This is a genomic window from Candidatus Cyanaurora vandensis (assembly GCF_013285555.1).
GTDB classification, from domain to species: Bacteria; Cyanobacteriota; Cyanobacteriia; order Gloeobacterales; family Anthocerotibacteraceae; genus Cyanaurora; species Cyanaurora vandensis.
This window is the reverse complement of sequence record NZ_JAAXLT010000099.1, coordinates 1-46,289: the sequence shown is the minus strand read 5'-3', so window position 1 is coordinate 46,289 and position 46,289 is coordinate 1. Positions and strand designations below refer to the sequence as shown.

Below are 46,289 nucleotides of genomic sequence, written 5' to 3'. Positions count from 1 at the left end.
TCCACCATACACCATACTCAACTCTTCTTGGGAAGGTGACGCTTGAGCGGCTTCTAGTTTCTGAATGACTGATTCCAATTCAGCCATTGTCAAGCATTTTCCTAAACGATTCAGCTCGTTAATAACTCCATCATTGCGAATGGGTTCGATAAGTTGTCTTATCCGCTCCAGAAGCAGGCTGGACCTCTTGTTGGGAGGATTTTTATGACTACCGAGGTGGCGTGCTACGTCACCTACCATCAAGAAATTAAAAACGTCGCCGCTCATAAGTCACGAGTAGCGGAGACCAATATCATAACAAGCTGGTTTTTAAATAAAAAGACCATTGAGGCTAATAAGTTCTACAAGCTGGGGATTTTAAGCGGGAGTCTTCGAGCGACGTAAACGAGCGAGGAGATCATTCACTTCCGGGATGCGCCAGAGCCATAACCAGAGACCCTCAATTAGGAGGCCCAACCCCCCCGCTCCCGCGACTTTCAACAACATCGGCAGCGTCCCAGTCACGGGCCAGACCTGTTGGAACCAAGCGAAACCATACCCAGCCGCCGCACCCACAGGCACCGCACCCACCGCCAGAATGAGACAAGTCCGGCCCAACTCCCGCCAACCCAGACCGCCCAGCCGTTGCCGCAGGACAATAACGAGGACCAGACAACCCAGGACACTCACCCCGCTCGTCGCCAGACTAATCCCCATCGCGCCAAAAAACTGGATTAAGAGCCAATCTAAAAACAGATTCAGCCCAATCCCTATCAGACTCACACGCAATGGGGTTTGAGCATCGCCTAGCGCGTAAAAAACCCGAATGAGTAAATCCCGCGCCAGATAAAAAACCATCCCCAGCCCGTAACCCCAGAAAATTTCCGCCACCAACTGCACATCCGCCCGTCCAAATTGACCCCGCTCGTAGACCACGCTCACGAGGGGCTGGGCCAAGGCCAGCGTTAAGGCTGAGAGGGGCAAAACAACGATGACTACACCCAACACTGCCTGTCGGACCCGGAGGCGCAACTCCGTCGGGTCCGCCTGCCCCGCCAACCGACTAAAGAGCGGTAAGGCCGGGATGAGCAAAATATTAGAAAGTATCCCCAAAGGAGTTTGAATCAAGCGATTGGCGTAGTCCACCGCCCCAATCACCCCGGTTGCCAATTGAGAAGCAAAAAAGACATGGATATAGACATTCACACTGGAGAGCGCGGAACTGAGGGTCGCTGGACCCATCAAGTCAAAGACCCGTCGGACCTCTGGGTTTTTCCATTCCCAGCGCGGGCGCAATGTCCCTAACCCCAACTGCCATTGCCACGGCAATTGCACCAACCACTGCAAAATTGCCCCCCCCAACACGCCCCAAGCCAAGACCAAAGGACCGTAGGTCTGGGCATAGAACCAGACCGCCAGAATACTCGCCCCGCTAGAGAGAATCGGACTCAAGGAGGGCAACAAATAGCGATCCGCCGCCGTCAACACCCCAAACCCCAGCCCAATCAACCCCGCGAAAAACGCCACCGGGGACATGATCCGCAGCAGTTCCACAGCCTGAGCTTTCACGGTCGGGTCCGCACCAAAACCGAGTACCCCCACAATGAGTGGTGCCCCCCACCACAATCCCACCGCCACCAGACCGAGGGCCAAGGCCACTAAGGTGTTGATCGTCTCCATCAGACGGGCGGTGTGACTTCGTTCCTGTTTAGCGACGACGCTGACCACTGCACTATAAAAAGGCCCATTCACGCCGCCAAGCAGAATGAGCAAAAAAGCAGGTAGTTTGTAGGCAATGGCAAAAGCATCCACTTGACCGGAGACCCCAAAGGCCGCCGCCACCACGATTTCCCGCAACAACCCGACGAATTTACTCAACAGGGTGGCGACCCCCACCAGCCCTGCCACCCCGAGCAGCGAACGTTTCCGAGCAGGGGGAGCGTCAGGGGTCATGGTCCGGCGCGGGGGGGAGCAAGAATTGCGGGAAAGGAATCGGTATGTTTTCGTCTGTCAAGGCTTGTTTAATCCGGCGGCGTAGTTCGCGCATCACTTCCCACTGTTTACCGGGGAGGGTTTTCATCATGACACGGATGATGACGGCATTTTCCGCTAGGTCCTCTACCCCCAATACCTGCAAGTCCTCAAGCGTGAGATTGCGCCAGGGGTCTTCGTTGCGGAGGGATTGACCAACCTGCTGGAGTAGTTGCTCAATCTGGCTTAGGTCATGCTGGTAGCCCACGCGGATGTCTAGTAAGGCCCTGGACCATTCCCGCGTCAGCACCGTGACCCGACTAATCGAACCATTGGGAATGATATGGACACTGCCATTGAGGTCGCGCAGGATCGTCGTCCTGAGTCCCATGCGCTCCACCGTCCCCGTCAGGGCATCCACCCGGACCACATCCCCCAGCCGATACTGGTCCTCAAATACGACAAAAAGCCCCGCCAATAAGTCCCGGACCAGACTCTGGGCCCCAAACCCAATCACGACCCCCACCACCCCGGCCCCGGTTAAAAGCGGGCCAATATTGATCCCCAGGATTTCGAGAATATTGACTACGACAATCGCGACAATAATGACCCGGCTGGCACTCCTGAGGATGATATTGATCTTCTCGACTCGTTTCTCCGCATCAGAGACGTGGGCGGGGTCTTTGTCATCGGCGTAGGCCCTGAGCCGGTCGAGGGCAAAGTCAATTCCCCGCAAGAGAAGATAACTCCCCACTAGGAGCAGGGCAACCTTACTACCGGGGAGCCAGAGGACAGCCAAGAGTCGTTCCAGCCAAGCTTGGAGTTCAGGATTCATCCGTCCGCTAGAATGCAGCTCGTCTCGATTCTAAAACGAACGCTAGGGCTGTTGGAGTAGGGCGGCACAGCGGTAGACCATGGCGGCGCGGCTATCTACACCGAGTTTGGCGAAAATCCGGCGCAGATGGGTGGAGACTGTCCACTCACTGATCGTTAAGCGATGGGCAATTTGTTTATTGGGATGACCGAGGGCGACCAGGGACGCAATCTGCGTCTCACGTTCTGTCAAAACTCGGTCTAGAGCTAATCCCCGCTCCGAGGCTGAGGCCCGGACTACCGCAAACCCCTGACCCCGCACCTCAAAACGAGCAACTTCAGTCTGGGGAGCGGGCACGTGCTCACAATCCGCAAGTATGACAACTAAGTAATTAACGCCATCTATATCAAATTCACTGACAACCTGGAGGTCAGGCTTATCAACATTAGCAAGTTGGCGATTCACATCCATACTCCCGGTGTGATTTAGTTTGCTGGTAACAGTTTAGAGGGTGAAAAAGGAAATGAAAGTGTAATGACTGCTCAATATTTTTTTTACCGTAAAACAGTCTAGAAGGGATGTGACTAGAGTTACACCACGGGTTCATGATGTCCTCGCTAAAACACCAGCAACCAGCGGAACCTTGGGGTCCGTCAGGGTGGGGTAGCTACGGGCCGGGGTGAGGGTACGCAAGCCGTAGTAGACTGCCAAGTTAGCCTGGGGGTCAAGGCTGGGCCGCAAGACCGTGGCTGGACCCGTCAACAGGGGGACTACCCCCGGACCATGACCACTCACCGTGCTGTCACCGTGGACAATCACGCCAATCGTGACGCGACCGGGACGATAACTGGGACCAAAGCGGGTATCGGCAGCAACAATCGCAACAAAGTCCCCAAAACGTAAACTACCCAAGTGGTACCGTTCGCGGGTGGCCCGGTCAAAAAGCTGGATATCGTAATCGCCCCGCCAGATCGTATTTTTTCCGAGTCCCGAACCCATCACTCGGGCGGGGACGAGGTGGGTGACGGGGACCTGGAGTTGATTGCCCGACTCGCGTAACCGCCACCGTTTCAAGAGACCGGGGGCACAGTTGGTGACAGCAACGGCGGGATGGTCCACTAGCTGTAATCCCAGGCCGCAGCTATAGACCTGGATGCGGTCCCCAATCTGGAGCCGTTGGAGAACAGCTGGGGCGAAATCCACGAGTACATGGTCTACCCCGCCGTGCTTCCCCGTCACGAGGCCCGTCTGACCCGTTGCTGGACCACTGATAACCCGGACCCGGTTGCCCACACAGGCATAGGTGAGGAGGGCCAGATTAGGTCCTTGGCGTGAGCCGATTACTTCGCGGTTATTGTTGTGGAGGGCGATCCCCGGTTCGATATGGTCCCCAGCTAGCCCCACGCAACGGTCGCCGATCCGCTGGTTAAGGACAATTCCGCCGGTGGTCGGCAAGACTCTGGGTACCCCATCGTGACCGATGCGGTAGGCATTGGCGCGGCCCACGGGATGGGCTACCTGACCGAGGACCGCGACCATTACTAAATCTGCCAAATTGAGATTCATGGTGCTACCGCAAGGGGATACCAGAAACCCTGGGCACTCTGCCAGGGATTGGGGGGGGTAAAGGATTCCAAAAAAGTTAGTTCCGTGGGCGGGAGGGACACATCGGGGACGACTAGATGCAACACCGCCAACTCTAGACCCGACCAGAGCAATTTTGCTAACCCCGCCTGGACCAGCAACTGCTGGAGTTGGTCGCGCTCAATCACAACTAACGGGTCATCCACGCCCAGACGCTGACAGGTCATTCCGCACCGTTGCAAAGCCAGACAGACCGCTGGCGGTTGGTCTTGATGGCAGTGGGTAAGGATAAAAGCAGTCCCCAGGGCCGCTGCTAGGGCGAGGGCATCACGGAGGGCCGGGAGCAACTGGGGCTGGTCTAGGGCACAGGCGAGGGCTTCAGTTTGGGCAATCAACTGCGGCGGGGTGCCCTCAGGCAGTAAAGACTCACTCACCCCGTCGCCAATCCAGTGGAGCTTGAGGCCCACCAAGTCGGTCTCTAGCCGCACCCGCTCCCACTGTTGTAGGGCGCGGATGAGTTGCTGGGGGCTACAGCGCAGGGCATCGGCAAAAACCTGCTCCGGCTGGTGTAGATAAAAGTAGGTATTGTCCAGGATGTGCCAGAGTTCACGCACTACCCACAGTTCCAACAGCCCGCCCAAGCGTTGGGCCAGGGTCAAGCCGTGGGGCGAGAGGGCGAGGGTGGGATCTAACACAGCCCGTCTACCCAAGGGCGTGACTAAGCGGGAAGTCGTCATGGGCGAGCCTCAGGTTAGACACGGGCGGACTGGACACCAATCACACTTTTGAGCGTCGAGGTTCCCCCCGCGAAACTCCGACCCTCGGGGATCATGCGGTAGGCAGCGAGCCAAGCCTCGGCGTGGGGACCGATGGGCCGCAACTCCGACTGAAAGAGGATTGGGTCCCCCGCTGTTTTGAAGTCGCTGTCGGAGATGAATTGGATGATTCGGCGTCCACTTTCTGCCATCCGTGCCCGTTGGGAAGGTTCAGCCACCCCGCCGAGGTAACGACTGGAGACAATTTCGACCACATCCCACTTGGTATTCGCGTCAAAGGCTTTCTTGATGTCGGGGGCATCGAGGAGCTTGAGGACTTGGCTCAGGTAGTGGCCCGTCTCCATGGTCAAGGCGAAAATATTACCGTAGGTAGCGCGGTCGAGGGCATAGCGCAGGTCTAGGCCGATGCGTTGCACCGTGCTGATACTGCCGAAGGGCCGTTGGTTTAACAGCGGGCCGCCCCGGATGACTTCACTGATGGAGAGGTCGCGGAAGTATTGGGCCAGAGCGACAATAAAGCCCAGGAATTGACGGTGGAAGGTGCGGTTGACGATGGCCCCGGCGGGGGCTTGGGTAGAGCCGTAGTTGAAGGCGCGGCGGTAGGCGGTGTTGCGGTCACGCAGGGTGTAGCGTAGGGGTTTCCACTTCTCCAACAAGTACAGGCCCCTGGCCCCCGGCCCGCGCTGAATCCGCATCCGCCCGTCCTGAAAGAGGCGCAGCAGCACATCTACCACTTGGAAAACCTTCATCCGTTCGTGTTGGTAAATAAAATATAGTTCGGCGGCAGCGTGCAGTTGGCTGGGGACGACGGATTCGTTAAAGTCGGGTTGGATATAGGGATAACTGAGGTTCTCGAAACCCACTGCTCCTTGGCCCCCAAATCCCACGAGGTCCAAAAACCCGTCTTGGCTACCGTTGGCGGCATTTTTGAGCAGGTCGTTGAAGCGGTCCTCGAACTGTTGTTCGTACTGCTTGCGCTCCTCGGGGGGCATCGCTGACATCTGTTCGCGCAGGAACTTATCCCACAGGCGTTGGATGGTTTCAGTGGTGGTAAAGCTCATGGTCAGGCTCCTTGGGGCGAGTTGTCAGGATCAACGTCGTCGTTTTTTTTGGTTTGGGTAAAGTAGCGCAGGATGTCCATAATCAACTGCTGGAGTTCTAGATAGCGGTTGGCCCGTTCCCTGAGCTGCTTTCCTTGAAAAGGCCGCAGCGCATCACCGTACCGTTCTCTGAGCGTAGGCTCGTCAGCCAATAACCGCAGCGGCTCATCTAGGCGGCCTCGATACTCCTCTAGGGTCCGGTTATTGCCGTCCCGGTTGGGCGATTGGTCCAACACGAGGTCTTCCACCTGTTTGAGCAGACGGATACAGTCAAACCCGTCACGGGTCGGGGTGGACGAGGACTGCGAGATACTGGTGAGCAGACTTTGATTAAGGATGGTCTGGCTGTGGATGAACTCACGGGTTTCCGTTAGCACCCCAGTGAGTACGTCGCTGAGGGTTAGGTTGAAGACGGCTTGGTTGTGGATGAACTCACGAGTCTCAACCAGGGTGTTATGGAAGTCTTGGTTGAGGACGCCTTGGGTCTGAAGGAACGCTTCCAAAAACGGGTTGAGCCGCGTCAGGTTGCGGTGAAAAGCTGTACGGGGAGCCGATAACTGCCCGAGGGCATCTTCTCGGTCAAGGGGTAGCGAGTTCATGGCTAACGGCCTCCATTGCTAAAAGCATCGTTGGCGAGGGTATCTAGGCTGGATTCATAGTGGGGCGGCAAGATAATTGCAAGGCTGGTACTGAGACCACCCACCTTAGCGATCGCACCATCCAAGATGGTATCCACAGTGTCAAAGACATCGCCAATTCCTGCACAACTAGGGGCCATAGCCTTGACCATGTTTTCCCAACGCGCCTCCATTTCCTTTTGAATCGAGAGTTCCTGTTGCATCAAGAGATTGATGCCTCCCAGGGCCGTCGGGTCATTGGAATGGCGTAACAACTCGGTTTGGAGCAGGCCGAGTTCCGCCACTGGGAAGCCCGGTAGGAGCCGCAAGTTCGTGAGGGTCTGGGCGACCAGGACCGGAAATACCTGTTGCGGGTCGAGGATAACTTTAATCAAGTAGGCATAGGACCCCGCCCGTTGCTCAGGTTCACCAAATTTGTTGACCCCCAAAGCATAGAGGTCAATGGCCCGGTCTATATCGTAGAGAACTTTATCGAGGATGACTTGACCCGTGACGGTGAGGGGCGTGCAGCCGCACTGCAAGAAACAATCCAATTTCTCCGCCAGTTGGTTACGCCGGATCACCAGTTCCAAGAGCACCCGGTCGGCCTCATCGGTCCCCGAAAGGCCATACAGCCCATAGAACAAGACGGGCGGACGGGCAATCCGCAATAAACGGAACCCACCGGAGGTCTCGAAAGCGTCGGCAAAGAGTTGGAGTGCCTCTAGAAAGGCCGTCAGGGGCGGCGAAGCCGGATTAACTAAGCCCTGCCCCAGGAAAACCAAGCGACGAAACCGCTCCAAGTCCAGTTGGGCCGTCGCACCCAAAGCCCGCATTCCCTCCGCACTACCGTTGTTGGCCCGTTGGACCAGTCCATCCATGATCCGGGTGAGTTCATGTTCCACTAACAAAGATCTAAGGTCACTCTGGCCCTGCTGTTCCAGGCTCAAAAATAAGCGACGGTAAGCATCCAAGCCCCTGGGCCATTCATTGGGCGCAAAGGCTTGCTGGGTGGAGCCAATCAAGTTACGCAGGGCATAGACGGCAGCATCCCGGCGTACCTGCAATTCGCTAAACGGGGCTTGGAGTAGAAACCGTCCGCCACTGAAACTGGTATTCGCCAGAGCCTCCCCCATCATGACCAAGAAGACGGCAGCGACCTCATCGAGACTCTGGGCCAGCTTGCGGTAGTTCGTGTTGAGGCCTGGGGTCATCGCACCCAGGAGGCGAGACATCCGGGCGTAATCCCCCAGGGTCCGGCGCAGACCAAAGGTCTTGTCCCGTTGGCGGGGGTCCAAGGAGAAACGGGCCGCGTTGCTCCCTTCCATCATCGTGGTGCGGATTGCCACGCCCCAGCCCTGGAGTTCGGGGCTGATGTCCTTGAGAATGGCGTTGGTGGTGAGTTCCTGGAGGTCCTGATTGACATCGTTGACCGCCTGGAGCAACTCCGCCTGGGAAGAAGAAGTCGTCGCCACGGGTAAAGGCGCACTCATCGGCTGCGAGAGCAGGAAGGGCAACCCATTGGCCTCTTGGGTGATGGCCTGGGTCCGGGGGTCACTCTGGTAACGCGTCCGCAGGGCTTCGGCGATCTGGCTGGCATCTGTGGGGTCACTGACCCGCAACTCTCGGCGAATCAAGTTATCGAGAGCCAGTTGGGGCGACGAGCCGGTGCCATGAGGGGCCGGATTAGAAAAGGGATTGTTGCTTGCCATAAAGGTCTCCCGGTGTAGGTTAGGCAGCGACTTGCTGTTGAGCTTCGGCAAGGCTCAAGGCGGGGCGGGGCTGCTGACGATTAAGTTGCTGAATGACTTGGTGGGCAAGCTGTTGAGGGTGGACCCCGCCTAGACCCAGGGCATAGCTCGCCGCGCTGACGAGGTGACGCGGCGGCAGGTCAGCGGGCTGACCACGGGCGAGGAACTTTGCACCTTGGACAATCCGGGCTTCATCTTGGCGGTCAAAGGCCAAGATATCTACCAACGCCTGCTGACTCAGGTTGCGGCGGGTCTGAAAAGCAATCTCATCCACCACTTGCGGAATCACTCGGTCCGCACTGCTCAAGAGTCGCGCCGGTAAACGGTTGAAGCGCGTCGGGTCGTAGAGGTCCCGCCAAATCTGGCCCAGCCGCTCGCCCTGCCGCCCAAACCCCAACCGCCGTAGCATCTCCACCAAAATGAAAATTCGGAGATAGGCCGTGGGGTGGGCACCACCCGGTCGGAAGGTCAAGGTCCGGGGCGCGGGATGGGCTAAAAAGGTCGCCATACCAAAGGCCGCCGCCGGACCCCCGAGGAGGACCGCCGCGAGGTCGGCGAAGATCTCCTTATGCCAACGCCCGTAAATACTGGTGATGGCAGGGTCGCCCGTGGAGCCGATTAGCCTACGGACCACGGCCTCGCGGTTCTCCTGCCAAATCCCCAAGTCAGCCTGGAGGTTATGGGACACCTCATGGAGGAACACCGCTTGCCAGGGATGTTCACGGTCCCAGGGCAGCCGGATCACCGGGAAGGGATTGGCTTCACCCAGTAGGCGACTGAGCAGGACCCCCCGGCGCATCGTGGCGGGTGAGAAGCCGTGTTCCATATAACAGACTGGCTTCAGCAGGGGTCCTCGAAAAACCTGAGGGGATTGTTCACGGATAGCGGTGTAGCAATCAGCAGCAATCACATCATGGGCCGCCAGAGCCGGAGCGAAGGAGGTCCCCCGCTGCCCAAACACCTCAAAGAACAACCCGAAGGCGCGGCGGGCGCGGTCCAATTCCCGCTCCACTAGGGCCACTTCCAATAACACTTGGTCCACCGGGGCGGTCTGCCAGCTGGCTTGGACTTTTTGTAAACGACGCATCACCTGCTGGTCAATCTCCGCCATCCGCCGATTGGCAGCACGGAAATGTTCTGGAGAGGGCACGTAGGGTAGGTCTTGGGGGCGGATGCCCACGGAGCGGTAATTGATCCGCGACAGTCGTTTGGACCGGGCAACCAAGCCAAGAACTTTGTCTTTGAGGAAGTGGCGCGTTGCCCTTACCATGGCCTATTGCCTCTCCCGGATGGTCAGTTGCACGGGTCCTTGGAGGTTGTACTGTTGAGTCCCGTAGTTAGGACGAATGCCGCAGTTGGGACAGGAACCACTGCCACGGGTCCGCTCAGGGGATTGGGCGAGCCGACGGACCAGGGTTGGATTCTGGGCGACACGGCTGGCGGCACGTTGGATCGCGCGGGGCAGTTGTTGGATGGGTACCCGCTGTTGACGGGCCGTCTGCTGAACGCCTTGGACGATCCGAGTGACCGCCCGGGCCGCCTGCGGACCCTGGCGGCGGGCCAGGGTGCGGGTGGCCTGGCTGACACTCTGGACCAACTGACGACGGTTCTGCTGGGGTAAACGGCTCGCGTTAGGGAGCACCTTGCGGATCGTAATTACTGAGAGTAAGGGCGCAGCCAGGTCCACATCCTCAGCCAGAGCCATTTCCAACATTTCATCCAGGGCTTCAAACTCATCGGCACCATCGGCAAGGAGCCGACCGGCAACATTGGCAAGCCGCCCAATCAGTTGGGCTTGGGGTATCGGGATGAGGCTTGCCACCGGGCCGATCACCCGCGCCGCCTGCCCCACGCCCCGGCCCACCCGACGGGCCACATTCGCCACGCCACGCCCAATTCGGCGCAGCCGCCTGAGGAATTCATCGGTATCCTCCGCATCCAGGGCATCGGCTAACTCAGCTTCGAGTTGGTCCTCATCCCCGGCATCCTCAGTCGCGCCCAAGGGTCCCCCGGTCCCTCGACTCAGGGTGTTGAGGACCCCACCGAGGAATTCATCATCGTCGTAGCTATCCGCTTGACGTAGCTGCGCGGGTCCTTCAGCAGCGTCATAAAAGAGATCGTCAGCCGCAAAAGCTTGATACATCGTGGCCTCCTAGATTAGCGGCTGGTGATCGTAATCTCGACAGGACCCCTGAGGACCAAGCGTTGGGGCAGTCCCCCTCGACTCGACCGGGCTGACGGACTGGTGGCCCCCGTGAGACGGCGTGTTAGTTGGGGGCTATTGGCGACTTGGGTCGCCGTCCGCTGGATCGCTTGGGGCAGAGCCCGCGCTGGCAGCCGACGACGAGCAGCGGTCTGACCGACACTCCTGACAATACTGGGCAGAGCACGTACCGCCTGGGGTCCTTGACGGCGCACCAGGGTTTGGACCGCACGGCTAGTCCCCCGGACCAACTGTTGACGCAGGGGACGACTGAGGGCACTCCCCGCCCGCTGCAATACCGGCTGGACTAGGCCCCGTGCCGCAACGCCCGCAATGATCGGTAGGGCTTCGTCTAGTTCCTCATCACTGAACTGGTCTACGAGGTCCTCTAGGGCATCAAATTCGTCAAAGCCCTGGCTGGCATACTGTTGGAGTAGGGGCAAAATGCTTTGTAGCAGACTCCCCATCGGGTTCGCTGAAGCCCCCGCCCGGCCTGCAACACTACCCACTTGACCCGCCACCCGACCGACTTGACCGGCGATCCGGCCTGCTTGACCCGCGACACGACCGACGCGACCCGCCACCCGTCCAGCGGTTTGTGCCCCGCGTTGGACCGCGCCTGCGACCCGGCGAGCAGTTTGAGCTCCGCGCCGGACCGCCCCAGCAACCCGCCGTGCCCCCCCGGCCCCACGCCGGACTAGACCCGCCACGCGGCTGACCCCCTGGAGAACATTCCCTAGGAACTCATCGCTATCAGCAGCATCCAGAGCATCGGTCATCGCGTCTTCGAGCGCGGCATAGGCATCGAGTTCGTCGCCATGATCGGCGTAATCGTCCCCGAGGTCCCCCGCAAACTCGTCCTCAGCATAAAAAGCTTCTTCACCCCCCTCGTCAAAACCCTCTAGCTCATCGGTGAAGCCCTCTTCCTCAAAGCCTTCCATCATGTCTGCCTCGAAGCCATCCATCTGGGCGACAGGAGATTCCGCCGCCAAGTCATCCATCACATCGCTTTCAAACCGCTCGTCCATTACATACCTTCCTTAAGACGATAAAAAAAGGACAGGACACCCGAGGGGGTGAAAATCTATTTCCCCCACAGTAAAACGCGGCTTGGTACGCTACCAGTCACCCAATTCGGGTCCTCCACTTGGGGTAGCCCATTTGAACTACCCAACATTGCTGCTAAATTGACCCGTGCAGCGTAAGTAGTGGCGGGTACTTCATAGCCAAACTAGCCAACCCCGGCGCACGACCACGCCCTGTCCTCGGTGTAGAGAGGCGGTGCGGGTCCCCTCGGCTTGCCCGACTAAGGCTCGTACTTGTTCGACTTGGCTGAAATCCCCGCTGCTTTGGCACGTTTGTAAAAAATGGCGGACTACCCGGCGTTGGAGCGCGACCGGGAGTTGATCTAGCTGAGCATTCAAGGATGGCGGCTCAGCCCGGTAGAAACGAGCGAAATGTTCCAGACTGATTAGGGTCAAGTAATCGTCCTCGGCCCCAGCAATCTCGGCTGCCTGGGCAAGATGGCGGCTCACCTGGGGGTTGAAATGGTCGCGCAGGTAGGGTAAGACGACCTGCCGGAGGCGGTTACGACTAAAACTTACATCCTCATTAGTAGGGTCAGGCGTGACGGGCAGGTCCCGCGCTTGACAGAAGGCAGCCGTCTGTTCTCGGCTCACGGTGAGGAGTGGGCGTACGAGGTCTAGCCCCGGTACAAGGGTCCGCCGCCAGTCTAGGCTGCCAGTGCCGCTGAGTCCCGCCCCGCGCATTAGGTTGAAAAGTACGGTCTCGGCGCGGTCAGTGGCAGTGTGTCCGGTCAGGACGGCGGTGGCAGATAAATCCTGGGCCAGTCTCGCCAAGCGGCTGTACCGCCATGCCCGTGCGCTGGCTTCCGTGGGTGGGGGAGTCTCAGCCACAATCAGGTGAAAGGGTAGACCCCAACTGGCTGCTACCGCTGCGACCGTCTGGGCAGCTTGGTCTGAATCAGTCCGCCAACGATGGTCTAGGTGGGCGACAGTAAGCTGCCAGTCGCCCCGTCGCTGTAAATCCACCAGCAGTTGCCCGAGACAGAGTGAATCCTGACCCCCGGATATTGCCAGGAGTAGACATTGACCCTGGTTCAGGAGCCGCCTTTGTACAATTTCCTGGAGAACAGCACCATGGAGGGCCAAAAATGGCGTATGGTACATGATGGCTTACGGGGTGTGACAGTGCTTGAGGTGTCCGTAGGACCAATCTGACAGACCCGGTTTTCCGCTAGAATTCCATAAATCAAGTGTTCGAGGCAATCATGACGGTGACGGAAGAAGCGATTTTTGAAAAGGTGAAGAAGGTCGTTGTTGACCAACTCTCCGTAGAAGAGGCTCAAGTCAAACGCGAGTCCAGTTTTGATACCGATTTGGGGGCTGACTCTCTAGACCAAGTGGAACTGGTGATGGCCCTAGAAGAAGTGTTTGAACTCGAAATTCCCGATGACGATGCTGATAAGATTACCACCGTTGGCGATGCTGTCAAGTACATCATCAACAAGAAGGGTTAACTTCCTTCATTCTCATAGAGTAATTGGGCCTGGGCAAGCAGGCCCTTTTCGCGTGGACTGATGGCTGTACCCCGGACCCAGCGTCCCTCCTTCGCAATTGTGAAATTAAGCCAGAGCACGGGTCGTGGCGTGAAGGGCAGACGTTGCGCCCACTCAATGACAGTAATCCCCCCCTCGTTGTCCTCCTGCAACCCCAATCCCCACACCTGCTCCGGCTCAAGGCGGTAGAGGTCGCAGTGAATTAAGGGCGGCACGCCCTCGGGATACGCATGGATGAGAGCAAAAGTCGGGCTGGTGACCGTCTCGACAATCCCCAAACCCCGCGCCAACCCCTGCACAAACGTAGTTTTCCCACTGCCGAGTTCCCCGTCTAGCAGTAGGAAAAGCCCTGCTGGCAAACATTCAGCCCAGCGGTTTGCCCAGTTCTGGAGACGAGGGGCACTCTTGAAGAACCCTTGCAAGCCTTACTCCAAGCGGCGGACTTGGTTGAATTCCAGTTCGACGGGGGTATCGCGTCCAAAGATTGACAGTAGGGCGGTGAGACGGCCCCGTTCTGGGCTGACCTCCACGACCTCGCCGTTGAAGTCCTGGAAAGGTCCGGCAATGACCTCGACTTTATCCCCCGCCGCCAAGTTGATGCGGACGATGGGTTCTTCCTGAGCCACGGTCATGAAGGTGCGCCGGATTTCAGAGGCACTGAGGGGGCGGGGCGTGACATGGCCCCGGCCCCGCCCGGAGCCGCGCCGTTCCTCGGTGCCGACAAAGTTAATGACATTGGGGGTATTTTTGACCACGCCCCAAGCTTCATCGTCCAACAACATATGAACTAAGACGTAACCGGGCAGGATCTTTTCTTCAGCAGCAGCCCGTGAACCATCTTTTTTGACGCGGATCGCGGCGCGTTCGGGGATGGAGACCTGGAAAATCCGGTCTACGACCTGGAAAGTCTGGGCGCGTTGCAGAATATTGGTTTTAACTTTTTTTTCGCAGCCGGAGGAGACTTGGATGGCATACCAAGCCGGTTTGACCACTTCCTTGACGGGAGATTCTAGTTCGTTCATCAGAAAACCAGCCTTGACAGGGTGAAGAACAGAGAGTCAATCAGATAGATAAACAGGGCGGAGAGCGAGACCATCAGGAATACTGCTACCGATTCACTAATGACCTGCTGACGGTTGGGCCACTGGACCTTATCCAACTCCGCCCGCACGTCCTTGAGGTACTGGGCGAGGTCGAACTTTTGGACGGGTGCCTCATCGGTGGGCACGGGCTTGGCCTTATCAGTCGCCACCAGGGCTTCTCCAGGTGCAGGTAACTTTTATTATAGGTTCTTGCCTTGCGGGGAGGCCAAGGAGTTGAATCTCCGCTCCATGGTGAGAACAGACAGTCCATAATAGGATTGCGACTTCTTCTGTCATCCCCCCAAGGTCTAACCCATGCATAGTCAGCCATTGCGGTCTGGAGAATCAGACCGGACACTTTTTCAGACCATGCTCCATGAACTTGCCCGCACCTACCAAGCTTTTGCCAATTACTCCGATAGTTACGTCCGCCAACTGGGTCTCACGCCGCCTCAGTTCGATGTGATTATCACCCTAGGCAATACATCTGGCCTAAGTATGAATCGGCTGGGCGAACAAACCCTTGTCACCAAAGGGACGCTCACTGGCATCATAGACCGTCTGGAGCAAAAGAGTCTGGTGCGCCGCATGGTACCCCAAGGGAATCGCCGCAGTTTCACGGTGGTGCTCACACCCCATGGGGAGGAGCTTTTTCGGGAGGTTTACCCAGCCTACGTTGCCCATTTGGGCGAACGCTTTCAGAATCTCTCCCCCACCGAACTCGAAACTATCCGGCTGGCCCTGACCAAACTCCGCGAACTCTTCTGAATTAAGCGGGTGCAAGTTCTGGGACGGGCGGGGTGATGCCCGTGAACTCCTCGGCCCCCTCGACAAAATCACAGGTAGGGTTGGAGCAGTCGGCGATGTCCTCGGTACGCTTGCGCGGTTTGAGGACGACGATACCGCCGCACTGGGGGCAGGGTTGGGGGAGGGGTTTTTGCCAGAGTGAGAAGTCGCACTTGGGATAGGTACTGCAACCGTAGAAAAACCGCCCAAACCGGGATTTGCGCTCCACCAAGTCGCCCACTTTACATTTGGGGCAATCCACCCCGGTTTTTTTGAGGAGACGGCGTTTAGCTTTGCATTCACCACATTTCAAGTATTCGCCGTAGGGACCAAAAACAATCGTCATCGGTTCGTGACCGCACTCGGCACAACTTTCGCCGGGAGCGGGGCGGTCTTTGGGGGCGGGGAGGTTCTCTTTGGTCAGAGGGTAGGTGTGTTTGCACTGGGGGTAGCCGGAGCAGCCCAAGAAGTTGCCGTACTTGCTCGACTTCTGGACCATTGGTAAGCCGCATTTCTCGCAGAGGTAATCGGTGATGATGAGGACGCGCTCCATCTCCTCGGTGGCGGCGTTGAGGCTTTTGAGGAAGGGACCGTAGAACTCAGCCATGGTGGTCGTCCACGGGCGTTCACCGCGCTCAATGGCATCAAGTTGGGCTTCCATCTGGGCGGTGAAGTCCTTGTCCACAATGTCCGGGAAATATTGGGTCATCTGGTCATTGACGGTCAGACCGAGGGGGGTGGGATTGAGGGCACGGCCTGTTTTGAGAACATAACCCCGGTCTACAATCGTCGAGATGGTCGGGGCGTAGGTGCTGGGCCGTCCGATGCCTTCTTCTTCCAAGGTTTTGACCAGGGTGGCTTCGGAGTAGGCGGGGGGCGGCTGGGTGAAGTGTTGTTTGGGTAGGAATTCTTTGAAGACGAGGACTTCATCCTCAGCCAGTTCGGGCAAGGTCTGGCTGGCCTCAGCGGGGTTCTCGTCCTTACTCTCCTCGTAGACGCGAGTGTAACCATCAAAGACCGTGCGGGTATCGGCGGCCCGGAACATGGCCTTGTGGGTACCCGTGGCCTCAATCTCCACGGTGCGGGTGGCGAGGGTCTGGGTCGCCATCTGGGAGCCGACAAAGCGTTGCCAGATTAAACGGTAGAGTCGGTACTGTTCAGCGGTGAGGTGGGCCTTGAGATCGTCGGGTTGGCGGAGGATATCCGTGGGGCGGATCGCTTCGTGGGCATCCTGGCCCCCCTTGGCGGCTTTGCCCTTGCGCTGGGTCGTGGGTAGATATTTTTTGCCGTATTGGGTTTCGATGAACTCGTTGACGGCGGCTTGGGCTTCTTGGGCGACACGGGTGGAGTCCGTCCGCATGTAGGTGATGAGTCCCACGGGGCCTTCGGCTCCTAGCTCAATACCCTCGTAGAGTTCCTGGGCAATTTTCATCGTGCGTTTGACAGTGAAGTTGAGGGCTCCGGCGGCTTCGCGTTGCAGGGTGGAGGTGATGAAGGGCGGGGCGGGTTCTTTTTTGCGCTCCCGTTGCTTGACGGATTGGACGGCGTAGCGGGCGGGGGTGAGGCCCTGTTGGACGGCGATGGTCTCCTGCTCATTATTCAGGTCGCTTTTTTTACCGTTCCACTTGACGAGTTCGCAGACAAAGGGTTTTTTCTGGCCTTCTTTGAGGAGGTTGACGTGGAGGGTCCAGTATTCCTTGGTGACGAAACTGGTGATCTCTTTGTTGCGGTCACAGATGAGGCGGAGGGCGACGGATTGGACCCGACCGGCGGAGAGCCCGCGCTGGATTTTTTTCCAAAGTAAGGGTGAGATTTTGTAACCTACCAAGCGGTCAAGGACGCGGCGGGCTTGTTGCGCATCCACCCGGTTGATGTCAATAGGGCGGGGATTGTTGACGGCGCGGCGCACGGCTTCTTGGGTAATTTCATGAAACTCGATGCGCTTGAGTCGTTCGGGGGGGACTTCTAGAAGCTGCGACAGGTGCCAAGCGATGGCCTCGCCCTCACGGTCCGGGTCCGGGGCCAGATAGACTAGGGTTGCGCCCTCCGCTGATTCATGGAGTTCGCGGACGATATCTTCTTTTTTGGGAATGATGACGTATTTGGGTTGGAAGTTGTCGTTTACATCCACGCCTATTTCTTTTTGGGGGAGGTCGCGCACGTGCCCAGCCGAGGCTTTGACCACGTATCCTTTGCCCAGGATCTTGCTGATGGTCTTGGCTTTGGCGGGGGATTCGACGATGACCAGGGTTTTGCTCATGGCTGGACGGACCACTAGGATGCTTTTTCATTATTAGCACGGTCTGTCAAGCTCACTGGGGCGCAGCTACGGGCATGAACCCCCCGGTTGGTTCCCTAGCGGTCTGAAAATTTTCCTATTTTTCCGAGGTACAGCGTGATGTAGGTGTTGCAGAAGGTTTCGCGTTACCCAAAGATTAGCCGCTGACGAGATTCGAACTCGTGACCTCTCCCTTACCAAGGGAGTGCTCTACCGCTGAGCTACAGTGGCGACAGTATCCTATCCTAGGGGTGCCAATGACCGCTGTCAAGCTTTCAAGTTAGAGACTAGGCCGGCAAACCGGAGTATCACAGCCCAGAGCTAGTGCTACTCTGATGCTTTGAGATGAGGTGGTAGGATGTGGCGTATTTTGTTTGGACTGGTGTGCTTGGGGTTACTACGTCCGGTTCTCGCTCAGAGTGCGCCGGGGAATTATGACCAAACCCTGCGGGTAGGCGGGGTAAATCGGACCTATAGTTTGCATTTGCCCCCGGCTTACAACGGTAAACGCGCTTTACCCCTAGTGATTTTGCTCCATGGACGAAAGGGGAACGGGCAGGTGGTGGCCCGATATACCCAGATGAGTGCACAGGCCGACCGGGCAGGGTTTATTGTCGCCTACCCCGATGCCCTGGGTCAGCCGCCCGCTTGGAATGCAGGTTTTAATTCCGGGAAAGGTAATGGCGATGATGAGCGTTTCTTGAGTAGTCTTTTGGCGCGTCTACAGGCCAACCTGCGGGTGGACTCGCAACGGCTCTACATCGGCGGGCACTCCAGTGGCGCGATGATGACCTATCGGATGGGGGCGGTTTTGAGTGACCAGCTAGCGGCGATTGGGGTCGTGGCTGGGGCCGTAGGTGGGGGTCGTCCCCGGCGAGGACAGACGACCACAATCCCGAATCCCGCCCAGCCTCTCTCTGTAGTTGCCTTCCATGGTCAAGAAGATAATGTCGTGCCCTACAACGGTGGGCGGGGCTTTTTGTCTGTTGCCGATGCCATGACTTTTTGGACCCGGGCCACCGGTTGCCCGTCCCGGCCCCGCGAGAACCAACGGGGTGATGTGCGCCAGACCCGCTATGCCGACTGTCAACGGGGTACAGAAGTCGTCTTTTATACCCTGCGCGATGGCAATCACAAATGGCCCGGTAGCACCGCTGACCCCAACGACCAGCGACAACCTGCATCCCAGGACCTCAACGCGACTCAGGTGATGTGGGAGTTCTTCGCCCGCCATCCCCGGTCTAGCCGATGACCGAACCGTTACTTTTTTGTGGGTTTGCGAGTTTTGTGGGGCTAGTATTCGCGCTAGCCCAACAGAAGCAACTCATTAAACTGTTTGACCTCGTGCCGCCAGTGATTTGGATCTACGCCTTACCCGCCGTAGCGAGCACCCTGGGCTGGGTGCCACGGGAGTCGCCGTTGTACCCGTTACTCTCGGGGACCATCCTCCCGGCGGCGTTGGTACTTTTATTACTGGGGACGGACTTGAGGGCGGTGGCGCGGTTAGGGCTCCCGGCGGTGACGATGACCCTGGTCGGAGCGACAGGAATTGTCCTGGGTGCGCCCCTAGCTCTCGCTCTGTTTGGGGGGTGGCTTCCTGCTGAGGCGTGGGCGGCGTTCGGGGCATTGTCGGGGTCTTGGACCGGGGGGTTCGCTAATATGATTGCCGTTAAAGAGAGTATCGGTACGCCAGAGCGGGTTTTTGGGGCGGCGGTGGCGATGGATTTTTTGGTGGGCTATAGCTGGACGTTGATTTTATTATTTCTGGCCCGTTATCAAGACCGGATTGACCGTTGGCTGAAGGCAGACCTCCGGCAAGTGGACCAAGCGATGGCCCGTCTGCGGGAGAACCCGGTCCAGACCGCGCTGCCTTTGACCCTACCCGGACTGATGGTGATGGTGGGACTGGCCTTTGGCGTGAGCGGTTTGGCGATTGCTTTGGGGAATGGGTTGCCAGAGGTGAGCGGGGTCCTCTCGCATAAAACCTGGGGGTTTATTTTAGTGACAACTTTTGCGCTGGGACTATCGCTGACCCCGGTGGCGCGGTTGGAGCAGGAAGGGGCTTCACGGTTGGGGTCGGGATTGTTGTATCTGGTCGTGGCAACTTTGGGGGCACAGGGGGACTTGGGGTTGATTGGAACCTATCCGCTCTTTTTGGTGGCGGGCTGGGTGTGGATTGGCTTTCATGCCTTGGGATTATTGCTGGTGGCCCGTTTGACACGAACGCCTTTCTTTTTGCTCGCCGTGGGTTCCCAGGCCAATACTGGGGGGGTGGTCACGACGCCGATTGTGGCGGTGGCCTACCGTCCAGGGACCGCGCCCCTGGGTCTGTTGATGGCGGTCTTGGGCAATGTGATTGGAACCTACGCGGGGCTGACGGCGGCGGGATTATGTCAGGGAGTAGCGCGGGCCATGGGCTGGATCTGACCCCCGGTTGAATTAGGTCTCGCAACCTCATACACTCTTGGGGTAGGAGCATGTGAGACATCCTGTGGAAAAAACGCTCGGCCTAGAGATCATTGAAGTTGTTGAACAAGCAGCCATCGCCTCTGCCCGTCTAATGGGTAAGGGTCTGAAGAATGAGGCGGACGGTGTGGCAGTCGAAGCCATGCGTAACCGGATGAACCGGATCAACATGCGCGGTCGGATCGTGATTGGCGAAGGCGAGCGTGATAACGCGCCCATGCTCTACATCGGCGAAGAAGTGGGGATCTGTACCCAGCCCGATGCCGCGAATTTCTGCCGTCTTGAAGAACTCGTTGAAATTGATATCGCCGTGGACCCCTGTGAAGGGACCAACCTAGTCGCTGAGGGCCGTAATGGTTCGATGGCGGTCCTTGCCATTGCCGAAAAAGGCGGACTCTTCCACGCCCCTGATCTCTATATGCAAAAGCTCGCTGCCCCGCCCCAGGCCAAGGGGAAAGTAGACCTGGATTATTCCGCCACCAAAAACTTACAAATTATCGCGGAGTGCCTAGACCTCATCATCGAAGACTTGGTGGTGATTGTCATGGAACGCCCTCGTCACAAGACCTTGATTGAAGAGATCCGCAGTACCGGGGCCAGGGTCAAGTTGATTGACGACGGGGATATCTCAGCAGCGTTGTCGGCAGGAATTAATGGCACCGGGGTCCACGCGCTGATGGGCATCGGGGCGGCTCCTGAAGGGGTCATCTCGGCGGCGGCCCTGCGCTGTTTGGGAGCACACTTCCAGGGTCGTTTGATCTACGACCCGGATGTGGTCAAGACGGGTCTACTCTCCGGGAGCAAGGCCGAGATTAAGGCGCAACTACTGGATATGGGCATCTCTGAACCTGATAAAGTCTATGATGCTTCTGAATTGGCCTGTGGGAAGAACTTACTTTTTGCCGCTACTGGGATCACCGACGGCGACTTCATTAAAGGGGTGCGCTTCTTTGGTGGCGGGATGCGGACGCAAACCATGGTCATCTCCAGCCAATCCCAAACCATCCGCTTTGTGGACACGGTTCACATGGTAGATATGGAAAAAAATAGTAGCTTGCAACTGCTCTAGGTCCCGTGGAGCAAAGGTGTGGGGGTGCCTTGTGTGCCCCTACTTCTGTTTATACTTCAGAGCGAGTTGTTACAGCTGCACCATCTTTCTCTAGCCACTGCCATGATCCACAAAGTTCTCAAACAAGCAGGTGATGGCGTACTTAAGGCAACACGCCGCCCCCGTAAAGGTCGCAAACGTGACCCGAAGGAGATTGCTGGTGAACAAATTCAGCGGGATGTCGGTAACATTGGTCCCAAGCTCTACCCATGTACGGCAATTGATGACTGTACGTGCCTCAAAGTAATCCGGCGATACCCCAATAAAAATGCCGACCGGACCCTAGCCTTCATCGAGCAGGTAATCACGGAATGCCTAGTTCCTGAAGTGTCTTACCGTAAATCGGCGCACGGACTCCGAGAGAACGGATTTCAAGCGGAATAGTCCCTAGTACTTTAAGTATTGTATCTTTAAACAACCTACAGAGTATTCAATGGCAATCGAAGCGGTCCTTGTCTCTACCATGCTCGTGGCTCTTGCAGAGATGGGTGATAAAACTCAACTGCTAGCATTTGTGCTGGCCTCCCGCTTTAAGAAGCCTTGGACAGTAATGCTGGGCATATTAATAGCTACTCTGCTCAACCATACACTTGCAGCTCTGGCGGGTGGCTGGATTCAGCAGAACATTCCTATCGTTGTAATGACTTGGCTATTGGCCCTAACATTCATCGGGTTTGGGTTCTGGACTTTGGTTCCTGACCAATATGAGGGTCAACCGGAACCAGGAAAACTCGGACCGCTATTTTCGACCATTGTGCTATTTTTCCTCGCTGAGATTGGGGATAAAACCCAAATGGCAACCCTGGCTCTAGGCGCAAAGTACGGGGACATCTTATCCGTAGTCGCCGGTACTACACTCGGTATGTTGATTGCCGATGGCTTAGCTGTCTTTTTAGGTACTGGGCTGGAGCGTTTTATTGAATTTTCCCTACTGCGCCTGATTGCTGCTGCATTATTTGTATTACTGGGATTTGCCACACTCATCGGTTACTACCTGACCCACTCTTTCTGATTTCATGGTGGTTTCACAGATAGCTGGGTCCAAGGCAACACTTTGAGCGTGCCGTTTGAGCCACAGGTCGGGGTATTACAGCTGATACTGATTTGGCTTGCACCTATAACCATCGCGCTAGCTGGCTTGAATGAATTTCTAGCACCGATCGTGATTGTAAGGTCAATCTTTCGGCACCGTTAAACTATTGATGAGAGCAATCCCCAACCACCAAAGCATCTGCACTTGGGGGCGATACCAGACCGTATCGAAGAGTCCTTGGACCATCAGACCCACGGTGAGCAAAAGAGCCGCCGCCGCCCACCACCGTTCAGGACTAGGGCGCGTCAGCCAGACACCCACCGCCCAGCCCCAGACCACCACCACCAACCACAGGGAGACCACGAGTCCCACCACCCCCAACTCCACCCAGGTCTCCAGGGGTACAGAGTAGGCCCCCAGTGCGTTGTAGCCCGCTCGTTGATAGTAGGGGTAGATCGTTTCAAAGGTGCGGTTACCAGGACCGATGCCCAACCAAAAATAGTCCTGGACCATCTGCCAAACCGTGTCCCAGACCGTGATCCGAAAGTTATTACTGGAGTCATCCCGCCCGACAAAGATACTCGCCAAGCGCACCTGGAGACCGGGGATGAAGGCAACCGCCAAGGCCACGATGCCAACCGCCCCGCCGACTAGCCCCGCCCGTACCCGCGCTGAGACCTGACATAGAGCCAAGGCCAGCCCCACCAGCCCCATCAGCCCCAGGGCCAACCAACCGCCCCGGCTGTAGGTCAAGCCGATACAGACCACCGCCAAGACCGTCACCGCTGCCGCCAGAACCCTGGCCCACCACCGCGACCAGACTAGAACCGCCACCGCACCCAGCGAGACCGCCGGGAGGAGATAGGCGGCGAGGAGATTGGGGTTGCCCAGGTAACTGTAAATCCGGGTCGTATCTTTGAGCGGAGATTCCTGGTCTACCCAGGTGGCGAGGGCCACCGCCCCGTCCTGCCATTGCCGCAGACCCTCTACCCCGACGATTGCCACCGTCAGCAGATAGACCGCCACCACCCAGTCCCGGTGCGTTTGCAGGACCCGGCTCAACAGCGCGTAACCCACGAGATACAACGTGACCAGCCCCCAACCATAGGCACTCGTTGCTAGGACCGGCGAACATAGGGCCGCCACGGTCGTCAGGCCCCAAAATGCCAAGACCGCTAGGGTAATCGGGGTCAACTGTAAGGGCCGCGTCAGCACCATCACTAACCACAGCACCGTCCCCCCCGCCAGGATTGCACCAATAATTCCCGTCGAGACGTAGGGAGCCACGGCAAATAGGACCACGGCCCAACCCAGAGCCAAGCCATCCAACCCACGACAGAGCCAACTACGCGCAGTCCACCCCCGTCCCTGCCCCGCCCAACTCGTCAGTAAGCCGGCAGTGGCCCAAGTCCGGGTATCCTGTGCCCACAAGCTCAAGCCCTGTAGACCCCGCAGGAGTAGACTACCCCGGAACCAATTACGCCTAGCGTCCATGGGTTGATTGAGAGATTGGGGCAATCGTACCATGGGGTTCGGGTGAGTCCGGGATAGTTGTAAACCATCTTTGTGATTTAGACAGGCGATTGGAGCTTGAAGATAGGCAGAGAGAACCTTGCAGTAAGCTGTATTTTATAAAAAATCGCTGTGGTAAAGTTGGGGGACTTCCCCCGCAGGCAATGTATATGTATTCGTGGCAAGATGACGAAGACTCAATTACGGAGGGTCCAACCGCGCTGGATTTGTTTACGGATCGCTATCGGCTCATCCGGCGGTTTGCTCAATATATCAATACGAACCAGCATCAAGGGAAGACGCTCTTTCTCCATGGCGAGGGAGGGAACGGTAAATCGTTATTGCTTGAGTATTTACGAGACCGTGGCTGTCGTTGGGTGCGCCATTCCACATGGCAAGAGCTAGCCGTTTTAGGAGACCGTTCGTTTTGTGAAGCTCTGCTAGAACTAGAGCGTAATCGTTATTTACCCCAGCCTGTGGTCTTGATTGATTTTGCGCTGGTCCTACCCAGAGATGGGATCTTACCCCGTGATGAGGTGGCGGGTCCGCTCTGGCTCTCGGCTAAACTTACGGAAGCTGCCAAAGCTTTGAACTATGACACGTTGAAGTTTCGCGCTTGCAGTTTGGCTATCTGTGCTGTCTAGATAGCTTGGGTCAAGCAGAAGGGTTTATGCAGAAGCTCATGACCTCGCGTACAGAAGAATACGTGCTAGGGGGCGTAGATTCTCTGATGCAACAGCAAGGCCTTCCAGTAACAGGCATTGGCTTCTTAGTAAAAGTGATAAAAGATTTGGGTAGTCATGTGATGAGTTGGAACCAAAAACTGGAGATGTGTTGCACTAGGCTCGGACTCTCTGTCCAAGAGGGAGAAGCAATTCGTAAACTTGTTCAGAAAGGTAAATCACAGCCGATGATCGAGGCTCTACCTAGGCTGTTGGCGGCGGATCTGCAAGCAGCCTTGCAGCAAGACCCTAAACCCGCTCGGCTTGTCTTGCTTTTTGATACCCATGAATCTTTTTGGCAGGAATCGGGGGATAGACAGCGGGCTGGGGATGGGTATTTTCAGAAAGACCGTTGGTTCCGAGAATTGTTGCTGCGTTTGCACGCTATCCCACAGCTAGTGGTGGTGGTAGCGGGTCGGGAACTGCCGCGATGGAGTGAAAAAGGCATTAAGGCACGAGTCTCGCCAGAACTGCTTGATGTGCAGGATGTCGAGGATTTCATAGAGGATGATGCACGGGAATATTTGGAACGCGCCGCAATCTCAGAGCCTAGTCTTCAAGCAAGCTTATTAGCCCTGGCGCGGGTGGGTCCAGACAAAATCCATCCTCTCTATTTGGGCCTGAGTGTGGATGTGGTACGGGCGGCTCGTCAGCGGGGAGAGGAGCTAGACTCCACAAAGTTAGCCCAAGAAGTCGAAGAACAGGGTAAAACGGCTACTTTGATCCAGCGGCTTTTTCGCTATGTGGATGAGCCGACGGCTGAAGCAGTCCGGGCTTTAGCGGCTTGTCGAAGCTTTGACCTTGCACTCTATCAGCACTTGCAGAAACATATTGCTCAGGTTGACCTCCCGGAGGGTATCTTTAAGTTCCTCACCCGCTTTTCTTTTGTCCGTTTGGTGGACCAAGCTAACGGGTCTTATCGAATTCACGACCTCTTACGCAGGCTCTTTGATGAACAAACGGAGGATGTGACTCAAAAAGCCCACCATGTCCTGAGGGTCTACTACCAAGAGCAAAATAATATCGAATTCCTCTATCATCTCAACCGCCTGGATTGGCAGGAGAGCGTCACCTTCTGGCTTGATATTTTTGAGCAAGCGCAACGAGGAAGTCTCTATGATTTATGTCGCAACCTACTGAACTTACGAGAACAATTCTGGGTAATGGGAGACTCTGAACTAGGTAAACTTGCCCAAACTGAAGGTGAATTTTGTGCAGCTCTAGCTCGATATGACCGCGCTGAGCAGAAGTATAAAGAGGCAATAGCAGCCTATGACCGTGTGCTAGTGCAAGAGCCGGAAAATATCTTCACCCACAATAATAGGGGTATTACGTTAAGTCGCTTGGGAGATTTACAAGCAGGTTTAGCCCAGGAGGACCTTGCTTTCAGGAGTTACCAAGGTGCGCTCGCTGAATTTGACCAAATCCTTCAGCAAGCCCCCGACTTGAGCCAAGTTTATAACAATTGGGGCAATGTGGTTAAAAGTCTGGGAGACCAGAAAGATCGTTTGACCCAAGCTGACCTTGCCTTGACGTTCTATCAAGCTGCCATCGCCGCCCACAACGAAGCCCTAAAGCGATTCCCAAATGATGCTTATATTCATAACAATCAAGGCAATGTACTTAGAAGTTTAGGAGACCTGCAAGCTCACTTAGCCCAGGAAGACGCTTTGATAAACTACCAAGCTGCCATCGCCGCTTGTGATGAAGCCCTAAAGCAATCCCCTGACATGATCGATGCTCATAATAATCGGGGCAATGTATTTAGGAACTTAGGAGACTTGCAAGCTCGCTTGGCCCGAGATGACCACGCTTTGATAAGCTACCAAGCTGCCATTGCTGCCTATGATTGCGCCTTAAAGTACGCTCCAAATTACATCCAGTTTCTCAATAACCAAGGGCAGGCATTAACTCATTACGGTCAGTTCTTAGAGAAGTTAGGTGGGGAGGACGCAGCCCAAACGCAATACACCCGCGCTATTGCAATCTGTACCCATTCACTAGCTCAACTACCTGAGCAGCCAGACATTCAACAACTCAAAGAGTGGTTAGAGCAGCGTTAGGAGGTCTTTCTCCCTAGCCGGAAGAGATCCCCCCTAACCCCCCTTGAAAGGAGGGGAAAGAGTCAGTTTGCGTCGCCCTACTCAACAAGCTCTTCAAGTCCCCCTTTTCAAGGGGGATTTAGGGGGATCTCTTAGGTTGTAGTCGGTCTCACTCTTTTTTGAGACTCGCTTCAGCCGGGATTTTAGACTTGTGGGTAAGGTGTAGCACATGGTGGGGTAGGGAAGAATTCTTCTGGTCTTCGTGGTCTTGGTCCCCCAGCACGCCTGTACCCGGCAGGGTGGGGCGGAGGGACCTTTAGACTACGGGTCAACAGACATCTTCTGAAGGTCAACCGATACCTTTAGAAGGTCAACATTACCAATATCCCCATGACCCCCGACCATGACGGCAACTTTAAAAAGCTCCTCACCACCTTCTTTGTCGAGTTCGTGGACCTCTTCTTTCCCCAGCTTCGCGCTGCTCTCGTTCCGGAGTCCGTCGAGTTTCTGACCCAGGAATTCTTCCTCGACCCCCTCAACGCGCATCCCGACTCCGGCGTAACGGGCCAAAAACGTGTCCTGGACCTCGCCGCAAAAGTCCAAGTCCAACCCGGTTCGCCCCTCGCTGAAACCGGGCAAGACCTCTTCTTCATCATCCATGTGGACCCCCAAGCCACCCGCAAGGAACACTTCAATCGGCGGATGTTCCGCTATTTCTCCAGGCTCCATGACCGCTATGATTTGCCCGTCTACCCCATCGCCCTGTTCACCTTTGCCACCCCGCGCCAAGCTCAGCCCAGTAGCTACCGCATTGCGTTTCCCGGTCGGACGGTCCTTGAGTTTCATTACGAAGTGGTGCAACTCAATCGCCTGAGTTGGCGCGACTACCTCAACCAGCCGAACCCAGTGGCTTGTGCCTTGATGGCGAAGATGCAGATTGCAACCGAGGACCGCGCCCAGGTGAAGTTTGAGTGTCTACGTCTGTTGGCAACCCTCCAGTTGGATGAAGGGCGATGGAAGCTAATATCAAGCTTTGTGGATGCGTACTTACCGCTGGACACCAGGGAGGAAAGCCAGTTCCGGGAGTACGTTGCTAGACTACAGCCAGAAACACGGGAGGATGTCCAGATGATGACCACCAGTTGGAAAGAAGAGGGCCGCGTCGAAGGCCGCTTGGAAGGAGTCCGTGGACTTGTGGAACGTCAGCTTACCTGTCGCCTAGGGGGTTTGACACTTGAGCAACGCACCCAAGTACAACAACTCGCCCTCCCTAAACTTGAGCAATTGAGCGAGGACTTACTTGATTTCACCGCCGCAACGGACCTAGAGCATTGGTTCCAGCGCAATCCCTAACTGAGACTTAAAGCATGAGATTCAGCTACTCTACCGTCACCGATTTGGCGAGGTTGCGGGGCTGGTCTACGTCGAGGCCACGGTGGGCGGCGAGGGCGTAGGCGAAGAGTTGGAGGGGGACGACGGTGACGAGGGGGGAGAGCAGTTCGTGGACCACCGGGACCGGGAGCAGGATGTCAAAGGTCTCTTCAGCCAAGGGGGTGCGCGGGGTGACACCGATCAGGAGCGCGTCGCGGGCCTTAGCTTCCTGGGCATTAGAGAGAACTTTTTCGTAGACTCGACCGGGCATGGCAACAGCAACCACCGGGCAATTAGCATCCAACAGGGCAATCGGGCCGTGTTTCATCTCACCCGCTGGGTAGCCTTCGGCATGGATGTAGCTAATTTCTTTAAGCTTGAGGGCACCTTCGAGGGCAATGGGGTAATTGATGCCCCGCCCAATGTAGATGAAGTCCCGGAGATGGCTCAACTCCTGGGCGCGTTCACTAATCCAGGTCAGTTGGCTGTCGAGAATCAGTTCAAGTTGAGCAGGGAGTTGACGGAGAGCCTGAATAAGCGGTCCTTGAGCATAATCCGGTTGACGTTCCGCCGCAAAATAGAGGGCCAATAAATAGAAGGTCATCAGTTGGGCACTGAAGGTTTTCGTCGCCGCCACGCCAATTTCAATCCCGGCCCCAGTATCCAGGAGCGCACCACGAGGTCCTAGCTCTTCAATGAGATGCCCCAGACGGCTCTCGGGACGGTTAGTAATCCCTAGGAGTTTCGCCCCCTTCGCCACGGCAACTTCGAGAGCCGAAAGGGTATCTTGGGTCTCGCCGGATTGGGTCACGCCAATTACCAAAGTCCGACCATCTAAGGGCGGCGGGGCATAGCGGAACTCCGAGGCGTAGTTAACTTCCGTGGGCAGGTTAGCCAGCTCCTCAAAAACAAACTTCCCGACCAACCCGGCGTGCCAACTGGTGCCACAGGCAACAATTTGGACCCGTTCGATATCTATGAGGAAGTCCGGGGCTAAAGGTAAATCCACCTGGTCCTGCAAGAGATGGCGTTCGAGGGCAGCGCGGATGACCCCCGGCTGCTCGTGGATTTCCTTAAGCATGAAGTGCCGAAAACCCTGTTTCTCTACCTGGGTCTGGTTCCAGGTGAGGACTTGGGGAGTACGGTGGAGAGTCTTCCCAGCAAAGGTTTGTAGCTCGATCCCGCTGGGGGTCAGACGGGCAATCTCACCATTTTTGAGTGTGAGAATACGGGGCGTATGGGCGACCAAAGCAATGGCATCGGAACTACAGAAGTTCTCCTCTTCGCCCAAGCCCAAGACGAGGGGAGCCTGTTGACGGACAGCAATCAGTTCATCAGGATGGTCCGCGCTCACAATTACCAAAGCAAACGCGCCCGCAAGTTGGTTGACAGCCTGCTGCACGGCGGCGAGTAAGGAGACACTACCCGTTTTAAGAGCTTCTTCAATGAGATACGGGATGACTTCGGTATCGGTCTGGGAGCGGAAAATATACCCCTGGTCCTTGAGTTGGTAGCGGAGTTCTACATAATTTTCGATAATGCCGTTTTGGACCACGGCGACGCGGTGGTGCGTATCGGTATGGGGGTGGGCGTTATGTTCCTCAGGGCGACCATGGGTGGCCCAGCGGGTGTGTCCGATGCCGACAGTAGCGGGAGCGGATTGGGTAGCGAGTTTCTCTTCTAAAAAACGTAATTTACCCTTAGCCCGGACCAGTTGGAGACCCTGCCCGTCTATGGTGGCAATCCCGGCGGAGTCATAGCCGCGATATTCCAGCGTCCGCAACCCAGCCACTAAGATTGGGGTTGCCGCTTGCCAGCCGACATAACCGACAATTCCACACATAGTTAGTCCTTTGCCACACCGCTTGGTTATTTTAAGTGCTGCGCTACGGGTTCGTCGAGGATCTCACAAATACACAGGATGGTATGCTACTTTGTGTGTTGGTACAGTCTAGAAAGAAGGCGACTTACTAGAGATGATTGAACCAAAAATGAATGCTCTATCCCTATTCTCAGGAGCTGGCGGCATTGACATAGGAATCCAAAGCGCGGGTTTTGAGGTTCTAGCTTGCATAGAAACTGATCCTCATTGCTGTGAAACCCTGCGTGCTGCGACAATACGCCAAGGGCGAAATACCCGGGTCATAGAAGCTGACATTCGCGCCGTAAATCCCCAAGAACTTATGAGCGACTTGGCACTTAGAAGGTGAGCTTGACTTACTTTGCGGAGGACCACCTTGCCAAGCCTTTTCTCAAATTGGTAAGCGTCCATGCCTTGATGATGAGCGGGGTATGCTTCTTTTTGAAATGACGCGCTTTTACTCATGGGCATCGCGAACAGATAAATCCCCTGTTTCCATTATTGCCTTACGTCACTGTCGGTAAGGCATTAGAAGGCTTAAGTGAGCCGAAATCTACCGACAATTATCAGCCGACAGATAATCATGTAGACATAACACCTGAAGGTGATAGGCGACGAATTCACGGTGTACCAGAAGGCTCTCACCTTGCGAAAGAGTTACATCTACCGATAGAACAACGTTGCAATCTTACAAAAAAGGACACAACAAAATTCAGACGTTTATCGCGCACAGAACCTGCTAATACATTACGCTGTGGCGAAATTTTCTTTCATCCCCTAGAGGACCGTTACTTAACGCCGCGTGAGTATATGCGAATACATGGTTATCTTGATGACTACTTGCTGAAGGGACCAATTAGAGGACGCTCCGGCAGGGTTCGACATCTGGACCAGCATAGACCAAGGGCGGCACCACCACCAAACAACCCACGACCAACGGCACCAAGAGCCGCTGTAACCGTTCCGTCACATATTGCCCCGCCGTCCGCGATCCCAGGGCATACCAAGTCCCCGCCCCCGAAAGCAAGAAAAAAAGCATCATAAACCACTGGTCCAAGAACAAAACCAACCCCGTCGCCGCCGACTCGGACTGAGGCAGCCCCACGAGAATTAACCGACTCTGGGTTTTTTCTAGGTGCGTAAATAGAGCCTCCGCTTGATTAAGTTCCGTAAAACTCGCCCAATCCACAAACAAAACACCCCGGCGGTTCTCGGGCAATAAAAGGTAACTGGTTAGGGTCTGGCTGGGAACTTCGGTTCGTTGTTGGAGTTGTCGGGCCAAGACTGCACTCGGCGTGAGCGCGGTGAAAGGAATCCCCTCCGCCGCCAGGATTAACTGTAAACCCGCCAGATTACTAAAAACCGCTGGTCCATAACCCATGCCCACCCCGCCCGGTCCCAGTTCCGCCCGAATTACCTGGATGCGGTCGCCCGTCAATACCCCTTGGAGAGCTTGGGCCACCATGGGATTCAGATTGTCAGTTTTAATCTTTGCCCATCGTTCAGGTGGAATCAGGGGCGATAAATTCTCTTCTGCCCGGTAAGCCGCCCAAAAACTCGGGGCTAGTTGGAGCGGGTCATTTTTGATAATAGCCCGATGAACTGAAGATAATGCCCGCATGAAAAGCAACAACTAAAAACGTTGCCAACACCCGGAGCCAATCAAAATCATACCGACGGGAACGCATGGGCAGTCTCACCAACCAGCGCAGCTTAACGCAAGGCCCAAGCTAGGAACCGTTCCGTATGATAAAGCGCGAGTTGGTTACTGGGTCCAGCGAAAACCTCATCAAAGGCGTGTTCAGCCCAGGGAATATCAAGGAGAACTGCCGTGGTCCCCGTCGCCTGCAACCGTTCGTAGAGCCGTTGGGCGAACCGCAGTTCCACAATATGATCCCGTCCCCCGTAAACCAATAGCGTCGGGGGTAAAGGACGGGTGACATAGTTCGCGGGGGAGGCCCGACGATATAGCTCCGGCAATTGGTCCGGCTTACCCCCCAAAAAAGCCTCAAGCGTCGCCCGAGAATTGATGGGGTCCGGGTTAGGCGGGTCGTTGTAGCCCTCCGTAAGGTCAATTGGCCCGTAATAACTGACCACCGCCTGCACGGGTACCACCGCGTCAAAACCCGCCAGCATCGCCAGATGTGCCCCCGCTGAACGACCCAACAGTGCAATTCGTCCGGGGTCCACTTCATAGCGGTCAGCTTGAGTACGAATATGAGCTAGGGCCAGACGCACATCCTCAATCTGCGCCGGGAAACGGTGGGCCGGGGCATGACGGTAATCAATCGCCACCACCACGTAGCCCCGCGCCGCCAGATAACGACTGAGTTCAGGGTTTTGGGCGGGTCCTCCCCGTTGCCAAGCCCCGCCGTAGATGACGACCACTGTGGGATAGGTACCGGGACGAGGCGGCTGGTAGAGATTCAGGCGCAAGGACGGGGCGAAAGGGATGTTTTCGGTAATGCGGACTGCCGTGGGTGTAGATAAACCCAGGAAGTTCTCTACCAAATTGTAGGAATTCCTCCGCCAGCCAGCCCGTACCGACGCGGGAACTTGGGCGATATAGTCCGGGCCGAGTCCCTTAGCCATCTGTTCAGTAAATCGAGTCGCGGTTGTCGGCAATTGCACCAAGGGCCAAGCACTGAACCCCAACCCCAAGACGGCCAGAGCCAGCGCGTAACCAAACAGTGGGTTTAAACGCAGCCCACCGAGGGTTAACCCAATGACGATGAGATTCCCGACCACGAGCCAGGGACTCACCTCCGGTGCCCCGACCCCCAGCGTTAATAGAGCCATATTCGGGGCGGCAAGAACCGTCCAGCAACTCAAAAACAACCCCAGCAGGGCGAAACCCAGGACAATGAAACCAAGCATCCCTGGAGCGTAAACCCTTGCCTGGACCCTTGACAACCGCAATACACCTAGAACTTAGGGTCCAGGACATCGACCGCGCCACCCAGTTCTACCATCAAGTCTTCGACAGTCCGCCCCAAGGTGAACCGGGGACTTACAGCCTTTTCACCGTCCACGGCCTAGAACTACTTTTACTTGTGGGTGGAGTCTACCCTGTCCGGTTCGGTCTGCGGTTGGCGAGTTTAGCAGATCTCCATGCCTTGAACCAGCAGTTACAAGCGCGGGGTTTAACGCCCCAATCCCACCAGTTCAACCATCCTGCCCTGAACCTGATGGAACACGCCCTCAACCTCACAGACCCCGACGGACACCGCTGTTCGTTTTATCATCTAGCGTCAGTGTGAGGCCTGAAGAGAGTAAATCTCGGAAGGCTGGTGCGATGAAGCAGAAACCTAAATAGTGATGTTTAGGAATCCCCGTCCTTTAGGTCGGGGAGGATGTCAATCTATCCCATCCATCCCCAGTTTCATTTTGAAGATGCCCCGTCTGGTCTAGGGTTAGCGAGTTTAGCGGACTCCATACGCGGTCGAGATTTTGCAATGTGCAAGCGCGGGTGAGCCTTTATGCTATTTTAAATACGAGAATCATTCTTGTTCTCGTTATTGATTGTGGGGAGTCCTCTGTGTCCAAATCTGTACTGGCCCTCCTCATCTGGGGGGCGATGATCCTAGCGGTCCAAGCCGAGCCAGCCACCGACCTAGCCCAATCCACCCAAGCGGCGGACCTCTTGGCCCAAGCGAACGAGGCCAGTCTTGATGAGCCGATTGACCTACTTGATGAAGTGACCGTCACCGCGACCTTGGGCCGGGGTAGCCGAGTCCGCGAGAACACTAGTAGTATCTACGTCGTTACTCAAGAAGAAATCCAGCGCAAGGGGTCCCGGAGTATTGGCGACGCCCTACAAGGGGTTCCCGGGGTGGTCAGTAACCTTTGGGGGGCGGGCGAGGATGTCCACAGTACCTATTTCATCCGGGGCTTACCCACTACTAGCACGGGGCTTTTGATTGATGGACGCACGGTCAACAACCTCAACCAGGAACATGTGGACCTAGCTGAACTGCCGGTCTTCGGGATTGAGCGGGTGGAAGTGCTTAAGGGCGGAGCAGGCTCGACCTTGTACGGCAGTACCGCCGTGGGCGGGGTCATCAATGTGATTACCCGGAGACCCCCGACTGAATTTGAGGTGAATACCAACATCGCCTTTGGCAGCTACGGCTACAGCAATTACAGTCTGAGTTTAGGCGGGCCCATTACCGAGAACTTACGTTACAGTGTCTTCGCCACCACCTTCAATAGCAACAACGATTACTTTTACCAAATCCAACGCGATAACCGGACTCTGTTCAACGAGTTTTACCCCGCTACGACCTTGAGTGCAATTCGGCCCAATGGTGAGGTCAACAGCAGTTCTTTCGGGTTGAATCTAGATTGGGACCTGGATACACGGACTAATTTGGCCTTGAGTTCCTATTTGCGGAAAGGGAGTCGGGGCGTTAGCCTTTTTTCGTTGACGGACCCCCGCAATTTAATCGAGACCAGTGGTGGTGCGGGGTGTGAGCAAGACCCTTTTTGTACCCCGGATGAATTGGGCCTGAATGAGTCTACTCGGCCTCTCATTCGCATTGATTACTCGGGTCTAGCCTTGACTTTGGATCGGCAATTGGGGGCGGGGGAAGATTCGCGGCTCCAGGTGCGGTTGGGGATAGACACGGGGTACACCACGGAATCAGACCGGGAGGTGGATTTCGTCATTGCTGAAGACAACTCGACCGAGGTGACCGTCCTCAACGCCCGGATTCTCCATGATTGGCAAATATCTGCTGGGTTCAACTTGACCTACGGGCTGGATTTTATCCGGGAATCAGGGCGGTCCTTTAGTTTGGACTTGCTCACACCCGGTGCGACGCTTGAGCCAGCCTTTGATGCGCGGGTTAATCGGCCCTCTGTATTTGCGGTGGGGACGATTAAGTTGGCGGAGAACCTGACGACGAGCCTGGGGTTTCGACAATCCTTTACTAATACTTATGAGTTCAGCAGTAGCTCGGACTTAGTGACGGGGACTTCTCGCACCTATGAAAGTTCTTTTGACCCGAGTATTGGCGTGGTCTGGCAGGTTATTCCGACGCTGGCCTTACGGAGTGGTTTTGCCCGTGTCTATAAAACGCCCAACTTTAACGACCTTTTTGCCAATGGTGAGATCCAGGGCAACCCTAACCTACGCCCTGAAGCAGGTTCGACATTTGATGTGGGTTTTGACTGGGAACCGAGTCCTGAGATCACAGTGCGGGCTGCCTACTTTAACAACGATATTCAGAACTTAATTGCCTACAACCGGATTACGCCACTCCAGAATGGGATTTTCGCGCCCCAAGATGAGGGGTTGCTTGCCCAGGGCTATGAGAGTGGGGCCTTGGTCCGCGCCAACTACCCGACGGTCAACTTCAGTGGGTTGGAGTTTAGTTTTAATTGGCGGTTTGCACCCGGTTGGGCGTTCTTTGCCACGGACACTTATACCGATGCGCGGATTTTACAGGATTTCAAGGGCGAACTCAACCAGAGTCAGTATCCCTTGGTCCCCTACCACAGTGGGCAGGGCGGGTTTACCTATACCTCGCCGGGGGATTGGCGGTTCGCGCTGTTTGGGAACTTCCAGGGTTTACGGGCGACGGACCCTTACCATATTGGTCCCAGTGTCGGTTTTACGCCCAATGGCGACTTGGCTCTTACCCCCAGTGGTAACCCGGTCCCTAACTTGGGGTACTTGCCCCCGACCACGCTGTTGCCCGGTTACTTTACCCTCGACCTCTCGTTTCGGATTCCCCTCAACTCGGTCTTGACCCTGAGTGCGTTGGTCAACAACCTGACTAACTTGGCCTATGAGCGCAACTATGGTAACGGCGCACCACCAACCAATTTCACCGTGGGACTGGAGGCTAAGTTCTAGGTGGGTACCGCGCTACCGGGCCGCAGTTTATGCCAGCGGCCTAGGGCTAATTTGAAGCTCTGACAGCCGACGACATCCCATTCCATTTCGCGTCCGTGGTTGCGGATGTTGACATTGATGACGGGGTGTAGGGGGGTGAAGTCGGGGTGGGCAGTGAGATGGGTTTGTTCGTGCCGTTCCTCGACCTCATGGTAGGTCTGGCAACGGTCCACATAGGCGCAGTTCACACACAGACACATGGCAGTTATCCCGCTCTCTCCCCAAAATAACACTCCCTCAAAAGCTCATACGTTACTGCAAAAATAGGAGTTGCTGTTATTGTCCTTTGGGCCACCAGCGCAATCCAACTAACCCAACAGTTCCGGCGATTAGTAAAACTGCTGGCACCCAGCCTGCATAATTCACGCCCCAGAGTAGGGTATGAATCAGAATAAGAATAAGAGTGGGATAAAACAACAGGCGATGGAGTTTCTTCCAAGCGGTTCCCAGAGCTGTCACCGCCGTGCTGTTACTGGTTAGCGCAAGGATAAACAGAAATATTAGAGCTAGCGTGCCTAAGCCTAGAGCTACTTGTTCTGTTGGACCTAAGAACTGCCAACCCGCTAAGTCCCCGCCTAGCGTGTGGGTGAAACCATTGATGGTGTGAGCGAGAGCAAAGCCAAAAACTAAAAGTCCCAGCCAGCGACGGTCTTGAAGCAACGCCGGGAGCCAGGAGCGCAGGGGGACGGCAAGGAGGATTAATCCCAAACAAACAAGAGCTAAATTTCCTTGGTAAGCCGTTACTTCCTGTTGCCAGAGGTGGTCCCCCGCATTCAAAAAAGGCAGACAGAGTAAGGTCAGCCATACTATCCCGAGGGCGAGGGTGAAGCCAAACCACGCCCAACGGAAAGCAGGGTTCATTTGACGATATAAAGCAAAAGGAAGAGGACAATCCAGACCCCATCCACAAAGTGCCAGTAGAGATTCGCCGCCTCGACCCCGAAGTGCTTCTGAGGGGTATAGTGTTCCTTCTTAAAAGAACGCACTACCACCCCGGACATCAGCAGAACCCCGACGAGGACGTGCAACCCGTGGAAGCCCGTCAACACAAAGAAGGTCCCGCCAAATAGCCCCGTCTGGAGCGTAAACTCCAACTGGGTATATTCATAGACTTGACCCGCCAAAAAGACCGCGCCCATGGCAATCGTGGCAATGAACCAAGCCCGCATCCCCGGTATATCGCCCTTCTTGACCGCTGCCTCAGACTGGTGGAGGACAAAGCTACTCGCCACCAGAATCACGGTGTTGATGGCTGGTAGGATCACTTCGAGTTCTGGCGTACCAGCGGGAGGCCATTCCGTTGCCACGGCACGAAAGGCGAGGTAAGCCACAAAGAGGCCCACAAAAAGCATCGCTTCAGAGACCAGGAACAGAGTGAAGCCAAACAGCCGCAAGTCCGGGTGTTCCTCGTGAGCATGGGCGGTCGCCTCATGCTCGTGGGCCATCTCCGTCGCTGGAGCCGCCAGGATCAGCCGTTCGGATTCGTTAGGTGATGTTTGCATTAAAGAGACTCCCTAAAATTAATGGCGCACAATCTCAGACGGGTCGCGGCCCGCGTGACCGTAATCGTAAGGACCGACCGTCAGGACGGGCAACCGCTCAAAGTTCTCCACCGGGGGCGGGGAGGGGGTCGTCCATTCCAAGGTTAAACCTTCCCAAGGGTTCCCGGTCGCCCGGGGTCCCTTTAACCAACTATAAATGACGTTCCCCAGGAAGGGCAGGGTCGAGACCCCCAACAGGAAACCGCCAGTACTCACCAACACGTTGAGATCTAAGAAACTCGCGTCGTAGGCCGCCACCCGCCGGGGCATCCCCAACAGACCCAACTTGTGCATCGGCAAGAAGCACAGGTTAAACCCGATGAAGGTCGAGTAAAAGTGAACCTTTCCCCACCACTCATTGAGGAACCGCCCGGTCATCTTAGGGAACCAGTGGTAGACCCCGGCGTAGACCGCAAACACACTCCCGCCAAAAAGGACGTAGTGCAGGTGGGCCACGACAAAGTAAGTGTCAGTGACGTGGATGTCAATCGGCACTGAGGCGAGCATGACCCCGCTCAAGCCGCCCACCACGAACATCGATACAAAGCCCATCGCAAAAAGCATCGCCGGGGTGAGCCGCAACTTCCCGCCCCACACCGTCGCCACCCAGCTAAAGACCTTGATCCCCGTGGGGACGGCAATGATCATGGAGGTAATCATAAAGAACATTCGCATCCATTCCGGGGTCCCACTGGTGAACATATGATGCGCCCAGACAATGAAGCCCAAGACCGCAATGCTCATGCTCGAAATGGCAATGGCGCGGTACCCAAAAATTGGCTTACGGGCGTAAACCGGGAGGATTTCCGAGACCAGACCCATACCGGGCAGGATCATGATGTACACCGCAGGGTGGGAGTAGAACCAAAACATATGCTGATAAAGGACCGGGTCGCCTCCCCCAGTCGGATTAAAAAAGACCGTCCCCATCAACAGGTCAAAGGACAACAATAATAAAGCCCCCGTCAGGACTGGCGTTGCCACCAAAATAATAATTGAGGTCGCAAACATAGCCCAGACAAAGAGCGGCATCTGCCAGATTCCCATGCTAGGGACGCGCATTTCCCAGATTGTCGTGACGAAGTTAATTGCCCCCAGGATCGAGGAAGTCCCGAGCAAGATCACGCTGGAGAGCCAGAGCGACTGACCAATCAGGGTCGCCGGGTCCATACTCAAGGGCGGATAGGAGGTCCACCCCGCTTGGGCCGGACCAAAGAAGAAACTCGACATCAACAGCACGGCAGCAGGCGGGATCATCCAAAAAGCAACGGCATTGATGCGGGGGAAAGCCATGTCCCGCGCCCAATCATCAAGGGAATTAGGTAGTTCGCGAAACCCGCCAACATCGGGATCAGCCACAGGAAAATCATGATCGTGGCGTGGATCGTGAAGACCCCGTTATAGACACCGGGCTCCGGGAAGACGTCTGAGTCTGGGGTCAACAGTTCCGCCCGGATCAGCATCGCTAGGAAGCCGCCGACTAGATACAACACGAAGGAAGTGACCATGTACTGAATGCCAATCACCTTGTGGTCCGTGCAAAAGGTGAAGTACGTGCGCCAATCCTGGGGCGGCTCCTGGATAAATTGGTTGTCGGTAATCTGCACGGTCAAACTCCTATTTAAGGGCGAGGGGAGCGGGAACACGAGCTACCTGGGCAGTTTTGACCGCAAGTTCTTTGTTGACCCACGCCTCGAAAGCTTTGGGTTCATCTACATAGACCACGGAGTTCATGATCCCGTGGTAGGCCCCGCACAACTCGGCACAACGCAACGGGTATTCCCCGGTCTTGGTGGCGGTGAACTTGAGCCGGGTGATCCGCCCAGGGATAATGTCTTGCTTCACCCGGAAAGCGGGCACCCAGAAGGCGTGGAGGACATCTTTGGACTTCAGATTGACGATGACTTCGCGGCCCGCCGGGATGTGCATCTCGCCCACCTCGGTGCTGTAGCCGCTGTACTGAAAGGTCCAACCGTACTGCTGGGCAATCACATCAACAATCAGTTCCTTGCCTGTGGGGTTGGCGACCTGTTCAACCAAGGGACAATCTACGGAGCAACCCAGGCCCCCCGAACCGCCGACCGCCAGTTTACCGGACACGTCATAGCTGAGGATCGAGACATAGAGAACAAGAGCCGTGGGGATCGCTGTCCAGAGCACTTCAAGCGGGATACTGCCATGAATGGGCGGACCATCGGTCGTATCGCCGGGTTTCTGCCGGAACTTGAACAGTGAATAGACTAAAAGCCCCTGCACAAAGAGAAAGATAGCGGTGGCAATAATGAGCATGGTGCGAAATAAGCTATCAATCATCCGCGATTCCTCGGAGCCCTCGACGGGCAACAAACCACTATTCCCGCCGTACCAAATACTGATGAGGATGATTGCGACACCGAAAAGGGCACTCACGACCCGTGTTGTAACTTTACCGACATCCATCCAGTACTCCCGTGGTTGCTACTGCGAACCAACATCATTCTCCTTTCAACGCTATCGGTTGTCCTTTGAAAAAACTAGTAGATTTTGCTATTTCTTCTGGGTTACTTTAGAAAATTAAGAACAATTCATAAAATTTACAGGATTGAGCCTGGGCGAGGGCGGGGACGGTGTGTATACGCTCCCTAAGGGTTTTAGGGTAAGCCACTATAATGTTTACCATGAAAGTCCCCATCCGTATCCGCAGACAACCCGACCGCACCAGCCGCCCCACCTACCAGACCTATGAAGTGGAGTGTGAGGCGGGCAATACCGTCCTTGATGTCCTCAATAAAATCCAGTGGGAGCAAGACGGTACCCTGGTCTACCGTCGCAACTGCCGCAACGCCATCTGTGGTTCCTGTGCAATGCGGGTCAACGGGCGGGCGATCCTAGCCTGTCACAACCTGATTGGTGATGAGCTAGAAGAAGGCCACGGACAAATTACGATCCAGCCCTTGGGCAATCTACCTGTAATTCGTGACCTCGTGGTGGACATGGGTAAATTCTGGGCGGGGCTTAAACGGGTGGACCCGACGGTGAGTACCACCAACCTCCCAGAGCGCGAATCTCTCCAAACCCCTGCCCAACGCGCCAAACTCCAAGCCGCCGCTAACTGCATCCTCTGTGGGGCCTGTTATTCCGAATGCAATGCCGTGGTTGGGGATGAGAACTTTGTCGGTCCCCATGCCCTCGCCAAGGCTCAACGGTTGCTTGCGGACAACCGGGACGACCACACTCAAGAGCGCATTCAACAATATACTCAGCCAAATTTCGCCTGGGACTGCACGCGCTGTTTCAATTGCAATGAAGTCTGTCCGGTGGGCGTACAACCCCTAAACCGGATTACCGAGATCAAGCAGACGATCCTCCAGACCCCGGACCTAGTTGAATCCACGCCCCTACGCCACCGTCATACCTTGGTGGACTTGGTTAAAGAAGGGGGTTGGATTGACGAAAGTAAATTTGGTCTGCAAGTAGTAGGCAATGGTGGGCGCAGCCTACCAGGGCTACTAAGTCTAGTCCCCCTCGGCCTACGGATGATCCTCAAGGGTAAACTCCCCGCCCCCTGGCACTTCAAAGCATCTCAGGGCACCCAGGAAGTCCGGGCGATTATCACGGCGATCCAGCGCAAGCCGTAGTTTTGATTTTTTAACTTCTCGCGTTTGAAACCTTCATGCTGTTGCCAACTTACGCGCTCCCGCAGGGGTTTATACGCTTCTATACCTAGCTTAACTGCCGAAAAAACGTGAAGATACGTAGGTCTGCATTGAGGTAGAGGTCCTAGCGGACTATTTATCTCATAATGACTGAAAGAAAATTTTGAAATAAAGGAGTTGAAAATGTCTTACAAACTGCTGGGGAATGCCCTGGGGTTAGCTGTTCTCTTGGGTTTCAGTGCCCCGAGCTTGGCTCAGAATTTTGATGACACTCAGGGTTACTGGGCGGAGCCTTACATCAATACCCTGGCCTCCCGTGGCATCATTGGGGGTTTTCCGAATGGCACCTTTCAGCCCAATAGTTACATTACCCGCGCTCAGTTTGCCGCAATTGCCGTCAAAGCTCTCAACCTCTCCACGACTTCCGGTGGCGTTCAGCAATTTAGAGACGTACCCAATAACTACTGGGCTTCTGGTGCGATCCGGGCGGTCAGTAATTCAGGATTAGTAACCGGGTTCCCAGATGGAACCTTCCGCCCTGAGGACCAGATTACCCGCGCTCAATCCCTCGTCATTCTCGCCAAGGCCCTCAAAGAACGAGACCAAGCTGACCCCAATGCCCTCAACAGTTATCGGGATGCCCGTGCGGTCCCCGATTGGGCCAGAGATAGTGTCAGCCGCGCTGCCGCTGCCCGCATCATCGTCAACTACCCCGACGCAGGGCTCATCGAACCCAATAGTCTCGCCACCCGTGGGGAAGTCGCCGCCCTGACCTATCAAACGATTAGTCGCGTTGGTGGACAGTTGCCCCCTTTGACCATCGGTTTGTTGGATGGTCGCAATAACAACCAGAATCAGAACAATCAAGACCAGTATGAAGACCGCCCGAACCAACGCCTGACCCTAGAGCGCGTCACCATCCGCACTCCCGGTCGGCTGCAACCGGGTGAAGAAGTGGTAATCCGGGCTGAAGGCAGTACTCGCGCCACTGGGACCTTCACGATTGAGGGGGTAGCCCGTGACCTACCGATGGAAGAAGTGGAGAACGGGACCTATGAGGGCCGCTATGTGGTCCGTCGAGGCGAGACCCGTAATAATGCCCGTGTTTTCGTGACCCTCCGGCAAACCGGTAGTCAGTCGATTACTCGTGAAGCCAACCGCCGTATCGTCATTGTCGAGGGTGGTAACAACAACGGGGGCAATAATAACGACCAAGCCGACCTGTTCCCCCAAATCACCAATTACACCGCGAACGACACGATTACCCTACCAACCCGCATTGAGGGCCGCACCGCTCCCAATGCCCAAGTCCAAATTCAAGCCGATGCCTTCACCAGTATTGCCGGACCCCTCGGGTTATCTCAGCAGGTGTTGAATCGGCAGATCCAGGCGGACTCCGATGGTTATTTTGCCATCAGTCTCCAACCAACAACGATCCTGCCCCGTGGCACCCGTTACCGGATTACCCTGGTGGCGACGGACTCCCAGAGCAACCGCAGTCAGCGCAACGAGATTTTCCTCGTTCAGCAGTAAAGCTGGAGTTTCGGTAAGGGGGCATGGCCCAATCAAGCTGGTTGGGTCGTTGCTTCGGTCTAACCTGTCGCTCTTGGCTGTACGGCCCGCGCTGTAGCTTGTCCTGAGCTAGCTTCAATATTCGGGGTGGCAACCAGCCTTCTAGCTCCTCACGAATTTTGGCTAGGGGCCGATGAGCTTTCCACCACGCCGGGATCTGCTGGTTGGTCTGTTGCTCTAGGTCATCAAACATGGCACCTAGCTCTTCCACCAGAGTGTTCAACCGCTCTATCTGGGCATGGGCGCGTATTACTTCCTCTTGGATTTCAGCCGTCTTCGTAAAGTCTTCGCTCATTACGGTTTCCGCCACGGGCTAAGCCTCAGGCCTAGCACAAATCCCCCGCCAACGGTCAAACAGGGCATGGTCAATATCTAACTGGTCTAGGGCACGACCAACTACGAAATCCACCAACTCCTCAATAGTCCGGGGTTTTTGGTACCAGGCGGGGATCGCGGGCACGACTCGTACTCCGGCTTCGGCCAGTAGTAACAGATTCCTGAGATGGATCACACTGAAGGGCGTTTCGCGGGGGACGACGACGACCCGGCGGCCCTCTTTCAATTGCACATCCGCCGCCCGCTCCAGGAGGTCCGAACTCAAGCCGTGGGCCAGTTTCGCCACAGTGGACATACTGCATGGGACGATGAGCATCCCCTGGGTGCGATAAGAACCGCTAGCAATCGTCGCGCCCACATTAGCAAATCCGTGACAGATGAGTTTCCCCGCATCGGTCTGGGTCTGGTCGCGCCAGAAATCACCCTGATCAATCAAATTCTGGGGTACAGTGGTTTCCATTTCATCGCGCCAGACCAAGTAGGCAGCTTTGGAACAGACCAGTTCAACATGAAAATCAGCCTGGAGTAAAAACTTCAGACAGCGCACCGCATAGAGCATCCCCGAAGCCCCGGAGATGGCAAGCACAATGGGTCGTGGATTCATTACGATTACACCTCTGGTCCATTGTTGCTCAAAACTCGTGCTAGTGTGGAATTGTAAGCGTTGGGGGTGTCGGCCCCTATTTTTATGACCATTTCCACCACCAGTCAACTGATTGCTTTGGTCACTGCGTGTGCCCAGACCCTAGCCGATAGCTTGGGGCTGGAAGTGGTCGGGGTTTTTTATAAAACCCATACCCAACCGCCCACACTCCGGGTGGATATTCGTCACCGGGAACAACCCACGGGCATTGACGACTGTGGACAATTAAGTGGGTTATTGGAGGCCCAACTTGAAACGGTGGATTGGTTCTCGGGTCCTTATATCCTGGAAGTATCGAGTCCGGGGATTGACCGCAAACTGACCACAGACCGGGAATTCACTGCTTTTCGGGGCTTCCCAGTACGGGTTACGGGTTACGGTTTGCTCAACGGTCAAAAAATCTGGGAAGGAACCCTACTGAGACGAGATGAAAGTCAACTAGCCATCACCGTCCAGGGTCGAGTCGTCACCTTCCCCCTTGTTGAAATCGCCAGTGTTCAGATAATTCCGCACAATTGAATGGAGAAAAACTGATGTCCATGGTTCCGTTACCAGGGATGAATGCCCTGATTGAATCCATTAGTAAGAAGAACAACTTGCCTGCTAGTTCAGTCGGGGAAGCCCTGCGCCAAGCCCTTAAAAAAGGTTATGAACGCTATCGCAAGACCTATCGCGAATCCGATGTCACCTACGACGAAGATTACTTCAACAACTTTGAAGTCGAGCTAGACCTAGATGAAGAGGGTTTCCGGGTCCTCTCGACCAAGACGATTGTTGAAAATGTAACGACCCAGGACCACGAGATCAGTCTCACGGAAGTGCGCGAAGTGGTACCCCAAGCGGAAGCAGGGGGCGTGGTCGTCGTGGATGTCACACCGGGTAAATCTGAGTTTGGGCGGATGTCCGCGATCCAAACCAAGCAGGTCTTCAACCAGCAATTGCGCGACCAACAGCGCAAAATCATCCAAGAGGAATTCCGCGAACTTGAAGGAACAGTCCTCCAGGCGCGGAGTCTCCGTTTTGAGGGCCGTTCGGTCATCATGGGTGTGACCAGCGGGTTCGGTCAGTCGGAAGTAGAAGCCGAACTCCCCCAACCCGAACAACTCCCCGGCGAATCCTACAACCGCACGGGTGGTGTGTTCAAAGTTTTCCTCAAGAAAGTCTGGGATGGGGCTAGGCGCGGTCCCCAACTGACGGTTTCACGGGCGGACCCCGGTTTGGTTGTCTACCTATTCGCCAACGAAGTCCCCGAAATCGAGGATGAGATTGTCCGCATTGTCGCTGTCGCCCGCGAAGCTAACCCGCCCACCCGCAACGTCGGTCCCCGGACCAAGATTGCGGTGGATACCCTTGAACGGGATGTGGACCCGGTGGGAGCTTGTATTGGGGCCAGGGGTTCCAGGATTCAGGCGGTGGTGGCCGAGTTGCGCGGTGAAAAAATTGACGTCATCCGCTGGTCCCCCGACCCGTCTACCTACATCGCCAACGCGCTCTCCCCCGCCAAGGTGGTCGAGGTGGTTCTAGTGGACCCCGATGCCCGTCAGTCTCACGTCATTGTCCCGGATGACCAACTCTCCCTGGCAATCGGTAAAGAGGGCCAAAATGTCCGCCTCGCCGCTCGGCTCACGGGCTGGAAGCTAGACATCAAAAAGGTCTCCGAGTACAAGAAACAGTAAATCTAGGGGTGGGTTGCCGAGTGTAACCCACCTTTTCAGGAGAGTTCCATGCTTAAACAACTCACCCTAAAGAACTGGAAGAGCTTTCGTCAAGCTGAACTTTTTTTCGACCCGCTCACGGTCTTGATTGGGACAAATGCTAGCGGCAAGTCCAACGTGTTAGATGCTCTAGCTTTTTTACAGCGGCTAGCTCAGGGAATAAAACTGGAGGATGCACTCAGTGGAGATAGTAATACCTCTGGAGTTCGTGGGGGTATCGAGTGGGCTGCTTTAAAACCAGGAAGACAGTTTACAATAGAAGTCTTATTTGAAGATGAGAATACTAATTATAAGTATATTATTACTGTGAATACTGAACCTCTGTATTTAATTTCTGAAGGTATTTATGAGATAACTAATGATAAAAACGACAAGTTCCGATTTGGATACAAGGATAATTCTAATGGAGTAGACTTTTATAATCCACGGTCTATTCTGTCTGTTTCAATGACAACAGAAGATTCTAGTCTTCCCAATAACCGCTTCATCAATATATTTCTTGTAGATCCAGTTCCAACTAAAATGCGTGGCTTCTCTCGTATAGATAAGAAGCTTGAAAATGATGCTTCCAATATTGCGAGTGTTTTGGCAGGTCTACCTATAGAACGAAAAATTCAAGTTGAGGCAACTCTTTCCCAGTACTTAACTCGCTTACCAGAGCGAGATATTCAGAAAATCTGGGCTGAGCCTGTAGGTAGACTTGGCAGTGATGCCATGATTTATTGTGAGGAACAGTGGCCCAACCAAGAAGCGATGATTATTGATGCCCGTGCAATGTCCGATGGTACCCTGCGTTTCCTGGGAATCTTAACCGCACTCCTGACCCGCCCGGAAGGAAGCCAACTTATTATTGAGGACGTGGATAGTGGTTTACATCCGTCACGCTCAGGTTTGCTACTGGAAATGTTGTGTGATATTGGTAGAGAACGTAAAATAGATATCCTTGTTACAACACATAACCCCGCCCTACTCGATGCTCTAGGCCCACAGATGACTCCTTTTGTTGTAGTTGCTCACCGTGATTCTCAAACCGGAGAGAGCGAATTAACCCTACTTGAAGATATCGAGAACCTGCCCAAGCTCATGGCTTCTGGCTTGTTAGGTGAACTCACAACAAAAGGATTAATAGAAAGGAGCCTTGCCAAAATGGATGAGGCGAACCATGCCGAGTAAAGTGATTGTGATAGATACGTTAATTCTCTGTGTTTGGTTAGAGCACCTCGATTAATTGCATCCTAATTGCTGAAGATTAGTGAAAGTGAGAAAATAAAAAAGACCTCACCAAAAAATTACGATGGGCCAACAAGGGATGTG

At 55.6% G+C, this 46,289-nt stretch carries 44 protein-coding genes, 1 tRNA gene and 2 pseudogenes; 19 read left to right on the top strand and 28 right to left on the bottom strand.

From position 1 onward, the window contains the following. From HFM78_RS06855 to tilS, 13 genes are all read right to left on the bottom strand, one after another. A partial coding sequence (locus HFM78_RS06855) for a hypothetical protein (RefSeq protein WP_287128685.1) occupies nucleotides 1-267 on the bottom strand: 267 nt, incomplete at its 3' end. 90 nt (nucleotides 268-357) lie between these two features. Further along, on the bottom strand, nucleotides 358-1,932 hold the full coding sequence (gene murJ / locus HFM78_RS06850; RefSeq protein WP_287128684.1) for a murein biosynthesis integral membrane protein MurJ: 1,575 nt from the start codon (nucleotides 1,930-1,932) through the stop codon (nucleotides 358-360). Beyond that, the gene (locus HFM78_RS06845) at nucleotides 1,922-2,785 is read right to left on the bottom strand and encodes a mechanosensitive ion channel family protein (protein ID WP_287128683.1); all 864 of its coding nucleotides are present in this window, start codon (nucleotides 2,783-2,785) and stop codon (nucleotides 1,922-1,924) included. Before HFM78_RS06845 ends, murJ begins: the two co-directional genes overlap by 11 nt. Before the next feature lie 42 nt (nucleotides 2,786-2,827). Beyond that, nucleotides 2,828-3,229, bottom strand: coding sequence for a helix-turn-helix transcriptional regulator (locus HFM78_RS06840; protein WP_287128682.1), 402 nt, complete (start codon nucleotides 3,227-3,229; stop codon nucleotides 2,828-2,830). A 138-nt stretch (nucleotides 3,230-3,367) separates the two neighbouring features. Beyond that, complete coding sequence (locus HFM78_RS06835; RefSeq protein ID WP_287128681.1) at nucleotides 3,368-4,330, bottom strand: DUF4438 domain-containing protein; 963 nt, start codon at nucleotides 4,328-4,330, stop codon at nucleotides 3,368-3,370. Beyond that, nucleotides 4,327-5,085 carry a hypothetical protein gene (locus HFM78_RS06830; RefSeq protein ID WP_287128680.1) on the bottom strand — a complete coding sequence of 253 codons (759 nt, stop codon included), beginning with the start codon at nucleotides 5,083-5,085 and terminating at the stop codon, nucleotides 4,327-4,329. Before HFM78_RS06830 ends, HFM78_RS06835 begins: the two co-directional genes overlap by 4 nt. 14 nt (nucleotides 5,086-5,099) lie before the next feature. Continuing rightward, nucleotides 5,100-6,185 carry a hypothetical protein gene (locus tag HFM78_RS06825; RefSeq protein ID WP_287128679.1) on the bottom strand — a complete coding sequence of 362 codons (1,086 nt, stop codon included), beginning with the start codon at nucleotides 6,183-6,185 and terminating at the stop codon, nucleotides 5,100-5,102. A 2-nt stretch (nucleotides 6,186-6,187) separates the two neighbouring features. Beyond that, a complete protein-coding gene (locus HFM78_RS06820; protein ID WP_287128678.1) occupies nucleotides 6,188-6,823 on the bottom strand; it encodes a hypothetical protein in 636 nt (211 codons plus the stop codon). A gap of 2 nt (nucleotides 6,824-6,825) precedes the next feature. Beyond that, entirely contained in the window at nucleotides 6,826-8,553 is a 1,728-nt protein-coding gene (locus tag HFM78_RS06815; RefSeq protein WP_287128677.1) for a hypothetical protein, read from the bottom strand. A gap of 19 nt (nucleotides 8,554-8,572) precedes the next feature. Beyond that, complete coding sequence (locus HFM78_RS06810) at nucleotides 8,573-9,862, bottom strand: hypothetical protein (RefSeq protein ID WP_287128676.1); 1,290 nt, start codon at nucleotides 9,860-9,862, stop codon at nucleotides 8,573-8,575. Between the two features lie 3 nt (nucleotides 9,863-9,865). After that, nucleotides 9,866-10,735 carry a hypothetical protein gene (locus HFM78_RS06805; RefSeq protein WP_287128675.1) on the bottom strand — a complete coding sequence of 290 codons (870 nt, stop codon included), beginning with the start codon at nucleotides 10,733-10,735 and terminating at the stop codon, nucleotides 9,866-9,868. Between the two features lie 14 nt (nucleotides 10,736-10,749). Then, a complete protein-coding gene (locus HFM78_RS06800) occupies nucleotides 10,750-11,823 on the bottom strand; it encodes a hypothetical protein (protein ID WP_287128674.1) in 1,074 nt (357 codons plus the stop codon). 192 nt (nucleotides 11,824-12,015) lie between these two features. Beyond that, nucleotides 12,016-12,984 carry a tRNA lysidine(34) synthetase TilS gene (tilS, locus tag HFM78_RS06795; RefSeq protein ID WP_287128673.1) on the bottom strand — a complete coding sequence of 323 codons (969 nt, stop codon included), beginning with the start codon at nucleotides 12,982-12,984 and terminating at the stop codon, nucleotides 12,016-12,018. Between the two features lie 107 nt (nucleotides 12,985-13,091). Between tilS and acpP the strand changes: the two genes are divergently transcribed. Further along, complete coding sequence (acpP, locus tag HFM78_RS06790; RefSeq protein ID WP_396033724.1) at nucleotides 13,092-13,334, top strand: acyl carrier protein; 243 nt, start codon at nucleotides 13,092-13,094, stop codon at nucleotides 13,332-13,334. Here acpP and tsaE read toward each other — a convergent pair. From tsaE to secE, 3 genes are read right to left on the bottom strand one after another with little or no spacing between them, the layout of a single operon-like run. After that, a complete protein-coding gene (gene tsaE / locus HFM78_RS06785) occupies nucleotides 13,331-13,795 on the bottom strand; it encodes a tRNA (adenosine(37)-N6)-threonylcarbamoyltransferase complex ATPase subunit type 1 TsaE (RefSeq protein ID WP_287128671.1) in 465 nt (154 codons plus the stop codon). The two genes, acpP and tsaE, sit on opposite strands and share 4 nt — an antisense overlap. A gap of 3 nt (nucleotides 13,796-13,798) precedes the next feature. Continuing rightward, on the bottom strand, nucleotides 13,799-14,395 hold the full coding sequence (gene nusG / locus HFM78_RS06780; protein ID WP_287128670.1) for a transcription termination/antitermination protein NusG: 597 nt from the start codon (nucleotides 14,393-14,395) through the stop codon (nucleotides 13,799-13,801). Continuing rightward, a complete protein-coding gene (gene secE / locus HFM78_RS06775; protein ID WP_287128669.1) occupies nucleotides 14,395-14,625 on the bottom strand; it encodes a preprotein translocase subunit SecE in 231 nt (76 codons plus the stop codon). Before secE ends, nusG begins: the two co-directional genes overlap by 1 nt. Before the next feature lie 145 nt (nucleotides 14,626-14,770). Here secE and HFM78_RS06770 point away from each other — a divergent pair, with 145 nt between their 5' ends. Then, nucleotides 14,771-15,223: a MarR family winged helix-turn-helix transcriptional regulator gene (locus tag HFM78_RS06770; RefSeq protein WP_287128668.1), complete on the top strand. Its 453-nt coding sequence runs from the start codon at nucleotides 14,771-14,773 to the stop codon at nucleotides 15,221-15,223. A gap of 1 nt (nucleotide 15,224) precedes the next feature. Here the strand turns inward: HFM78_RS06770 and topA are convergent, their stop codons facing one another. Together topA and HFM78_RS06760 are read right to left on the bottom strand one after the other, a co-directional pair. After that, nucleotides 15,225-17,501, bottom strand: a complete 2,277-nt coding sequence (topA, locus tag HFM78_RS06765) for a type I DNA topoisomerase (RefSeq protein ID WP_287128667.1) — start codon at nucleotides 17,499-17,501, stop codon at nucleotides 15,225-15,227. Nucleotides 17,502-17,678: 177 nt separating this feature from the next. Next, nucleotides 17,679-17,750 (bottom strand) — tRNA-Thr (locus HFM78_RS06760). Between the two features lie 127 nt (nucleotides 17,751-17,877). Here HFM78_RS06760 and HFM78_RS06755 point away from each other — a divergent pair. The 5 genes from HFM78_RS06755 to HFM78_RS06735 all read left to right on the top strand — a co-directional run bounded on the left by HFM78_RS06755 (nucleotide 17,878) and on the right by HFM78_RS06735 (nucleotide 22,105). Then, on the top strand, nucleotides 17,878-18,771 hold the full coding sequence (locus tag HFM78_RS06755; protein WP_287128666.1) for a PHB depolymerase family esterase: 894 nt from the start codon (nucleotides 17,878-17,880) through the stop codon (nucleotides 18,769-18,771). Then, nucleotides 18,768-19,946, top strand: coding sequence for a DUF819 domain-containing protein (locus HFM78_RS06750; protein WP_287128665.1), 1,179 nt, complete (start codon nucleotides 18,768-18,770; stop codon nucleotides 19,944-19,946). Before HFM78_RS06755 ends, HFM78_RS06750 begins: the two co-directional genes overlap by 4 nt. Nucleotides 19,947-20,010: 64 nt before the next feature. Continuing rightward, complete coding sequence (gene glpX / locus HFM78_RS06745) at nucleotides 20,011-21,054, top strand: class II fructose-bisphosphatase (RefSeq protein WP_287128664.1); 1,044 nt, start codon at nucleotides 20,011-20,013, stop codon at nucleotides 21,052-21,054. Between the two features lie 102 nt (nucleotides 21,055-21,156). After that, on the top strand, nucleotides 21,157-21,477 hold the full coding sequence (locus HFM78_RS06740) for a hypothetical protein (RefSeq protein WP_287128663.1): 321 nt from the start codon (nucleotides 21,157-21,159) through the stop codon (nucleotides 21,475-21,477). Between the two features lie 49 nt (nucleotides 21,478-21,526). Next, the gene (locus tag HFM78_RS06735; RefSeq protein WP_287128662.1) at nucleotides 21,527-22,105 is read left to right on the top strand and encodes a TMEM165/GDT1 family protein; all 579 of its coding nucleotides are present in this window, start codon (nucleotides 21,527-21,529) and stop codon (nucleotides 22,103-22,105) included. 162 nt (nucleotides 22,106-22,267) lie between these two features. Here HFM78_RS06735 and HFM78_RS06730 read toward each other — a convergent pair whose 3' ends face one another. Then, nucleotides 22,268-23,620 (bottom strand): IctB family putative bicarbonate transporter, encoded by a 1,353-nt coding sequence (locus tag HFM78_RS06730; protein WP_287128661.1) that lies wholly within the window; start codon nucleotides 23,618-23,620, stop codon nucleotides 22,268-22,270. A gap of 188 nt (nucleotides 23,621-23,808) precedes the next feature. Between HFM78_RS06730 and HFM78_RS06725 the strand changes: the two genes are divergently transcribed. The 3 genes from HFM78_RS06725 to HFM78_RS06715 all read left to right on the top strand — a co-directional run bounded on the left by HFM78_RS06725 (nucleotide 23,809) and on the right by HFM78_RS06715 (nucleotide 27,755). Next, nucleotides 23,809-24,282: a hypothetical protein gene (locus HFM78_RS06725; protein WP_287128660.1), complete on the top strand. Its 474-nt coding sequence runs from the start codon at nucleotides 23,809-23,811 to the stop codon at nucleotides 24,280-24,282. A gap of 266 nt (nucleotides 24,283-24,548) precedes the next feature. Continuing rightward, on the top strand, nucleotides 24,549-26,423 hold the full coding sequence (locus HFM78_RS06720; protein ID WP_287128659.1) for a tetratricopeptide repeat protein: 1,875 nt from the start codon (nucleotides 24,549-24,551) through the stop codon (nucleotides 26,421-26,423). Between the two features lie 369 nt (nucleotides 26,424-26,792). Next, complete coding sequence (locus tag HFM78_RS06715; protein WP_287128658.1) at nucleotides 26,793-27,755, top strand: DUF4351 domain-containing protein; 963 nt, start codon at nucleotides 26,793-26,795, stop codon at nucleotides 27,753-27,755. A gap of 25 nt (nucleotides 27,756-27,780) precedes the next feature. Here the strand turns inward: HFM78_RS06715 and glmS are convergent, their stop codons facing one another. Continuing rightward, nucleotides 27,781-29,616 carry a glutamine--fructose-6-phosphate transaminase (isomerizing) gene (gene glmS / locus HFM78_RS06710; protein WP_287128657.1) on the bottom strand — a complete coding sequence of 612 codons (1,836 nt, stop codon included), beginning with the start codon at nucleotides 29,614-29,616 and terminating at the stop codon, nucleotides 27,781-27,783. Between the two features lie 133 nt (nucleotides 29,617-29,749). Here glmS and HFM78_RS16200 point away from each other — a divergent pair, with 133 nt between their 5' ends. Both HFM78_RS16200 and HFM78_RS16195 read left to right on the top strand, forming a co-directional pair. Further along, nucleotides 29,750-29,983: a DNA cytosine methyltransferase gene (locus HFM78_RS16200; protein WP_396033718.1), complete on the top strand. Its 234-nt coding sequence runs from the start codon at nucleotides 29,750-29,752 to the stop codon at nucleotides 29,981-29,983. Between the two features lie 7 nt (nucleotides 29,984-29,990). Further along, nucleotides 29,991-30,158: pseudogene (locus tag HFM78_RS16195) on the top strand (DNA cytosine methyltransferase); the annotation flags it as partial. Between the two features lie 332 nt (nucleotides 30,159-30,490). On the opposite strand, the gene HFM78_RS06705 reads toward HFM78_RS16195, so the two are convergent. Both HFM78_RS06705 and HFM78_RS06700 read right to left on the bottom strand, forming a co-directional pair. Further along, a complete protein-coding gene (locus tag HFM78_RS06705) occupies nucleotides 30,491-31,255 on the bottom strand; it encodes an AAA family ATPase (protein ID WP_287128656.1) in 765 nt (254 codons plus the stop codon). Between the two features lie 92 nt (nucleotides 31,256-31,347). Continuing rightward, on the bottom strand, nucleotides 31,348-32,511 hold the full coding sequence (locus HFM78_RS06700; RefSeq protein ID WP_287128655.1) for an alpha/beta hydrolase: 1,164 nt from the start codon (nucleotides 32,509-32,511) through the stop codon (nucleotides 31,348-31,350). Nucleotides 32,512-32,540: 29 nt separating this feature from the next. On the opposite strand from HFM78_RS06700, the gene HFM78_RS06695 reads away from it, so the two are divergent. After that, nucleotides 32,541-32,894, top strand: a complete 354-nt coding sequence (locus HFM78_RS06695) for a VOC family protein (RefSeq protein WP_287128654.1) — start codon at nucleotides 32,541-32,543, stop codon at nucleotides 32,892-32,894. Between the two features lie 278 nt (nucleotides 32,895-33,172). Continuing rightward, nucleotides 33,173-35,494 (top strand): TonB-dependent receptor, encoded by a 2,322-nt coding sequence (locus HFM78_RS06690; protein WP_287128653.1) that lies wholly within the window; start codon nucleotides 33,173-33,175, stop codon nucleotides 35,492-35,494. On the opposite strand, the gene HFM78_RS06685 is transcribed toward HFM78_RS06690, so the two are convergent. The 5 genes and pseudogenes from HFM78_RS06685 to coxB form a co-directional block, all read right to left on the bottom strand. Then, a complete protein-coding gene (locus tag HFM78_RS06685; RefSeq protein ID WP_287128652.1) occupies nucleotides 35,491-35,733 on the bottom strand; it encodes a Ycf34 family protein in 243 nt (80 codons plus the stop codon). The two genes, HFM78_RS06690 and HFM78_RS06685, sit on opposite strands and share 4 nt — an antisense overlap. Nucleotides 35,734-35,809: 76 nt before the next feature. Next, the gene (locus HFM78_RS06680) at nucleotides 35,810-36,394 is read right to left on the bottom strand and encodes a ferric reductase-like transmembrane domain-containing protein (protein WP_287128651.1); all 585 of its coding nucleotides are present in this window, start codon (nucleotides 36,392-36,394) and stop codon (nucleotides 35,810-35,812) included. After that, a complete protein-coding gene (locus HFM78_RS06675; protein WP_287128650.1) occupies nucleotides 36,391-37,035 on the bottom strand; it encodes a heme-copper oxidase subunit III in 645 nt (214 codons plus the stop codon). The genes HFM78_RS06680 and HFM78_RS06675 overlap by 4 nt, the downstream gene beginning before the upstream one ends. Before the next feature lie 18 nt (nucleotides 37,036-37,053). Next, nucleotides 37,054-38,687, bottom strand: a pseudogene (ctaD, locus tag HFM78_RS06670) (cytochrome c oxidase subunit I). Between the two features lie 4 nt (nucleotides 38,688-38,691). Beyond that, nucleotides 38,692-39,513 carry a cytochrome c oxidase subunit II gene (gene coxB / locus HFM78_RS06665; protein WP_287128649.1) on the bottom strand — a complete coding sequence of 274 codons (822 nt, stop codon included), beginning with the start codon at nucleotides 39,511-39,513 and terminating at the stop codon, nucleotides 38,692-38,694. Between the two features lie 218 nt (nucleotides 39,514-39,731). Between coxB and HFM78_RS06660 the strand changes: the two genes are divergently transcribed. Both HFM78_RS06660 and HFM78_RS06655 read left to right on the top strand, forming a co-directional pair. Continuing rightward, on the top strand, nucleotides 39,732-40,691 hold the full coding sequence (locus tag HFM78_RS06660) for a succinate dehydrogenase/fumarate reductase iron-sulfur subunit (protein WP_287128648.1): 960 nt from the start codon (nucleotides 39,732-39,734) through the stop codon (nucleotides 40,689-40,691). Between the two features lie 201 nt (nucleotides 40,692-40,892). Beyond that, a complete protein-coding gene (locus HFM78_RS06655; RefSeq protein ID WP_287128647.1) occupies nucleotides 40,893-42,242 on the top strand; it encodes an S-layer homology domain-containing protein in 1,350 nt (449 codons plus the stop codon). A 352-nt stretch (nucleotides 42,243-42,594) separates the two neighbouring features. Here HFM78_RS06655 and HFM78_RS06650 read toward each other — a convergent pair whose 3' ends face one another. Then, complete coding sequence (locus HFM78_RS06650; protein WP_287128646.1) at nucleotides 42,595-43,221, bottom strand: flavin prenyltransferase UbiX; 627 nt, start codon at nucleotides 43,219-43,221, stop codon at nucleotides 42,595-42,597. 84 nt (nucleotides 43,222-43,305) lie between these two features. Here HFM78_RS06650 and rimP point away from each other — a divergent pair, with 84 nt between their 5' ends. From rimP to HFM78_RS06635, 3 genes are read left to right on the top strand one after another with little or no spacing between them, the layout of a single operon-like run. Then, complete coding sequence (gene rimP / locus HFM78_RS06645; protein WP_287128645.1) at nucleotides 43,306-43,779, top strand: ribosome maturation factor RimP; 474 nt, start codon at nucleotides 43,306-43,308, stop codon at nucleotides 43,777-43,779. Between the two features lie 14 nt (nucleotides 43,780-43,793). Then, nucleotides 43,794-44,936: a transcription termination factor NusA gene (gene nusA, locus HFM78_RS06640; RefSeq protein ID WP_396033711.1), complete on the top strand. Its 1,143-nt coding sequence runs from the start codon at nucleotides 43,794-43,796 to the stop codon at nucleotides 44,934-44,936. A gap of 48 nt (nucleotides 44,937-44,984) precedes the next feature. Further along, nucleotides 44,985-46,148, top strand: a complete 1,164-nt coding sequence (locus HFM78_RS06635; protein WP_287128643.1) for an AAA family ATPase — start codon at nucleotides 44,985-44,987, stop codon at nucleotides 46,146-46,148. The last annotated feature ends 141 nt before the right edge of the window (nucleotides 46,149-46,289 follow it).

Coding starts and splice junctions, on each gene's coding strand:
- HFM78_RS06650 (WP_287128646.1), bottom strand. CDS start 43,221: ATGAATCCACGACCCATTGTGCTTGCCATCTCCGGGGCTTCGGGGATG.
- topA (WP_287128667.1), bottom strand. CDS start 17,501: ATGAGCAAAACCCTGGTCATCGTCGAATCCCCCGCCAAAGCCAAGACC.
- HFM78_RS06635 (WP_287128643.1), top strand. CDS start 44,985: ATGCTTAAACAACTCACCCTAAAGAACTGGAAGAGCTTTCGTCAAGCT.
- rimP (WP_287128645.1), top strand. CDS start 43,306: ATGACCATTTCCACCACCAGTCAACTGATTGCTTTGGTCACTGCGTGT.
- HFM78_RS06835 (WP_287128681.1), bottom strand. CDS start 4,330: ATGAATCTCAATTTGGCAGATTTAGTAATGGTCGCGGTCCTCGGTCAG.
- HFM78_RS06725 (WP_287128660.1), top strand. CDS start 23,809: ATGTATTCGTGGCAAGATGACGAAGACTCAATTACGGAGGGTCCAACC.
- HFM78_RS06720 (WP_287128659.1), top strand. CDS start 24,549: ATGATCGAGGCTCTACCTAGGCTGTTGGCGGCGGATCTGCAAGCAGCC.
- HFM78_RS06700 (WP_287128655.1), bottom strand. CDS start 32,511: ATGCTTGGTTTCATTGTCCTGGGTTTCGCCCTGCTGGGGTTGTTTTTG.
- glmS (WP_287128657.1), bottom strand. CDS start 29,616: ATGTGTGGAATTGTCGGTTATGTCGGCTGGCAAGCGGCAACCCCAATC.
- tilS (WP_287128673.1), bottom strand. CDS start 12,984: ATGTACCATACGCCATTTTTGGCCCTCCATGGTGCTGTTCTCCAGGAA.
- HFM78_RS16200 (WP_396033718.1), top strand. CDS start 29,750: ATGATTGAACCAAAAATGAATGCTCTATCCCTATTCTCAGGAGCTGGC.
- coxB (WP_287128649.1), bottom strand. CDS start 39,513: ATGGATGTCGGTAAAGTTACAACACGGGTCGTGAGTGCCCTTTTCGGT.
- HFM78_RS06655 (WP_287128647.1), top strand. CDS start 40,893: ATGTCTTACAAACTGCTGGGGAATGCCCTGGGGTTAGCTGTTCTCTTG.
- HFM78_RS06800 (WP_287128674.1), bottom strand. CDS start 11,823: ATGGACGAGCGGTTTGAAAGCGATGTGATGGATGACTTGGCGGCGGAA.
- HFM78_RS06730 (WP_287128661.1), bottom strand. CDS start 23,620: ATGGACGCTAGGCGTAATTGGTTCCGGGGTAGTCTACTCCTGCGGGGT.
- HFM78_RS06805 (WP_287128675.1), bottom strand. CDS start 10,735: ATGTATCAAGCTTTTGCGGCTGACGATCTCTTTTATGACGCTGCTGAA.
- nusG (WP_287128670.1), bottom strand. CDS start 14,395: ATGAACGAACTAGAATCTCCCGTCAAGGAAGTGGTCAAACCGGCTTGG.
- HFM78_RS06815 (WP_287128677.1), bottom strand. CDS start 8,553: ATGGCAAGCAACAATCCCTTTTCTAATCCGGCCCCTCATGGCACCGGC.
- HFM78_RS06830 (WP_287128680.1), bottom strand. CDS start 5,085: ATGACGACTTCCCGCTTAGTCACGCCCTTGGGTAGACGGGCTGTGTTA.
- HFM78_RS06770 (WP_287128668.1), top strand. CDS start 14,771: ATGCATAGTCAGCCATTGCGGTCTGGAGAATCAGACCGGACACTTTTT.
- HFM78_RS06735 (WP_287128662.1), top strand. CDS start 21,527: ATGGCAATCGAAGCGGTCCTTGTCTCTACCATGCTCGTGGCTCTTGCA.
- HFM78_RS06685 (WP_287128652.1), bottom strand. CDS start 35,733: ATGTGTCTGTGTGTGAACTGCGCCTATGTGGACCGTTGCCAGACCTAC.
- HFM78_RS06705 (WP_287128656.1), bottom strand. CDS start 31,255: ATGCGGGCATTATCTTCAGTTCATCGGGCTATTATCAAAAATGACCCG.
- HFM78_RS06680 (WP_287128651.1), bottom strand. CDS start 36,394: ATGAACCCTGCTTTCCGTTGGGCGTGGTTTGGCTTCACCCTCGCCCTC.
- HFM78_RS06660 (WP_287128648.1), top strand. CDS start 39,732: ATGAAAGTCCCCATCCGTATCCGCAGACAACCCGACCGCACCAGCCGC.
- HFM78_RS06740 (WP_287128663.1), top strand. CDS start 21,157: ATGATCCACAAAGTTCTCAAACAAGCAGGTGATGGCGTACTTAAGGCA.
- nusA (WP_396033711.1), top strand. CDS start 43,794: ATGTCCATGGTTCCGTTACCAGGGATGAATGCCCTGATTGAATCCATT.
- HFM78_RS06755 (WP_287128666.1), top strand. CDS start 17,878: ATGTGGCGTATTTTGTTTGGACTGGTGTGCTTGGGGTTACTACGTCCG.
- HFM78_RS06845 (WP_287128683.1), bottom strand. CDS start 2,785: ATGAATCCTGAACTCCAAGCTTGGCTGGAACGACTCTTGGCTGTCCTC.
- HFM78_RS06825 (WP_287128679.1), bottom strand. CDS start 6,185: ATGAGCTTTACCACCACTGAAACCATCCAACGCCTGTGGGATAAGTTC.
- HFM78_RS06675 (WP_287128650.1), bottom strand. CDS start 37,035: ATGCAAACATCACCTAACGAATCCGAACGGCTGATCCTGGCGGCTCCA.
- murJ (WP_287128684.1), bottom strand. CDS start 1,932: ATGACCCCTGACGCTCCCCCTGCTCGGAAACGTTCGCTGCTCGGGGTG.
- HFM78_RS06820 (WP_287128678.1), bottom strand. CDS start 6,823: ATGAACTCGCTACCCCTTGACCGAGAAGATGCCCTCGGGCAGTTATCG.
- HFM78_RS06810 (WP_287128676.1), bottom strand. CDS start 9,862: ATGGTAAGGGCAACGCGCCACTTCCTCAAAGACAAAGTTCTTGGCTTG.
- HFM78_RS06715 (WP_287128658.1), top strand. CDS start 26,793: ATGACCCCCGACCATGACGGCAACTTTAAAAAGCTCCTCACCACCTTC.
- HFM78_RS06750 (WP_287128665.1), top strand. CDS start 18,768: ATGACCGAACCGTTACTTTTTTGTGGGTTTGCGAGTTTTGTGGGGCTA.